Genomic DNA, 57,671 nt, shown 5'->3' on the forward strand with positions numbered 1-57,671 from the left:
AGATGACACGACACAAGTAAATCCCAATGGTGGTGCGATTGCGATTGGTCATCCGTTAGGTGCATCGGGTGCACGTTTAGTCACCACGGCTTTAAACCAATTGGAACAAACGGGTGGAACCTATGCGCTGTGTTCGATGTGTATTGGTGTCGGTCAAGGTATTGCAATGATTATTCAGCGGGTTTAACAAATCATAACTATTTAAGATATTTCCCCTCCCTTTTTTAAAGGGAGGTCGGGAGGGATTTATGCCAACATTTATTTCAAATGATGCAACCATCAATTACGCAACTTTTGGTGATGCCACCAATCCTGCTTTGGTATTTTCCAATTCTTTGGGTACCAATTATGGCATGTGGCAGCAGCAGTTTAATGCTTTAAAAGAGCAGTTCTTTGTGGTGTGTTATGACACGCGTGGTCATGGTACTTCATCTACCCCGCAAGGTCCTTATAGCTTGCAACAATTAGGTGAGGATGTGATTCATTTGCTGGATCATTTACAGATTTCAAAAGCTGCATTTTGTGGCATCTCCATGGGTGGCTTAACCGGTCAATGGTTGGCGATTCATTATCCTGAGCGTTTTAGCCATGTGGTGGTATGTAATACGGCGGCTAAAATTGGTCAGGAGCAGGCTTGGCTGGATCGGGCGGCTTTGGTCAGATCTCAAGGTTTACAATCCATCGCGGACAGTGCAGCTTCGCGATGGTTTACAGTTCCCTTTATCCAAAGCAACGCGGCAACGGTTGCAACGCTTTCAAACGACTTAGGTGCTGGCAGCCCTGAAGGTTATGCGAGTTGTTGTGAAGCTTTGGCTAAAGCGGATGTTCGGGAACAATTAAAGACAATTACGGTTCCTGTGTTGCTTGTTGCAGGACAGCAAGATCCTGTGACAACGGTGGCGGATGCTGAGTTTATGCAGAGTCAAATTCCCAAGAGTCGGTTGGTAGAAATTGATGCGTCGCATATTTCCAATGTGGAACAGCCAACGGCGTTTAATCAGAACCTTATGAATTTCCTACAAGTGAATGCATGTCTATAAGCATACATTCATTTAAATACATCATATTTCAATAAGATCAGCATCATCCAAGTGATCATAAAATTGACCAGATCACTTGGATTTGCTATAAAATTGTATAGATCTTAAGGACTAAGATCTGAATAAGAACACCAAGCGCATGGAATGGAATCTTCAAGTATATGCTTGTTATTAAACACTTAAAATAAGGATATTTCATCCTTCACTAAAACTTGTTGAAAGCAGCATTTTTTGGCAATTCTGGTCTGTATCTTGCATTGATCTTTATATATTTTGCGCACAACTGAATCATCTAAGTGCAGTATTTACACCTCTTCAAAATTCTTCCGAGCAGCGTTTTCAAAGGTGAAATACAAGCAGGAGTTAGCCAAAGGAATAACGATATGTATCAAGCCAACTCTTCTGAATTAAATGGACGGCATTTCCAGCAGGAATCTATTTTTTCTCCCCATAATTTACTGTTCAACCATCAAGATATAAATGAAACCTGTAAAAATGTAGGGCAAGTTTTTAAGCCTCACCTGTTAAAAATCTCCAAGCCACAGAAAAATTTTAGTGCAACCATGCACCATGTTAAAACAGGTGCCCTGTCCATTAGCCGTTTAGTCTACGGTGCGGATGTAATTATAGAACCCGACCATTTAGACAAATTTTATTTAATCCAAATTCCAACTCATGGTTATGCTGAAATTGAATTTGGACGTCAAAAATTTATGTCCTATTCGCAAGTCGCATCCATCATCTCACCGCAACAATCTTTGCGGATGCGCTGGCATGCCAACTCTCCGCAACTTATTTTAAAAATTTCTAAAGATGATTTTCTGCATCATTGTCGCCAGCATATTCCTGACACTGACAACACTCCGCTTATTTTTGATCCTAAACTCGATTTTACCACCCAAAATGGCAGCTACTTTCTGCAATTGCTCCGCACCTTAATGGATGCACTGGCATGCGACAAACACCCACTGCATCATCCATTGGCTTTTAAACAGTTTGAATCGAATCTATTAAACGCGCTGATTTATGGGCAGCCCAATAATGGCTTAGATAAAATTGATTCTCATAAAGATAAAACGATTTCGCCACATTTTATTAAACGGACTGAAGCCTATATTCAACAACATTTACATGAGCCGTTAAGTGTGGAAACGCTGGCCGAACAAGCGGGTGTAAGTGTACGTACTCTATTTACGGGCTTTAAAAACTATTTGGGCACGACCCCAATGGCATATCTGAGAGAATTACGTTTTGAGCAGGCGCACTTAGAACTCGTACGAAATGAACATTTAACCGTTACGGACGTGGCATTTAAATGGGGATTTACGCATTTAGGTAGATTTTCTCAAGAGTATAAAAGACGCTTTGGAACTTTGCCATCCTCTACCCGTCGATGTAGCTAACCCAATTTAAATACAATCTATAATTCAGCGCTAAAAGAAATAAATCGCCTTTTATCCTGTATGGATAAAAGGCTAGGTTGAATTAGAAATGATGAATATAACGAACTTGCATCCGCGTCCCTTCAGGACGATTTTCTGCATCTTGTTCAAAATAGGCATTGGCAACCACATGGTTATTTGGTGAAAAACTGTACATCGCACCTGGACCAATTGCCCAAACTTTTTCTTTACGTCCTTTTACTTTCTCGCCATCCACTTCGGTATCGGTAATTTGCTTTAACCAATACCCATTCAGCCCTAAGCGAAATTGTGGCGTAACTGCATAATCTGTTGCAAAGTTCGCGTGCAATGCCTGCCCTGCTTGAATCTCATCTGCACCTGAAAATGCATAACTTGGATCATCATTTTTAAAATTATACAGATAATGAATACGTGTCGAAGCTGTCCATTTGGGATTAAACCAGTAGGTTGCCGCCCAATACGGATTCAACGAAACTGCATGATTACTTGGGTTGATATCTTTTTGTGAACTGTAATCCCCTGTTGGCAGGTTCACTTGGAATTCAATCCGATGTACAAATTTGGGACCCGCTGCTCCCATAATTGGATCGAATTGTACAAAAGGACCAATCATGATGTCACCAAAACCACCCTGTGATTTGATTGCCATTTGATTTAATCCATCATCCATATCCATTTTGCTCACAAATGGAATCAGAAAATTCATCCCTAAACTGGCATGATCGCCTAATCTTACATTAGACAAATAACTGATTTGTTCAACCAGTACTTGATAATTCAGATCTGTTTTGGGCAAGCCCAATTTATTTCCCTGAGCATCGACCAATTCATCACTGTCATAGTTTTGAAAATAGGTTTGTGCATACCAACCCGTTCCAGCAGGTAAGCCGCCATCTAAAAAACTGGTCATGCCTAAATTTACAGTTGGCAAATCATAGGCTTGAGCCATGACAGAAATACAACTCAAACTACAGAGCAAAACACTTTTTTGTACTACATGAGACTTCATTGTTTTTTCCTAAATAAAAAAGTCACGATGAAACATCGTGACTAAATCTTTAATTGCTTAGCTCTGGATGAACAGCCGCGACTCGGTATTTCCCTGCATGGAAAACCAATGGCTCTCCCTGCCGTTGTTGATATTGCTCAATCTGACCAATAAAAATAAGGTGATCACCTCCTTCATATTGGGTCACATTTCGACAGACAAGGGTTGCCAGCACATCCTCCAGAATGGGTACACCTACGTCACATTCTCGATGTGCAATTCCAGCGAATTTATCGGCAGAAGCTTTGGCAAAATGCCCAGAAAGCAGATGATGTTCTTGCGCCAACATGTGAATGGCAAAGTGTTCTGCATCAACAAAATCTGACAGACTTGGGGCAGTTTTAGACAAACTCCATAAAATTAATGGCGGGTCGAGTGACAAGGAGGAAAAAGAGTTCGCTGTCATGCCAACTTTTCGTCCCTGCTTACTGCGTGTCGTGATGACCGTTACGCCTGTTGCAAACTGCCCAAGTAAATTCCGTATTTCTCTTGGGTTTTCTACGTTTACTGGCAGTAATACCATATCTTCAATGCTATCAATCATAAGTAAGATCCTTTTTACAAAACCTGATTAGGCAACTTTTTGAGCTGTTTTCATGGCAAGAAAATGCTGAGCTTGTTCCGCATCAAACCACCACGGTGCAAAGTCACGTGGGTCATCAAAGTTATTTGCCATCACTGATGCAATCGCTTGGTTTTGGCTGGCAGCGGCAAGTAATTCCATGACATGCGGTTGTGGTGGCAACAGCAGACTATTGGTCCATGCCACGACTTTTTCGGCGTATGCCCAATAGCGTTCAAAGGTTTGTTGCATCCATGCTTCACTAAAGGCTTGATCATCATTAGACAGAATGGCATCGAAATAGATCTTGCTGCATTTGGCTGCATTATTTGAGCCTTGACCAGTAATTGGATCATTTACAACTAAGGCATCTGCCATACCAAAGACTTTTTTGCCTGAAGGCAGCGTCAAAACAGGTTTACGCACTGTTGGTGGGAATCGACCTGCCAAATAACCGCCTGCATCGGTAAGTTCAACATTGCTGCAACGCTCAAATTCCCATGGCGCATATTTTTTAAGCAGTTCAAGACTGCGCTGTAAATGCTGTTCAGGCGTTTGTACATCTTGCCAACAGTCCATAGGGCCGTTGGGTATGCCTTCAAAAACCATAATGTCGCATGGTCCATTAATGGTCAGTGCTGGGAAAGAGAAGTATTCGCCCACTTCTGGAATGATGTTGAAAGTGACGCGTGAATATGGCGAGACGGGCTTCATGCCTTTGACATAGGTCAGTGCCAAGGCACGTTGCGGTCGATCAAAGGTGCTTCGTTCCGCATCACGTTCAAACTGTTTGACGACCTCACCCTTTCCTGCGGCGAGTAAGACCAACTCATATTCATTGGCCAATTGCTCTAGTTCTTCAATACCAACATCCTGAATGATTAATCGACCACCACGTTTTTCAAATTCCTGCATCCAAAAGGGCATTTTTACGCGCTGATCGACCGATTGTGCATAGCGTTCCAGACGTGCACTCCATTCAAAGGCTTTGCCACCATGTTCAGGATTGACCAAAGCCAAGCCAATTCCTTCGACTGCAGGACATTGCTCTTCCCAAAAGTTCAGCCCTAAGTCCCGTTCCGTTTGTAAAGCCGTATGAAACATACATTGACTCGACATGACTTTGCCCTGACGGATTTCATCGGCAGTACGGTTGGTAATTAAGGTCACATCATAGCCTGTATCTAACAGACCTAATCCAAGTTGCAGACCTGATTGTCCTGCTCCAACAATTGCAATACGGCGCATGTGCTTCTCCAAATTTTTTAATGTTCTAAATAATGAATGTCTGTTTTAACTGGCTAAGCGTGGAATGGCAGGTTGTGCCCCTTCAGGTCCCATGACCGAATATCCACCATCGACGGCATAATCTGCCCCAGTTACAAAACTCGCTGCAGATGACAGTAAAAACTGCACCACATTGGCCACTTCTTCTGGATGTCCTAAACGGCCTAATAAGTGATAATCCGCTGCAACGCCATCTGCTTTTTCACGGTTGTTGCCGCTGACTTCGGCAATCACCCGCGACCATGTCCAACCTGGGGAAATCGAATTGACCCGAATACCATCAGCGGCAAAATCCATGGCCATACTTTGAGTTAATTGGCGAATAGCCGCTTTGGATACGGGATATAACCAGCGTCCTGTTTGCGCATACTTGGCAGAAATCGAAGTAAAATTCACAATCGAACCACGATGCTCTTTTAAGTCTGGATAAAAGGCACGCGTTAACTCCACTACAGACAACACATTGACATCCAATGCCTTTAGCCAGTCCTGACGCGAGGACTGAAAGCCATCATCTAAGTAAGTACATGCCAAGTTCACCAAACAACTGACTTCCCCCAAATGCTGATGAATGTTCTTGACTGCCTGTTGAATCGCCACATCACTGGTCAAATCCACTTGTATGAACATCACGTCATAAGGAAAACTTTCTGCAACTTTCTTTCCGTTGGCATCGATATCTAGAATGGCAACGCGTGCGCCTGCATTCACCAAAGCCTGAACCACGGCCTTTCCAATGAGGGTTGCACCGCCACTGACCACGGCAACCTTGCCTTTTAAATCAATGTTCATAATCACACTCCCTCACCAATGGGTTTACCTTCGCTGCTGTTCCATGACGGCATCAGCGTATTGGAAGGTAAATCTTCATTCAGGAGTTTTTTAGCCGTCTCAACACCGGCCACAGGCAATCCCTCAGGGTTGAGTAAACCAATTTGCACCAGTACCGATGCCTGATCCCAATAAATATGTTCATGACACAGTTTAGAACCGCGAAATTGAATAACACCCAGCATTGGAATTTCGACGTATTTGCCTGTTGGTTTCACCCCTGGCAGTAGCCAATCAATTTCGGTGTCGTGAGTAAAACTCATGATAAATTCATCGACCACCTGTGTTGATCCCACCGTGCGTGATATAGAGGTAATCTTCATGTCTTCAGGGTTTTGATGCACAAAATGGTAGCGATAGAAACGGGCCAACTGACTTTGACCCACACCACCTGTTAGCGTGGGAATGTGATTGACATAAGGTTCTGCCACCATGGTTGCCATGGTCGCTGGGACATCGCGGGTATCAAATTCATGTCGAATATGCTCTTCCCATAACGCCACCAAGTCATAATGCGGTCCAATCATGTCATGCAGTGCAGTCACCGTTCGCTCATGGGCAAATCGGGCTGATGGTTTGTGGTAATGTTCACTTTTTGGTCTAGCAAAGGCATGATCGACATCTTCATAGACATAGGCTTTGACATTGCTATATTGACTCGCGGCTTGCAAAATCGCTTGTCGTGCATCTGGTGGAGTAAATTGATCTAACTCTGCGATATGCAGTACCAAACGTCCTTTTAGGTTAGCTAGCTCATCCAGTACATTTTCTAAACCAACCCCGTAGTAGCCAACGGCGCAAGCAACTTCTGGTAAACGACAGGCAGCTAAATACGCCAGTTTTCCGCCCAAGCAATACCCAACAACACCCAGCCCTGTAGACATATCACATTCAGGTCGTGTTTGCAGATAAGTCAGACTGTCCTGAATATCTTCTACCCCTAAATTTTCATCGTATTGTTGATAAAGTGCATAAGCTTTTTGAAAATCTTCTGGGGTATAGCCCAATTCAATATTGGCCGCACTCCGCCAAAACAAATCAGGAACAAGAACGGTGTATCCCTCTTCGGCAAGAAAGTTTGCCTTTTCCCGCATTGCGGCATTGACCCCAAAGATTTCCTGACACAACACAATGCCTGGACCTTTACCTGAAGATGGGGCGACCAAGTAAGCACTAAATTGTTTACCAGTCTCGGTTTTTATCTGAATCGTTTGACCAGCCATAATCGTCAACTCCTGACTTTGTTATGGCTTTATCTTCTATCCAAATTTTTAGGATGACTGTCCAAAAGCTGCGAGCACTATCCAATCCATGCGCAATTCTAAATAGCGTGTCTAAATATGCATGCTTCTTTTGCTTGCACAGGTGACACAAAATAATCTGTTAAAAAAAACGATCCAGCACGAATGGAAAAAATGGATGAAGTTCAGGAGTTAGTGGATAGTCCTCAAAGTATAAAAATAGTTCAATCAAGATATGTTCATACCTCGCGATAGCGCAACTTTCTCTACCGTTTAAAAAGAGTCTTTCTGCCGATCAGAACAAGGCGATGTCTCTGGTGTAAATCGAACACCTTTCACTCATGCGCGAACATTGCTAACGCAAAATTCATCCATCAATGCCATGAGTAAATTTGTACAAAAAGGGTCAATCCAACCGAGCTAAAACATACATTCAAAGGAAGAATTATGAGAACAATTGAAGTAAATCAGATTATTAATCGGGAGAAGCTCTCCCCCCTACAATGGCTCGTTTTTATATTGGGTTTTTTGGTTTTTTTCTGTGATGGTCTAGATACAGGAATTATTGGCTTTATTGCACCTGCTTAACTGGATGATTGGGGCATTAGCAAACCACAACTGGCACCCGTACTCAGTGCCGCATTGGTTGGTATGTCAATCGGTGCGATTATCTCAGGCCCGCTGTCCGATAAGTTTGGTCGTAAAGGCATTATTGTCACAACCACCCTTTTATTCTCGGTGTTTACCATTCTTTGTGGCTTTGCTAGCTCTACCCAAGAACTGATGATTTACCGTTTTATTACAGGGGTTGGATTAGGTGCAGCCATGCCAAACATCAGTACAATGGTGTCTGAATATATGCCAGTTAAGCGCAAAGCCTTTCTCACAGGACTCGCAGGTTGTGGTTTTATGTTAGGCATTTCTTGTGGCGGAGTCTTGTCCGCTTATTTACTCGAAGGATTTGGTTGGTCGAAAGTCATTATTCTTGGCGGTAGTATTCCTTTACTATTGGTCATTGCATTACTGCTTGCTTTACCTGAATCGACACAATCGCTGATTGCACGCAACCGCCAAGATAAAGCACTCGCCATCTTAGAAAAAATTCAAGGACATCCGTTTAGCGAACCTGTGAAACTGGTGTTACCACAAACCGAAACCACCAATGAAAATCCTGTAAAAATTGTATTGGGCAAATACTTATGGGGTTCAAGTATGCTGTGGTTATGCTGTTTTACTAGCCTCTTGGTGTTTTATCTTTTAACTAGTTGGATGCCAACTATTTTAAAAACAGCGGGCTTTAGTACACAACAATTTAGCTTAATTGCCGCCATCTTCCCTTTTGGTGGTGTAATTGGCGCAACCATCATGGGTTGGTATATGGATAAGGTGAATCCAACCACCGTAATCAAATATGCTTACCTCATCGCGTTCGGCTTATTCCTTGTTGCAGGTGTAGTCAGCTCAAATATTCTATTGCTCGGCATCACCATTTTCTTGATTGGTGCACTGCTTGCAGGAGCACAGTCATCACTCCTACCATTAGCAACTATGTTCTATCCAGCCGTTTGCCGCGCAGTTGGGGTGTCTTGGATGCATGGTATCGGACGGATTGGTGCGATCTTGGGGGCATTCTTTGGTTCACTTATTTTCACCTTTAACCTAAGTTTAGGTGGCATCTTCTTTGTACTGGCTATCCCAACTTTCATTTCATTTATGGCTTTAACCCTAAAAGTCATTTATGAAAAATCTAAAACTAAAGCAATCTATAACTTAGAAAATTCAGTCTAAACCATTTGTATATTGCATTAAAAAACCCCTGATGAAATTTCTCAATCAGGGGTTTCTTATATCTCATCATTTATTCACGTGACTTATTTTTAGTTTCACTCGGCTTTTCACCAAACTCCTCTTTATAGTCTTGGGAAAAACGACTGAGGTGGGTAAAACCCCAATCATAAGCCAGTTTTGAAATCGATAACTTAGCATTCATATTGGCATGACTTAAAATTTTATAAATTTGCTGCAAGCGATATTTGCGCAAAAAGGACATCGGGCTAGTACCATAATATTGCTGAAACTCATCATACAGCTTTGACTTTGAAACACCTGCCAAACGTTGTAAATCATCAGCACGAATATCTTCATGTGCATGCTCAATAATGAAATTTTTAACTTTGCGAATATAGACCGGCTCTTGTTGCTGTGCCTGTACTTTCAATGCCGCAGAATAATTATGCTCTTGAGAAAGCAATAACGCCTTAATCACAAAATTTTCATAATCATCAGACAGCATTTGCAAGCCAAAAAAACCATTATTCTGTGCATTAAACTGCAAGAAATTTTGGATGTTTTTCCACCATGCATGAATTAATTGAGTTGAATCGATATGCATTTCTGGATTAAAAATAATAGGCTGGTCAATGGACTGATTCAATAAATCCGCCAAAACCATATGCATACTTCGCTCAGGAATCACGACCTGTAATTTCTGACAATCACGGTTAATAACTAATTCCTGACAATCATTATTCGAGACAATTAACCCTCTATTCTCATCCGAAACATAATTTTCACCACGAATACTTAGCGCCTGTTTCCCCTGTAAAGGCAAGCTAATACTGTAAGCTTTTAAATTGGAAATATTGATGGCAACATTTGCACCATAACGAATCGTACCAATCGCCATTTTCCGATTGGGCAAACGCATACCATCGTAATGAAAATCTAAGGTATCGCGTGCACTTGTATCTAAACGATGTTCGCCACAAATGCTCGACATTAAATTCTGTGCAAAATCTGCTTGCCGAGAATAGTGGTTCACATTCATCTGTTGGCTGAGTGATGTCATATCCTTTTCACCTAGCTAAGACCCTATTGCTTAAAACAGCAACTTTTATGCCAATCAAAATCCTTCGATTGGTCATTCTTCTATCCTTTCATTAAAACTATATATCAAGACAGAATCTTTTTCTTTTTTTAAATGAAAAATTTAATTTTGTGAAATACCTCTAGAGTATATTTTTATATCAAACTGATTCATCCCGTTTGTTTTTGTTATATTTTTTAGAAGCTTTTCCGACTCCACAATCAGCATTGTACACCCATAAATCCTTTTTCAACGACAAAATATACAGACTTATATTCCAATTGCTTTTTAAAATTCTTATCACTAAATAATGCATCAATAATTCTTAAATGTATGCATAATAAAGAAGCATCTATAGTGAATTTAATTATGTGCATAGCAAAATTAGTCTTCTCATATTTTAGAAACTAACGGGCATATTTTAAATTATCAAAAAACTAATACAGAGATTGCGCAAGCTTTTTAATATTTGCTTGTATTTCATCAGGCGTATGTGCTGCATAACCAAACAGTACGGCGGGTCTTTGGGATGCGACTTGACAATATCTGGATAAAGGCTGTACAGCTAAACCCACTTTTTCACATTCAATAAGAAATTCTTTTTCAGTCCAACCATTCTTAAGCCAACAAACTAAATGAATTCCTGAATCGGTAGGCTGTACAGTTAGTACATCTGAAAGATAGGTTTCAATTGCTACAATTAAAGCCTGTTGACGTTCGTAGCAGGCTTTACGAACTTTACGTACATGTCGTGCATAATGACCATCTTTAATAAATGCCGCCAGTGCCACCTGTTCCAGATAGGAACTACGCGTGTCGGTATAATATTTTGCCAGACTAAAAACTTCAATTAAGGCTTCAGGAACGACCATAAACCCAAGTCGGAATTCAGGAAACATCATCTTAGAAAATGTGCCTGCATAAATCACGCGATGCTGTTCATCTAAACCTTGTAATGCTTGTATAGGATGCGTTCCATAACGAAATTCGCTATTGTAGTCGTCTTCAAAGATCCATTTTTGATATTGGGTAGCCCAGTCCAATAAAGCAAATCGGCGAGCAAGGCTCAGAGTGTCACCAAGTGGAAATTGATGTGAGGGAGCTGTGTAAATGAGTTGGCTTTCAGCATGGTCATGAATAATTTCTTCAACTCTCATCCCCTCCTCATCACTAGTAATAGGGTTTACTATGGCACCAAAACTACGGAATATATTTAAGGCTGCGTCATAACCCGGCTCATCTAAACACACTTGGTCATTTGGCTGTAACAGCGCATATGCAGCCAAATGAATTGCCTGTTGTGTTCCATTCACAATCAGAATTTGTTCTTCCTGACAGTTTAATCCTCGTGTTGACTTAACATAATGACAAATTGCCTGACGTAAAGGCAGATAGCCTCGGGGATCATGGAATTGGCCTAATTGATAATAAGATTGTCGCCATGCACGCCCTAATAATTTACCCCAAAGTTCATGTGGAAATAAGTCGACACAGCCTACACCCACATGAAATATTTTCTTCTCTTGACTTGTTAATGTCTGCTTATTCCAATGAAGCAACAAATTAGTGAAATGTGGATTAATGTTGATGCTTTGCGTAGGTTGAGATTTTGTCTGGGTTATATCGTTTTGAATTTGAATTAATTGGTCTGGAATGACGGCAGCAACATAAGTTCCTGAACTTGGTTTAGTGACTAAATAGCCTTCATCGAGCAAACGTTCTAATCCCGCCAATACAGAATTACGGGAAATGGACATCATCTCTGCCAAATTGCGACTTGAGGGTAGTTTTGTTCCCCCAGATAGACGGCCTTCTAGAATTGCATCTCGTAAAACACAATATAAACCATCTTTTATGGGTTGCCCTTTAGGCAAAATTAAATGTGGAAAATAAGCAGAAGATGACGTTGTCATAGTGAACTGGTACTTCTAAAAACACCCAAACTGTATCTTATGACAATACCATGATTAAAAATACACTCAACGCTTTCATGGTTAAAGTTTTCAGAGGTTGGGGTTATGTCGGTTCGACTCGCAGTTTTTCACCGTTATTCCAAGGATTTACTCCCTCCTATTTTGGCAGGATTAATTTCGGTAATTGTCAATTATGGGAGTACATTCATTTTAATCTTCCAAGCAGCACAAATGGCAGGACTTAGCCCAGAGCTTACAGCTTCATGGGTATGGTCAATTTCTATTGGTGTTGGTATTACTGGAATATTATTAAGTTGGTACACTCGAGAACCCATCATTACGGCATGGTCTACTCCTGCTGCTGCATTTCTCATTACTGCTCTTGCAACTATTCCCTATGCTGAAGCGATTGGCGCATATTTACTTTCTGCCTTAGCCTTCGTAATTTTAGGAGTTACTGGTTATTTTGAAAAACTGATTCGCCTCATTCCTGTAAGTATTGCGTCAGGTTTGTTGGCAGGGATTTTATTACAATTTGGTATAACTGCCTTTACCAACACCATAATCGACCCACTTCTGACCCTGTCATTATTTCTAATTTATCTGGTTGTTAAACGTTTTTCTGCACGATATGCCATCGTCAGTGTTTTGGTTTTTGGTTTTATTTTTTTAATCATTCAGACTCGAATTGATTTTGCAGGATTTGAATTGAAATTAGCCTCACCGATTCTGACTGCTCCTGATTTTTCCATCAATTCCACATTAAGTATTGCCATGCCTTTATTTTTAATCACATTAACAGGGCAATATATGCCAGGTTTACTGGTCTTAAAAAATGATGGATTTAAAACCAATGCCAAACCCATTCTTATTGTCACAGGTTTAGGTTCCTTCATCATGGCACCCTTTGGCGCTCACGCATTTAATCTTGCAGCAATTACCGCTGCAATCTGTACAGGTAAGGAATCTCATGAAGATCCTTCTAAACGCTGGATAGCAGGAATTGCTGCGGGGATATTTTATATTTTGGTTGGGATTTTTGGCGTCACACTGGCTGCAATATTTACAGCATTTCCAATAACTTTTATTAGTACGCTGGCAGGTCTTGCCTTGTTAGGCACTATTACAGGAAGTCTAACCAATGCTATGAGTGATATTGAAAGCCGTGAAGCAGCTTTAATTACCTTTCTTGCCAGTGCTGCCAATATTACATTATTGGGGATTGATTTTAGGCTTAATCGCTTATTGTGTCTTGAATGGAAAATTTAAGCGATTTGTTTCGGATAATTTTATAAAAACGGTGAATGATTAGAAATCTTCAATATGCTGTTAGAAGTATCTTTTCACGGCGTTTGGTATAAAAAACTTAAACTGGTACTGTAAAAAATACAAAAACCGTATCTTAAAACAGTACCATATCAAGATTATGCTTTACCCATCAATTTTTAATCACCAAAAATGATGGGAACATCACTATGCAAAAGCACAATATTCAAGTAACACCAGCGCAGTATCAAGACTATCAACAATGGCTACCGTATTGGCTTGCCTATCAAGAATTTTATAAAGTTAATTTATCTCATGAAGTTACACAAACCACATGGCAACGCTTTTTTGATGATGCTGAACCTGTGTACTGTGCTGTTGCCAAAGAGGGCGACAAAGTTTTAGGCTTTGTCCATTATGTGATTCACCGCTCAACATGGGCAGAAACAGACTATTGTTATTTAGAGGACTTATATGTATCGCCTGAAGCACGTGGGCAACACGTCGGGAAACGTTTAATAGAATATGTCCAAAAACAAGCGCGGACTCAAAAGTGTGATCGTTTATATTGGCATACTCAAGAGACAAACCAGACTGCTCAGAAACTTTATAACTGGATCGCTGAAAAACCAGGAATTATTGAGTATCGTATGCCTTTATAATTAGGTTATGTAGCAAAGCCAAAGTCCACAAGATTTTGGCTTTTATATTTTTCAACTTACAATTCAGTCATGAAAATTTGATGTAATGTTTGAATAATCTTGGTTATTTCAGTTTCATTCAGTGCAGCAAAGCCAAAACGTATGTGAAAATAATCTAAGCTGGTATTTTCTACACGAGAACCAAAGCAATATTCAGAATCGATCTGCAAATGACTTAAAGCTTCAGCATAGTAAGTTTGATAAGCTAGATTAAACCGCACCCATAATGCCATTCCCCCTGCTGGTGCAGTAATTTCAACGTTGTCCTGAAAAAATTGCTGAAAAGTCATCACGGCAAAATCTCGACGGTGTTGATAAATTTTGCGCATCTTCCGTGTGTGCCGCTTGATTTCACCTTGTTGCATCAACTCTGCAATCGCCAGTTCTGTAATGGCATTGCCCTGCTTATCAATAAGTAAAATATCCTGTTTCATGGCTTGGATAATTTCCAAATCAGCAACCACATAGCCCACCCTTAAACTTGGTGCAAAGACTTTGGACAATGAACCGATATGAATCACTTTTTCAGCCGCAGGTAAACTGATTAAAGGAGGAATTGGACGACTGTCATAGTGGAATTCGTGATCATAATCATCTTCAATAATATAAAAATCAAAAGTTTTAGATAGTTCCAAAAGCTTTAGTCGCCGATCCATCGACATGGAAACAGTCGTTGGATATTGATGATGTGGCGTAGTGTATACTGCTGCAACCGAATGATTTTTCAGTATTTCTGTTAAGTGTTCGGTATCTAGACCATGTTGATCTAATCTGACCCGCACAATTTGAAAATGGTTGGATAGGAAAGTTTCCACTGCTGGTGGATAAGACCACTGCTCCACGACAATGACTTGACCTTGTACTTGTGGCTTGGCAAGCACTCGAGCTGCAAGGAAAATCCCCATTTGGCTTCCGCGAACCACACAAATATGCTGAATTGTGGTCTGAATAAATCGCTCCATTGACAACATATTTAATAAGGCTTGACGTAATTCCAGCGCTCCTTGCGGGTCACCATACCCCATAATTTGCTGCCTCGTCACCTTAATCAAGGCATGACGATAAGCACGCGAAAATAACTCATATGGAATCAGCCGAGTATCAGGAATCCCATCATTTTTAATCGCCGTTTCCTGTGGAGTAGATAATTCAGTAGAAATTTGAGCTGATGTCATTATAGCTAATGCTGAGTCAAGTTTGAGATCGGGTAACTGTTCAGAAATAAACGTCCCTTGTCTTGGCTTTGAGACTAACCAGCCCTGAGCTTCTAAATCTTCATAAACGGATTGTACTGTTTTCCGATTAATTCCCAACTCATCCGCTAAGGTCCGCGAACCTTGCAAACGTGTGCCCTGCTTTAATCGCCCTGACAAGATTTCCTGAATAATCTGGTTTGTCAGTTTAAGAAAAATGGTTTTTTCTTTACGTTCAGCTAGATGTAGTCGCATTTCCCACGATTGTTGCATGATTATCTGGACCATATAAGTTTTAAAAACTGGATATTTTCTACCATCCACAAGTTTCTTATTCTGCCCATGTCCAAATGACAAATCAACCGAATAGGAGGTCTTATGGAAACTGCACTACTTGATAAACAGCAGCTCATGCACAACGCTCAACAAAGTATGCAACAACATTTTCAAGATGAAGACTACACCGATCCACAAAAACTGGCCTTAACTTGCCGTATTTTATTTGATCATGGTCATGATGCTGGACTTGCTGGACAAATCACCAGCCGAACCGATAAAGGGAATACCTTTATTACTCAACGTTTTGGTCTAGGCTTTGATGAAATCACTGCGGCCAACTTATTAGAAGTAGATCAAGACCTGAAACCTTTAAATGGCGAAGGAATGGCAAACCCAGCCAACCGTTTTCATACTTGGATTTATAAAGAACATCCCGAAGTGAATTGTATTATTCACACCCATCCAACGCATGTCGCTGCGTTGTCTATGCTCCGTGTGCCACTCGTTATCTCACATATGGATACCTGTGCTTTGTACGAAGATTGTTCTTTCGTTGGAGATTGGCCTGGTGTTCCTGTTGGCAATGAAGAAGGGATCTTTATTTCTTCAGCATTGGGTGAAAATCGTGCTGTTTTATTGTCTCACCATGGACAGTTGGTCACAGGAAAAACCATCGAGGAAGCTTGTAATCTCGCGATTTTGATTGAACGTGCGGCACGCTTACAACTTTTGGCCATGGCGGCAGGTCAAATTCAACAGATTCCACACGACTTAGCCAAAGAAGCGCACGACTGGGTGTCTACAGATAAACGTAACAAAATCAATTTCGCTTATTACGCTCGTAAAGCTTTGAAAAATCACTCAGATTGCATTAAAGGAGAATAACCATGAAGTTAGAAGGCATTATTGCTTACCTCATTACTCCTTTTAAAGCTGAAACACACGAAGTTGATTTTGATGCGTTGACGATTACGCTAAATGCATTGCTTGAGCATCAATGTGATGCGATTGCACCACTGGGCAGTGCTGGGGAAAGTGCTTATTTATCTTGGCAGGAATGGCAACAAGTCGCTCAAAAAAGTATTGAAGTTGTTAATCATCGTGTCCCTGTCATTTTAGGAATTTCCGAACTCACGACCTCAATGGCAATTCAAAAAGCTCAAAAGGCTGAAGAGTTAGGCGCAGATGTGATTATGGTCATTCCTGTTTCCTATTGGAAACTGACGGATCAAGAAGTTTATGAGTATTATCAACAAATTGCAGCAGCAACTAAACTCCCGATTATGGTCTATAACAACCCTGCAACGAGTGGTTTGGATATGTCGCCTGAATTAATTGTCAAAATGTTTGAAGAGATTGAAAACATTTCTATGGTCAAAGACAGTACGGGGGATATTCAACGTATGCATAAATTCCATGAGCTGACACAAGGGAAATTGCCTTTTTATAATGGCTGTAATCCTTTGGCTCTTGAGGCATTTTGTGCTGGTGCAAGTGGTTGGTGTACCGTTGCCCCAAATCTGTTAGGCAAACTCCCCAATCAACTCTATCAAGCAGTCAAAAATGGAGATCTAACTCAGGCACAAAACCTTTTCTATAAGCAACTTCCTTTATTGCGGTTTATTGTGCAAGGTGGTTTACCCAAAACAGTGAAGGCTGGATTGAATGAACTAGGTTTCTGTGTCGGAGACCCTAGAAAACCTTTACAAAAGGCTAGCTTAGCCGAAACTAACCAGTTACTAGGTTTTATTAAGCAAGCAACGAGTATTTAATTTTATTGGTTTCTTAACGCTGTATTTGACTCTATAAAGTTAAGTACAGCGTGCAGTCAAGTTCTGTAAAGGAAACGATCAATATCAAAGCATGCTCATAACTATTAAACAACAATGTATAAAAAAGTCGGCAATTGAGGGTTCTTGTAATTGCAGTATAATTGCGTTTCAAAATGGCATATAAACACCCAATCACAGATTTAAGGAAAGTTATTTGAACCTCAATTTCTGGCAAACGCTCTTCCGTTTATTGCACGTGTATGCTGGTATTTTTATTGCCCCATTTATTTTTATAGCGGCCTTAACTGGTTTTTTTTATGCTGCTACCCCACAAATTGAAAAAATTATTTATAAAGATATTTTATACATCGAACATAACGATTCAAAAACACAGTCTCTCAGCAAGCAAATTGAGAAAGCTAGACAATTTTTATCTCCTACTGCGCAAATAACTGAAGTACGACCAGCACCAACAGAAAATCAGACCACACGAATTATTTTTTCAGATTCTAAATTCAGACTACAAAATGAAGCGCTCTTCATCGATCCATATACGCTTGAAGTAAAAGGCCAATTAGCTGTTTACGGTACAAGTGGCTTATTACCATTTAGAACTAAGCTGGACCATTTACATCGAGATTTATTGTTAGGGAGCTGGGGTCGATTTTATAGTGAACTCGCAGCAAGTTGGTTAGCCGTATTGATTTTTACTGGTTTTTACCAATGGTATAACCGTCGCAAAGCTTCCAAGAAAAAACAAAACATTCATAATAGATATATCCAAAAACACAGCACAATAGGCTTAGCTCTTTTCCCCCTTCTACTCTTTGTTGCTGTGACTGGCTTAACCTGGTCTGAATATGCTGGTGAAAATATTCGAATATTTCGCCAAGCCCTGAGTTGGCAAACCCCAGTTCTAACCACATCACTCCAAGCTAGAGCTGAATCAGACATGATCATGCATCATGATGATCATTCGATGATTCATATGCAGCATTCACCACAAATCACCCCTCGTGATTTTGACATCGCATTAGATCTCGCTAGAAAGCATGGTATTGATGCCTCACAAATACAGATCAAGCCACCTCTAGATAAAAGCCAAGCATGGAGTATTTCCGAAATTCAACGCAATTGGCCAACTCAAGCAGATAGCATTGCAATTGATGTTTCAAACCACAAAGTAATTGATCAACTCTATTTCCAAGACTATCCATTAATCGCCAAATTGACGCGTTGGGGTGTTGATGCCCATATTGGTATTTTGTTTGGCTGGATAAACCAGTTGATACTCATCATCTACTCTTTTGAATTATGTGCAATGATTTTTTATGCGTATTTGGCTTGGTACAAAAAAACGGACTTCAAACAATCAATCCAACAGTTTTCAGTCCTATTTATAAACACTTGGAAACATGGAAACTCTCTTCAACGAACCACTCTAGTCACTCTATTGACTACTCTAGGGATAGTACTCCCTTTATTGGGTTTCAGTCTAATTATGGCGTTAGTTGCTATCTTTATAGGCAGTATTAAACAGAAAGAAAAAAATTAGTTTCTGATTTAGATCGAAGCTATATAAGTGAAATGTGCCTTTTATGGTTATAAACTTGAATTGATCTTAAAAATTGGTTCATGCCATCCTTATTTATAATCAAATAATACAAGCCGTTTTTCCCTTAATATTTCATAAAATTCGTCGACTCACTTGTAGAACATGAATCGATTTAGATTCAGTGAATAACATAAAAGTACGGACATGAATTATTGTCTAATTTTTTCGAATTTTAACTCACCATGGGCAAATAAAAGGGCTAGTTTTACCAGCCCTTTAGATTATCAATTACCTCGATAGGTCGAGTATCCATAGGGGCTTAATAATAAGGGAATGTGGTAATGACTGACACTGCCATCAACTTTGAAAATAACGGGGACCTCTGGGAAAAAAGTGCTCTGATTATTCTTTTTGAACCAGTCTCCTGTTTTGAACGTAACCTTATAAATTCCTTGTGCTAACGGCTGATTTTCAGGAAAAAGTGCCGTAATACGACCATTCGGCCCTGTAACTTGCTGATTTAGCTTCACCCAGTGATTGCCAGAACTCTTTTCGAGCACTACTTCAACATCAGCAGAAGGCAAACCATTTTCTAGATTTAACACATGCACACTTAATGGGTTATTTTGTGCAAACGTCATTGATGTTAATAAAAGTGTTGAGAGTGGTAAAAACTTCTTAAACATAATGGAATCCTTAACGATTAAAACTAGACTGAATGGCTGCCTCAGCACAATACTGATCATTTTTGGCGCCTCCTGCACCTGCAACCCCAATTGCACCGACCACCTGATTTTCATAACGCACTGGTAAACCACCTCCTAACAACAGCAAATTAGATAAAGTGGTTAAATTTTTTGCATCACTGTTTTCATGGGCATTTTGACTTAACAGCAAGGTCGCTGTTTTGGTCGATAAAGCGGTATAGGCTTTCTTTTCGGCTGCGCCCAAATTATGGGGGCCGACATTTTCATGCCTACTTGCCATCAAGGTATTTCCTCCCCGATCAACCACGACCACAGCAATGTTGTGCTGTATTTTTTGACAAGCAGCCACTGCGGCATCAACAAGGATTTGTGCAGCGTTGGAATCGAGTGAATAAACTTGATTCAATTGAACGGTTTGTGCAAAAGTACTGCTACCCATCAGCATTACTGTTAAAACAAGCCCTTTGAGATTGTTCATCATGATTGCCCCGAATTAAGTTTTACAAAATCTTATACAACCCGAATGATTTGAAGCATGACAATCACATTACAAAGTTGTCATCTTCAAAATGAGTCTGAGCAAAATGTGTATTCTAATTATCGAAGATGAAGTGAAGATCGCCTCATATCTGGTGAAGGGCTTAAATGAATCTGGCTATGCCGCTGAATGTGTTCATTCAGGGCTCGAAGGCTTGGAAAAACTAAAAATGCAACCTTATACCTTGGTCATATTAGATGTGATGCTGCCCGATATTGATGGCTGGGCAGTCTTAAAAGTATTACGTCAGTTTTCCCATATACCCGTGATTTTTCTCACTGCCAAAGATCAAATTATTGATAGGGTCAAAGGTCTGGAACTGGGTGCCGATGACTATCTGGCCAAACCTTTTTCGTATATTGAATTACTCGCACGTATTAAAAGTCTGCTGAGACGGCAACAGTATGTTCAGGAAAATGAGTTATGGATAGGCAATTTAAAAATGGACTTAATCCATCATAAAGTTTGGCGACATGAGCAGTTAATTGAACTCAGTAAAAAGGAGTTTAATTTATTGCACTTTATGCTACGGCACCCAAATGAAATTATTACGCGTAGGCAAATTGCTTCCGAAGTTTGGCATATCAATTTTGATACTGATACGAATTTTATTGATGTCGCGGTACGACGCTTACGCAGTAAAATTGACGAGGGGCATGAGATAAAATTAATTCATACTGTCCGTGGTTTGGGCTATAAAATTTCAGTGGAAGCATAATGTTCAAGCCCATTCGCTCTTTAGAACTCCGATTAACACTCTTGGTTACAGGGTGTGCTGCAATGGTCTTGTGCGCTGTAGCATTTATGACCTATCTGGGTATCAACCAGATTTTAATTGCTCAGCAAGATCGGGCTTTGGTTGAACGAATTGAGCGACTGGAAATTTTGCTACAAGACAGTAGCAATATTGAACAGATTATCGCTCGTCCGAAGCTGTATCAAAATATGTTGGGAAATCAGGATAATTTGTTTTTATTGATTCAAGGCAATCAGATTCTCATCAACATCAATCCTCTTGGCATTCCGCTGCCTGAATTTACCCATCAGCCCCAAATTCAATTCCAAGATTTATCGGTTCATACTTACCCCACCCGTATTGCTTGGAAAACCATTCAAATCAATCAGCAGCCCTATGTGTTAATTGCAGGCAAACAGTGGTCTGAACGTTTAGCCATCATCTCGCCTTTTCAAAAACGTCTTTTTATTTATGTATTTACGGGCATCTTGGCCATTTTCATACTCTGTGCCATTGCTAGCCATCTGGGATTGAACGCATTAAGAACTCTGCGAGAACAGACTCATGCCATTAATATTCACAAACTTGAGCAGCGACTCAATCTGATTCATCCCCCTCAAGAGATTGAACAACTAGCATCCGATATCAACGCCATGCTTGACCGTATTGAAATGGGATATAGCCAACTGAATCGCTTCTCTGAAGACATTGCGCATGAATTTAGGACCCCATTGAATAATTTAATCGGGCAAACCGAAATTTTACTCATGAATGAACGTAGTCCCGCACAGTATCAGGAACTCTTGATTTCCAACTTGGAGGACTATCAACGTTTAAAACGAATGATTGACAGCATGTTATTTCTCGCCCGCGCAGATGCGCACAAAGTTTGCTTAAACAAACAGATAATTCAGCTCCAATCCTTTATAGAACATATGTGCAGTATTTTTGAATATCAAGCCGAAGAACAACACTGCAATTTTGTTTTAAGGCTTGAAGCAACTGAGCTATCGGCAGATCCAGAACTGTTACAACAAGCGCTGTATAATCTGATATCAAATGCGCTCATTCACGGCGGCAATCACCAAACTATTTATGTGCTTAGCTGCCGAAAGAACATTAATAATATGCAGATGATTATATTATCTGTGATCACCAGTGGTTTGGAAGTTGCTCCTGAGCATTTGCCTCATCTCTTTGAGCGTTTTTATCAGTGCAGTTCCAGCAGACAAAGCCCTCATCAAACGGGGGGTTTAGGCCTATCGATTGTGGCATCTATTTTGACGCTTCATCAGGGAATGTATCGGGCAGTCAATAGCGCAGAAGGTATATGTTTTGAACTGCTATTCCCAAAAGAGTGACCCACGTTCGCACTCATTTCATCTCGTGTCTGGAATCACTCTGAATTCTCCCATCCACCAGATTAATGGTTCGATCACAGGTTGCCGATAATCTAGGATCATGAGTCACCAAAAGGACTGCACAGTCATGTTCGCGATGTACTTTACGAAATAATTCAAACATTTCCGCAGCAGTTTGAGTATCAAGATTACCTGTCGGTTCATCGGCCAACAATAGTGCAGGCTGAGTAATCAGTGCACGTGCAATCGCCACGCGCTGCTGCTGCCCTCCAGAAAGCTCATTCGGTTTACGGTCAGCGAACTTATCTAAGCCTACGGCGGCCAATAATTCATGAGCATATTGCAACGCAGATTGATCTGGCTTGCCTTGCTTCAACATTAATGGCATAAGCACATTATTTAAGGCAGTAAAGGCCTGTATAAGATGATGGAATTGAAACACAAAACCTATACTGTTGCCGCGTAATGCTGTCCGAGCCCTATCATCCATACGGCTTGTTGCCTGACCCAACAAGTACAACTCACCACAGCTAGGCTGATCTAATAAGCCAAGAATATTCAGTAAAGTACTTTTGCCTGAACCAGAAGGACCAATTAATGCAGCAAAGTCATTCCGTTGAATACACAGGTCAATTCCATGTAATACCTCCACTTCATTAGGTTGCCCAACATTATAGGACTTTCGCAATGCTTCTAAACGTAGTACTTCCTCAGATGAATCAGACATGACGAATTGCCTCCACAGGATCGAGTGCAGCCGCCCGACGGGAAGGTATTGCAGCAGCCAAAACTCCCGTCAAAGTCGCCAAGAATAATGCTGACAAGATAAGCTTGATTGAAATCGAAATATAAAACAAGCCGGGACCAAACTGATTAAACCCCCAGATTAGACCATAACTGACAACACTACCAAGCATCGAACCAAGCAGACCAAAAATTGCTCCCTGAAATAAGAAAACTCTTAAAATTTGCGCTTGTGTCGCCCCCGTCGCACGCAAAATACCGATTTCCCGAGTCCGTTGCACCACACTCACCGACATCACACTGGCAATACCAAAAGCGACTGAAATTCCCACAAAAACAATAATCATGTTGGTCGAAAGGCTCTGAGCAGTAATCGCATTCATTAATTGAGCATTGGTTTCAATCCAGCTTTCTGCTTTTAATCCAGTCAGGCGTCCAACTTGTGAGGCAACTTGATCCGCCTGAAAAATGTCTTGGATCGTCAGATCAATCACGGTCACACCACCCGGCAAATTAAGTAAAGATTGCGCCTGTTTCAAATCCAGATAGACATAGCGCGTATCCAATTCACGCACGCCAAGTTCAAATATTCCAGAGATGTTCACCACTGCATTTTTCTGTTGCCCAGTATCTAACCTTAATTTGCTCCCGACTTGCACACCTAAATCTTTGGCCAATTGACGCCCAATTAATACATTATCCGCACTGACCCGTAATTCGCCACTCACCATATATTGCTTTAACGGAATAATCTGTTGATAACGTTCAAGATTGATACCAACCAATGCAACCGATTGAATCGCATCTCCGCGCTGTACAAATGCAGGACCAGAGACCACAGGAGAAACCGCAGTCAACACCGGCAACTGATCTAAATTCTCAGTAATCTGCTGCCAATTATTAATAGAACGTAAGCGTTGCGCACGCTTATCTTCTTGTAACAACTGAAGTATTCCTGCTACTGGTGGCACAATGTGATTCACCTCATCTGGTGAGAGCAAACGAATATGCGCCTGTGTCCCTAAAGTCCTTTCTACAATATTCGATTGTAAACCTTGAATTAAGGCGCTAATGAACACAATGACGGCTACCCCCACCGCGACGCCAATGGTAATCATCATCGACTGTGTGCGACCCTCTCGCAAAAAACTGATTGCGATGGTCCACTCTGTCCAAAGTCGCCCAAAAAAGTTTTTCAATCGAATTTCACCGGTAATTCATTTTTGCTATTTGTCTGATCCGTTTGACTCTGCAAGACACGTTTAGTTTGCTCTATTCGGACACGAGTTCCATCTTTAAGCACTGATTCTGCATCGGTAAGGACGTGATCACCTTCTTTTAATCCAGCTACAACTTCAGACATGACCAAACCACGTAAACCCAGTGTGATGGGATGACGTTGAATTTTTCTATCTCTTACTAAAATAACCATAGCCTTGTTGCCACTTATACTGCTTAAAGCATCATTTGGAATGACCAAGGTTCGCTCGCGCTGGTTAGTTTCAACATTTACCGATACCGTCATGTCTTGACGCAAAAAATCTGGGACTGGATCAACTGTTAATCGGACGTCTACTGTGCCACGTTGAGCATCAATACTTGGGGCAATAAAATTAATATGGGCAGGAAAAGGTTGATCTGGATAGGCATCTGCAATCACTGCTGCTTTTTGTTGTAAAGCCAGCAGTGGTAAATTTCGTTCATCAAATGGCACTCGTATTTCAGTCGCACCATCCAGTGCAATAGTGAAGAGAGTCTGACTCGGTTGTACCAGATCCCCTGGCTCAACATTACGGGTTAAAATAATACCTGAAACTTCTGCACGAATTTTAGTCTTGGCAAGTTGTGCTTGTAGTGCAGCGAGTCGCTCACGTAATTTTGTCTCTTCAACTTTATCTGGGGCAAGTGAAGCAACTTTTAATCGAGCTGATTCCAAATTATTACGGGCGAGTCTTTCTGCCTCTATCGATTTCTCCCTTTCCTCTGCTGATAATATTCCTAATTCGGTATTTCGTCTGCGTAACGCCTCTCTTTGAGCCTGTTCTAATTGTACTTTGGCATTCGCTAAATCGACTTCTGCTTGCTGACGTCTAGTGGTTGCGAGTTCCTTTAATTCAGCTTCTGCCTGCCGCACTTGCGCTGAAATTTCATCAGATTTCAGTACTAAAAGAACATCTCCTCGAGAGACCCGATCTCCCTCTTGAACCAAGCGCTCAAGAACAACCCCTGTAATTTCACTACCAATCTGAGTCCGAGATACTTTCTCTACCCGTCCCGAAGCAACAACTGTCTGAATCAATGGACTAGATACGACTTCATAACTAGGTAGCAATGGTCCTTGCCACCAGCGATATGTAGCAAAACTGACGACCAAAACCAGTAGTATGATCATGATCCAAGGCTTATAGCGGATAACAAGCAATTCCATTCTCCAAGCCAGATTAAAGGAAATTTTTTTAAATCAAATCATTAGGGTCTGTTGACATTTCATAATGTTAACCAAATAAATATAAGTATGTTGTATTTCTTTGGAATATTCGCTGTTGTGGATGTTCTTTCTATTTCCTCTCTCAAAGCTTTCGAGTCACATCCCTTATCAGCGCTAAGAACATCGGTATCTGTTAAGTCTATTTTATCAACCAATGTAAGAGCAACTTTCACATCATGAGTTGTGCCATCATGAGTAAGAAATTGAATTGGGTTCCCATTTTAATCTATAGCTAAATGGATTTTAGTACTGTTTCCACCGATGCTCCTTGAAATAGCTTGATCCTTGAGTCCTGTAACATGTTGATGTGCTCGAATATGGCTAGCATCAATAAATACCTATTCTAGATCAGCATGTTTTGAAAATAACTTAAATATTTTTAATAGCTTATTATCTTTAGACCATCGGATGAATCGTTTAAACCATCATATTGGATTTACCAAATGATTCAGTTATATCCCTCCAAGGACATAAGATAAATACCAAAATTATGGACAATAGATTTCAGCTTTAACCAGTGTTGATCAATCAGCATTGGTTGATGCATAGCGAGAAGTCGATTTGGTTTGGCAATTGAATTTTACTTTCTCGCTATTTTTTTGCACAGTAAATATCAACAGGCCCTAATGCTAAATGAGAACGGTTTTCTCTAATGTAGCAAATTTTGTGCCCTAATTTACCCATATCATTTAAAAAAGTTGATATTTATTACTTTTTGAAACTCAAAATTATTGTTCTAAATTTTTCGAAGCTACGACTAATATTTAACGTTCGACATTAAGGGCTTCGATAAAATGCAAAACGCACAAATGTAAATCATTACACTTATGCGTAGCCCTTTAAGATCGAGATAAAAAATATTATTTTTTCGCTTGCTGAGCTTTAAAACGTGATAATGCAGTGACGGCAATTGCAGAAAGAATAATGCCTGGAGCACTTGCCACCAAAATACCCGTTGTACCTAAACCTAAGGCTAAAATTTTACCCGTCAGTAATGGGCCTGTCATTGCACCTAAGCGTCCTAAAGAGATTGCGCTCCCTACACCTGTGACCTTACCCGCGCCTGAATAAAAGATTGGAGAAATTCCGTAGAGAATAGATTGACCACCTGTAGAGAAAATTCCGCCCAACACCCCTGCTATAATTAATACCGCTACTACTTTACTGGTGAACAGTAAAAATATGGCAATAAATAATCCTGAATAGATAATTACCGCCATCTGCCATAATTTCAAACGATCTAGCAAGTAACCAAAACCCAAGGTTCCAATCACTGCACCCACCTGAAAAACCAGCATCACCAGAAATGCTTGCTGCTTTTCTAAGCCTTGTTCCATCAACAAGTTCGGTAACCAGCTAATTAAAATATAGTTCACCATCAAAGTGAAAAAGAAACTTACCCAGAGTGATAAAGTCTGTTTAAATTTTTGCTGCTGAAATAATACTTCAGTCATTGCAGGGACTGGTGCTAGGTCAGCATTTTCGACAAGCGTTGTTTGCTTCGGTTTATCTTTTAAAATAAATGCCATAAATGGAATGAGGACTAATGGGGTAATCCCACCAATCAAGAACAATGTCTGCCATGGAATATCTTTAAAATAAATCGCAAGCCCTGCCACAAAAATGGCACCTACAGGTAAGCCACAATACATTAAACTGTTTAATTTTCCGCGGTTGGCTTCCGTTGCTTCATCACCCACCACTGAAATCATGGTCGGCATCGCAGCACCTAAACCCAGCCCTGTGAAAAAGCGTGCAAGATATAAAACTTCTACATTCGGTGCGATTGCTGTAATACTAAAAAACACCCCAAAGATCGCAATAGACAGCATCAGGACTTTCTTTTGACCTAAATAATCTGCAACGCGTCCGCCAAAGAATGCGCCAAACAGCATACCAAATACACCTAGGCTAAACACATATCCCATTTGTACTTGATCTAATCCAAAGGTTGCTGCGATTCCTTTTGCTGCAATACCAGGTGCTTGTAAATCGAAACCTTCAAAAAAAGCTACCCAAAAACACAAAAATACGATGAGGAATTTCTGCGTTTTTCCCATGTTTGTTTGAGCCATAATTGATCTCCATCAATAGTTTGCAAGTTGGCTAAAACTTGTGGGGCTATTTTGAAAGGTATCACTGGCGAGAAATAGCACGACAATGGTCGGGATTCATTCACTCTCATTTTTAAATGATTCGGTTATTTAGAGCTAAACCCTTATAAAATGATAGCTAAAAGCTCTTATCAAAATATATAACCTATAAAATACAGTATGTTATACAAATGAAAGCTATTAACTATAATTGTATAGTCAATAACTTTCATGAAGTAGAAATCGGCTTTTATTTTTTCCAAAAAAGCCATTTGTTGCGTTTCGGACGCTTTTGCTCAACACGAACAAGTCCACTCAATGCCTCACTATTCATTTGCTCGTACATTTTTAAATACTCAGGATTTAATTGCCCAGCGATGTATTCTGGATAATATGCTGTTGATGGGGTCCTTAGTGACCGCTCATACCACTTTTCTGCAAGATCTAAATCTGGATTAAAATAAAGTCCATTTTCATACATATATCCAATCTTGCATTCCGCATACGAGTCTTTTTGATCGGCCGCTTTCTGAATCCAATACGCCGCTTCCTCTAAATCTTTTTCGGTATAGAAACCATTTAAATACCAATACCCCACTTGATACTGTGAGGAAGCTTCACCTTTTTGAGCATTAAGTAAAAATAGTTTAAAGAATAATTGCTTGGCTTCATCCATATGCAGAAATGAATCAATCTTTCTGATCTGTTCAGAAATTTGCTCAATTGAATAATCACGCGCATTTTTGAGAACGTGTTGAGCCTGTTGCAGTGGGCTATCTTCGGTAAAGGATGCAAACAGTTGCATCGCCTCCGCTTGCATTGTATCTATACCGTCAATGCGTGCCTCTAGTACAACATTTAAATGTTTTCGAGCCAATTCGAAGTCTTGCTCAACACCTCGCCCTTCTACATACATACGCCCCAAACTTAAATCGGCTGCTATCACTCGCCCAGCGACTTGTTGATACAGCTCAATAGCCATATCTAAATCAAGCGGTATACCTAAACCATGCTCATATTTATCAGCTAAATTATTGATTGCAACTGAATTGCCTAAATCAGCCGATTTTTGATACCAATAGACACATTGCTCATAATCACGTTTTGTGCCAATACCATCTTGATACATCCAAGCTAAATGATAATAAGCATTAGCCAAAACAACTTTTTCAGTTTCAGGAGCCTGAGATGCAATTCGGTGATACAGATATAATGCCTGCCCAGGATGAATCACATGGTCGCTCACCACACCATAATTCGGATAAACTGGATTGACTAAAAAACAGGTTAACCAACCAAAACGATAATAGGCAGCCAATCCCAATGTCGCTGCCCAACAACCCTGTTCGGATGATTGCTCCAAGAGCTGCAAACTTTTCTGTAAATCTTGTTCGGTGCCCTGTGCTCGCGCATAACATCCTGCCAACTGATATAGCGCAATACTATCCATTTTGGATGCGGCTTCTCGATACCAGTTAAAGCTTCCTTCCAAACTTTTTTGTAAAATTCCGCCAATAAATAATTGCTGAGCTAACTGACACATCGCAGGACTATATCCCGACTGTGCAGAGTAACGTAGTAAATCAATATAACGTTGAAAGTCACGTGCTTGATAAGCCTGATCTGCCAAATAATATTGATAAATGCCGTGATACTGTTCTGCTTTCTTCTGAATTATTTGATGAATCAGTTCGCCATGTCCTCTTTCATGTTCAGCAAAATAATCAATACGTGCAACCAAGCCCAAACTTTTAGAAACTTGCTGTAAAGGTAAAAACCATCGTGTAATAGTATAAAGCCCCGGAACATCTGACATTTTCATAATTTCACCAGATGATTCAGGATCATTTGGTCGAACCAAAGCTCTCAACATCTGCATAGGAGACTCAGCTTCAGGAGGCATTAAATTTACCCCCACCAACTCCCCATCATTGGTTTTAGCAACATTCCATACTTTCATAATGGCTTGATCAAATTGATAAAATTCACCATTTTGATTTAACCAAATCACAACATCGCCCTCGCGAATCTCTTCACCATTTTTATATTGTAATGACATTACTTAACCTTATTTTTTTATTGTGCTTTATAGCGCGCTGATTTTACCTAAAAAAAAGCCCGCATAAAGCGGACTTTTTTAATCATTTTCAAAGATTAAGCAGATTTCTTGGTTTGTGCATTCTTACGAATCGTGATCATCACCAGTTGAACTGCTGCTGGTGTCACACCAGGAATACGGCTAGCTTGTGCCAAAGTATCTGGACGTACATCTTTAAGCTTTAAGGTAATTTCACGTGAAAGACCTGAAACAACATCGTAATTAAAATCGGCTGGAATTTTAGTTTCTTCCAGACGCTTCATTTGCGCGACATCTTCATGCTGACGGTTAATATAGCCTTCGTATTTCACCGCAATTTCAATCTGGTCACCTACTTGTTGTGACACTTCAGAACCAGTCAATTCCGCAATTTGGGCAAATGAAATATTTGGACGTTTGAGTAAGTCAATCGCGCTACATTCTTTCGACAAGTCAGCGCCTGTCATTTCAACAAACTTTTTACCCATTGGGTTATTTGGCGCAGCCCAAAGGTGTTGTAAACGACCTGTTTCTTTTTCAACAGCTTCCATTTTTTCGCAGTAAGCAGCCCAACGAACGTCATCCACCAAGCCCATTTCACGACCTACTGGCGTTAAACGCTGATCCGCATTATCTTCACGCAACATCAAACGATATTCTGCACGCGAAGTAAACATACGGTACGGTTCTTTCGTACCCAATGTAATCAAGTCATCAACCAACACGCCCATATACGCTTCATCACGTTTTGGCGTCCATTGTTCCTGATCCCAAGCACGACGCGCAGCGTTCAGACCTGCCAACAAACCTTGTGCACCCGCTTCTTCATAACCTGTCGTACCATTAATCTGACCTGCAAAATACAGGTTGTTAATCGCCTTGGTTTCTAAAGTAAATTTAAGCGCTTGCGGGTTGAAATAGTCATATTCAATCGCATAACCTGGACGCAAAATATGCGCATTTTCCATACCACGAATCGAACGTACCAATTCAAACTGCACATCAAATGGTAAAGAGGTCGAAATACCATTTGGATAAAGCTCATGTGTATCTAAACCTTCAGGCTCTAAGAACACTTGATGTGAATCTTTGTCCGAAAAACGGTGAATTTTATCTTCAATCGATGGACAGTAACGCGGACCTACCCCTTCAATCACACCTGTGTACATTGGTGAACGGTCTAAACCGCCACGAATAATGTCATGAGTTTTTTCATTGGTATGCGTGATATAACAATTGACTTGTTCTGGGTGCATAGATGCATCACCCATAAATGACATCACTGGAGATGGAAAATCACCTGGTTGAGGAGTCATCACAGAAAAATCAACAGAACGTGCATCAATACGTGGTGGTGTACCTGTTTTTAAACGGCCTACTGGCAGATTTAACTCACGTAAACGGTGAGCAAGCGAAATTGATGGTGGATCACCTGCACGACCGCCACTCGATTTTTCTAAACCGACATGGATTACACCGCCTAAGAAGGTTCCCGCCGTCAGTACAACCGTTTTCGCATCAAAACGAATTCCCATTTGAGTCACAACACCTTTTACAGTATCGCCATCAACAATAAGGTCATCTGCTGCTTGCTGGAAAATATCTAGATTGGCTTGGTTTTCCAAAGTTTCGCGAATCGCAGCTTTATAACGTACACGGTCAGCCTGTGCACGTGTAGCACGTACTGCTGCACCTTTGCGTGAGTTCAGAATGCGGAACTGGATACCACCTTTATCGGCAGCCAATGCCATTGCACCACCTAAGGCATCAATTTCACGAACTAAGTGCGATTTACCAATACCGCCAATAGCTGGGTTACAGCTCATCTGCCCTAAAGTCTCAATGTTATGAGTCAGGAGTAAAGTCTGTCGACCCATACGCGCCGCAGCAAGCGCTGCTTCCGTACCTGCGTGACCGCCACCGATAACAATGACATCGTAAACTTTAGGATAATGCATAGTGGTATAGAGAGAAATAAAAAGAATGACAGAGTATTATATCAAATTTTGTTGAGTAAGTTGACTAAGGAACTCAATTTTATTTTCAATAACATTTACTATTGAATGTTGCATATCACTACATAAACACTATTGAATCGTATAATAATTAAGCAATTTAACACAATTTTTCAGCACTATTTACCTGATTTACACTGTTTTATTTTGGCTATTTTTTATTCTATTAAGAAGCAACATGACAAATAAAGGAACAAGGTACACATCATGAATAAAAATATTCTATTCTCTGCTGTTCTCTGCGGTTTATGTTTTGCCCCCATTGCTACTCAAGCAAATGATAAAGTTGAAACCACCTACAATGCCCAAAAATACATGCAGGTTTGTAAAGGGAAAACTCAAGGTGCTCCTGTAAGTTTTGCTTACCGTGGAATTATTTGGAACGGTACTTGTGAACCACAATTCTTTAGTACCCATAAAGCAGTGAAGGGAAATGAATCCGAATTAATGACAGCATGCCAAACCGATATGGCAACCAAATCTGTCATGATCAATGGGATGGAAGTGAAAGGAAAATGTGCTTTAGGTTTCACTGCACCTTATCCTAAATAAATATCAAGTCTCTCAGTATTATTTGACTCTAAGTGGTTGAAGTGTTTCATCTTCGACCACTTTTATTATGAAGTAAGCACTCTTGTTTACTCTTAGTTTTTGTTCAAAAAAATACCAAAACACATAATAAGAACCCAAGAGTCACCTATACAGCTACTTTGATAATAAAATGCATTACCATCTTTTAAAACTAACAAATTTCATCTAAAACAACACCCAAGAAACAATACATCAACGGATGAAAATACGTCATAACTCAAACAAATATAAATATATAAAAACAATTACTTATAAAAAAACCACAAAAATTATTGCTTATTTTTAAAAGAAATACGACCAACATTACGTTCATTATTTTAGTTAACTCGAATCGCGGATAAGAAATTGACTTGAAAAATAAAGGAACTAGAGCCATCAGTTGAGTTACCACACCAAACTTAAAGCTCTAGCCCTAATGTTCAATAGTACCGAATTATTCTGCGTAATCGATGATTTCTTTCTTAAATTTGAAGCAACTTACGGGAAATTTCTCAAACAAAGTCGTCACTCTATAAGAATTCGACCAGCCCAATTGAGTCTCTCAGAAATCAATTTTATCGCCATTTGGTATAAATATACTCATATCAACAATTTCAAAGCATTCTTCTTTTCATTAAAGCAACATCAAAGCCAACTCTTTAAATATTTACCGTGTTACCAACGAATAGTTCATCTCATCGGAGCACATCAATTGGCACTGCATGCTTTACATTTCGCCTTGATGAAAGATTGTCAGTACTGCCTTATCGAATGCACATACAGCAGATATTAAAATGGTTGAACAGTTCGTCAAAGGAATGACTGCCAAACTATATGCTGATCGTGGCTATATTAGTCAAGAATTAAAGAGTAGATTAAAAGTGCAAAGTGTTGATTTAATTACTTATCACTGAAAGAACATGAAATCTATACAGTTATTAAAAGCAGATGAACACCATCTGAAATAACGCAATAAAATAGAAACTTTATTTAGTTTATTGAAAGGTCAATAAAATTTAGTGACGAGTAAAGCGCATAGTATTCATGGATTTCTAAATGGGATTTACGCATCGTTATTCGCATATTAATTAACTCAACGAAATGAGCCAAAAATTCAAATTATGGAACCCTTGGCTTAAACAGGATTCGGGTTATATATAATATTTGCATATTTTTAAAATTAACAAACAACTATACATAATAAGTTAAAAAATGAGGGGGAAAATTACTTTCTCTAAAAAGATTCTATAATGATGTGACTCATCAAATAAAAACATTCAAAATACTATTTAAAAAGTCCTCTCAGAGATCATTAAAATAAAATGATCTCTAAGAGTTTTATATCTTCTGAAATTTAACTAGAGTTCATCACCTAAGCCAAACCCACCAAAAATAGGACTATCATCAGACCCACTTTGTGATGAGCCATTAGTACTAGAGTTTTGTGATCCAGTATCAACACTTGATGTTCCTGAATCTTTATCAGGTGGAGCTCCATCCATTGACGATGGATATGGATCTACAACCAACTGTGTACTTAACGTTTCGCACTGATTTCGTTGTACTGAATCTGAATAAAAAGCGGTTGAATATTCTGCATGATAACTTGCCGTCCAAGTCTGCAAAATATTCGGTAAATTAAAAGCATAATAATATGTTCTTTCTTCATTAGGCTGATATACATTTACCGTTTCGTCATTGAGACAATAATCGCTTTGTGTAATTTTTACTGTTTTACTACCACTTAGCTGGAAAGCAGCCTGACAACTATCTATATATTCATAGACTCGTGTTGGTAGTGTATTTTTTACAGTCACTCGTAATTTAAATTTGATTGGTGGTAAGGTTTTGCTATTCACCCCAAACAAATCTTGCCTATCACCCGCAAAAACAGGGGTTTCGTTATAGTGTTCTATAAACTGTATCGTTCTTTCTACTCCATAACAGTTTTGCACTACAGGATCAGGATAAGCAACAGCATATTCTGCATCATCTTCCATTCTATCTGGTTCAACATCTGGTCGAGGATTTGGAGTCGGGTTTGGAGTTCCGATCGGAATTCCGCTACCAGTCCCAGTTCCCCCTCAGACTCACTCCGACACTAACATTACCATTTTCATCTACGCATCCTGATAAAGCTAAAGTACCTATGAGGATAAGGTGGAATCTTAATTGTGATTGCGACATAAAATTAACTCATATTGACTTTAGATTAATCAAAATCCATACAGAACTATAAAACTTTTTTTAGTCTTAACAAATCCGTAAATCGTAAGAAGGAGCTTTCATTTTCAATAATTAGTAATAATTAGAAAAAGCCCTTTACCGTTTATAAAAGATTATCTCAACTAATTTTTCACTTAGCTATAAGTAGAATCAGCATTTAATGGTTCCCTTAACACTTCTTTAGCTTTGTTTAAAAGTTTGATTAAGTAATCTAAATTGTTTTTGACCTTTTTTAATATCTACAATAGTGAACATAGCTCAAGTAATATAAATTGATTACTCTGTTTATTAGTCATCTGTGGCTTTGTTGCACAAACCTATCTCTAAAGGCTTATTCCACAATATAATTTTCAAATGAATAAGCCTACACCCAAAATGTATCGTACAACCAATTGGTCTTCATATAACCGAGCTCTCATTAATCGTGGAAATATTGCCATTTGGTTTGATCCTACTACGCAATGGTATGCCCCATCAAAAGGCAAACAAGGACGAAATCAAACTTACTCCGATGCAGCTATCCAATGCTGCCTAATGATTAAATCTCTCTTTCGATTGTCTTTACGTATGGTCACTGGCTTTGTTCAAAGTCTCATCCATCTTTGTGGGTTAAATGGGGTAGCGCCAGACTACACTACAATTTGTAGGCGACAACAACGTATTGATATTACGATTAGCTATCAAAAAAGTAGTGAGGGACTACATCTACTTGTCGACTCTACTGGTTTAAAGTTTATAGGTGAAGGTGAATGGAAACGAAAGAAACATCAACCTGAATATCGTCGACAATGGCGCAAACTTCATATTGGTATAGATGCTGAAACACTTCAAATACGGGCAGTTCAGCTCACAACCAACAATGTGAGTGATTCACAGGTGCTTGGTCATTTACTTGCTCAGATTCCAGAAGATGAGAGAGTTGACTCCGTCTATACCGATGGAGCTTATGATACCAAACAGTGCCGAAAGGTCATTGTGGATCGGCAAGCACAAGCAGTGATTCCACCAAGAAAAAATGCGAGGCCATGGAAAGATAAAAAGATGGGCTCACTAGAACGCAATGAGTTGCTTCGAACAGTTAAGCGTTTAGGAAGAACTATTTGGAAGAAATGGTCAGGCTATCATCAGCGAAGTTTGGTTGAAACCAAGATGCATTGCATCAAATTATTGGGGGATAAACTCAGTGCGAGAAATTTTCAAAGCCAAGTCAATGGGATTCATGCACGTGTGGCAGTATTAAATAAATTTACAGACTTAGGCAGACCACATACCCGAGTTGTCACTTAAATTAGAGTAGATATGAGAAATCTTAACTTTTAAATCTTTGTGCAACAAAGCCGTAAAAACTATCTTTTTCATAGATGTAATGCTTGGTCAGTTCCTCTGTGGACTCATAAGCAAGCGTATCGCCATCCCATCCATAAATGACGTTCTGCTCTTGACCAGTATGGTGATGCTTACTCCGCTTTTGAATACGGCGGCCTAATGCATCATAGCGATATTCTGCCATATATTGACTATTACGGCTCTTCACCATACGGCCATAGACATCCCACTCAAGGTTTAAATCACCTTGACTCGTTTTTTGTCTTACGAGTTGTCCATAAGCATCATATTGGTATTGTTGACCTAGATATTCTTTAACGACGTTATTAACTAAACGGTTATAACCATAGTCTTTTTCTTCAGCACTTTGTGAATGGCTTTGAGCCTTCTGACTATGATACGAATCTATAATATTACTGGCAGGGTCAAAGTTAAACGTTTCTTTTCCAAGTTTACTGCTCGCTTCAAGTAAACGCCCTACAGGATCGTACTTATAGGCAATATTGTCACGGCGTGTATCTCGAATTGCCGTTAGCTCTCCTGTTTTGTCATATTGATAAAGACGCTGCACCAGTTGACTGGTCTGCTCTAATGCATTGTTGTGCGGCTTATATTGGTTTTGATAGCCATTTTCATGTTCACTCAGCATCATTTGGCTTTTCAAACGACCTGCCAAGTCATATTGCTGCTCTTGACTCACTCCATTCGCATAGTGACGTGCAATTTCTCGGTGTAAATCATCACGCTCAAAGCTAACTAGGTCTTGACCATTTACGATTAAACTTTGTACATGACCGCTACCATAGGTCAACCAGTCAATAATCTGCCCGTCTGGACGAGTTGTTTTGATTCGATCATTAATTTCATCATATTGGTGTTTCCACACCGCGGTTTTATTGATTTTATAATCTTGCTGGTGTTCTTGTACTAAATTGCCAGCCGCATCATAAAACCATTGTAAATTGCTTTAAGCATTTTTAGCTTGAATGATTCGCCCCATATAATCATAGGCAAATTCTTCAGTCTGTTTTTCTTCGAGTTCTAAACCATAGCGACCATAACCCGCAGTACGCTGTTCTAAACGCCCCATACTGTCAAAAATAAATTGTTGAATTCGGTCTTTCGGTGCAGCTCGGTCTTTTAGGTCTTGTCCATAAGCAGATGCGACTTCAATACTGGTTGCCAGTTGGCCCGAATTTTCATCATAGTGGTATACCGTTTCCTTACCATCAAAGTCGACTTCTTTAATTAAACGCCCACCAAGGTCATAAAAAAATTGATAACTTGCACCATTTTCATTAATGAGTCGGGTTAGACGTCCCAATCGATCCCATTTATATTTTAATTTGTGGTTTAAAGCGTCTGTACGAGACAGAATTAAACCCGCCTCATCATATTTGAGTGACTTACTTCCACCTTTAACATCTGTAATGGAAGTGACTAAGCCCATGGCATTGTAAGCATAAGCAGTTTCATGCTTAAGTGGATCAATTTCTTTGATCAGGTTTCCAGAACCATCATATTGCTTAAACCAACGTCCCTGTTCGGCATCAACCATACCAGTGAGTTGATTTTTTTCATCATATTCAAAATAACTTGTCGCACCATCATCTTGAGTTGTAGTCAAAATATTAGAATGTTTCTAAAAAAATAAAAGCCTAGTTAAACTACTAAGCTTTTAAATTAATTAATTTTCATCCAAATATTCGATAAATTTTTTCTTAAAAAAATTAAGCCACTCATGATCTTCTTTTAGATCAGTTTCATAATCTACTGTTAAAAGAAAGACTTTTAACCTTAAAAAAATATAATATTTATCTTCTTTATAATTATAACTATCTATCTCCTTCCAATTACTTTCATTAAGCTCATTAAATATATTTAATATTTCTTTTTTATCAGAAATATTAAACAGTCTTTCACTCATTAAATCTAAAAAACTATTAATATAAATTTCCAAATTTTGATAACAATCTAAAAAATTCAATGCTTCATAGTTACTATAATTACTCGTTAAACCCAATATTTTTAAGGATTTTTCTACTATATCAACATTTCTCATTTAACTGCTCGCTTTGAAATCCTAATAATCGTATTTTACACCAAGATGGTCTAGTGCACCTTGACATGAACGACATGTTTTTTTAGGAGTTCCATGTCCTTTACCTGAATTACCTATATTCACAGCACAACAATGTCCACCTGATATCGAACCATTATTTGTACTATCTTCTAATGCTTGATTCGCACAAGATATTTCGCCACAGTATCCATGCCATTTTTCTCTTTTATTTACAGGAACACTGTCTAAAGCTTCTTGAACTTTTGGATGCATGGTTCCAATATTACCACTAACACCAGTATAGACTTTTCCATTTACTGTTAATTGAGCTGCAGCACCTTGATTTTTACCACTCGCTAAAGCTATATCAGCTGCATCTTTTACATTGTGTGCACCTGATCCTAAGCGTTTATTTAATCCCAAAGGATCAATCCAATTTACTGGATTTGGTGCATATGCATACACATTATCTCCACCCAATAACCCAATAGGATCTTTGGAAATAAAACGCCCTACATATGGTGAATAATAACGATAACGGTTGTAATGAAGCCCTGTTTCTTGGTCGAAATATTGCCCTTGAAAACGGATATTATTACTGATGATCTCAGAGTCTTCAAAGAAGTTAGATTTAGCTTTTTCAGCTTTACACTCACCCCAAGCCTTATATTCGGCTTTCCAAATAATTGCACCTGTATGGTCGGTCATTTCTTGTGGTGTACCCAAATGGTCACAGTGGTAGAACCATACATCATCAAAGCCTTTACTTTGCTTGGTGATTTTCCATAGTGGATCACGATGTACACTATATGGTTTATCTGACCAATCAGGTGTTTGATGTAATTCAATAGGGCTTTGATAGACAGCTTGTAGCATTGGTACAAAGCTGTCTTTTTCGTAAATGTAATGCTTGGTGACTTGTTCTGTCGATTCATAAGCCAATGTGTCACCATCCCATCCATAGATGATGTTATGTTCAGCACCTGTATAGTGGTGCTTACTAAGTTTTTGAATCCGACGACCTAAAGCGTCATAACGATAAACAGTTGTATATTGAGCATTATGGCTATGTACTAATCTCCCTGATGCGTCCCATTCTAAAATTAAATCACCTTGACTTGATTTTTGCCGAGTGAGCTGACCATAAGCATCATACTGATATTGCTGATCAAGATACTCTTGAACCACGTTATTAACAAGTCGATTATAACCATAGCGTTTTTCTTCAACTGTTTGAGAATCGCTTTGGTTTTTATTTTTATTATATTGATCGATAATATTATTTGCTGGGTCAAAATCAAACGTTTCTTTGCCTAATTTACCATTCGCCTCTAGCAATCTGCCTAAAGGATCATACTTATAACTGATACTTCCTCTTCGAGTATCCTTAATATCTGTTAACTGTCCTGTTCTATCATACTTGTATAAACGCTGGACTAGTTTTTGCGAATCTTTAAGTGCATTATTTTGTTGTTTAATCGATGACTGATAGCCAAACTCATGATCACGAATAACTTGCTGCTGAACTAATCGCCCCATTACATCATAATGTTGCTCTTGACTAATCCCATTAGCATAGTGACGGATGCTTTCTCTGTGTAGATCATCTCTTTCAAAACTGACAATGTCTTGACCATTGACAATCAAACTTTGTGCATGAGCGCTTCCATAGGTAAGCCAATCTATATTTTGACCATCGGGACGTATTGTTTGAATCCGATCATTAATTTCGTCGTAGCCATGTTTCCAAACGGCAGTAGTTTTAGCTATAAAATCTTCATGATGTTCAATGTTCAAATTTCCGACAGGGTCATAAAAGAATTTCAGTTGACTTTCAGCGTTCTTCGCTAAAATAAGCCTCCCATGTGAATCATATGCAAACTCTTCAATTAATTGTTGTTCTAATTCATGTTCGATTGATCCAAAACCGATTTTACGTTGCTCTAGTCGTCCATTAATGTCAAATTCGAATAGCTGAACTCTATCTTTACCTGAAACCACTTTTTCTACTGTACTTAGCAACTCACCAGTTGAATAACGATAATTATATTCGGTATTTTTTCCATCAAAATCTATTTCTTTAACTAAACGACCAACTTTGTCATAAAAAAACTCATATTTTGCTCCATTCTCATTAAATAAATTTTTCAACCGACCAAGTAAATCCCATTCATATTTCAATTTATGATTATTAGCATCAATTTTTTCAACAATAAGCCCTGCTTCATTATATTTGTATTGAGTAACTTGATTATTTGAATCTTCAAAAACCAATACACGCCCTTCTGCATCATGTATATATTTTACAACCGTGCCATCTGGAGATTTTATAGTTTCTAATTGACCATTTGCATTGCGTAATAAACTACTATCTTCATGATTTTCGACTGAGTAAAAATATTCAGTTTTATGACCTAAAGCATTTTCACTGCAAACTAATCTTCCATCATTATCATATACCCATTTACTCGACTTACCTGAGCAATCCGTAAATTCCACAAGATTTCCAGCACTATCATACTGTAAGGTTTTAACTCCATTTTTTGCATCAGTAATACTTATTGGCAAACCGGATTCATTGTAGTTGTATTTTATCTCTCGTTTAAGCGGATCAATTTCTTTTATTATGTTTCCTTTTTGATCATATTCTCGGAACCATCGACCACCATTCGCATCAGAAATTGCAACTGGTTGGTTTTTTTCATCGTATGCAATCATGATTATCGAGCCATCTGGTTGAATCTTTTTAACTAAATTTCCAGATTCATCATATTCAAAACAAGTTACTGCACCGTTAGGTTCAAAATGCTTAGTAATTCTTTTTGCATGGTCGCGGTAAAACCACTCCTCTAAGCCTGACGCATATTCAATTGATGTCGTGTATCCATCAATGTCATAATTGTGGACCGTTTCTGCTCCTGTAATATCTTTTACAGTTGTAGATCTAAAACGATTTGACCAAGTTAAAGTAACCTCAAAGCTCCCATCATCTGCCCACTCTCTAAAAGCTCTAGAAAGATACGAAGTACCATCCCAAGCTAAATTCATTCCACGTCCAGTTAAATCTGAATAATAAGTAATTAAATGGTTTGAATATTTATATCGATGAGATGCTCCATATTCATTTATCGCTTCCGTTAAATTTCCATTAATGTCATATTGATATTCAGCTAGTTTTTTAAATAATTGATTATCTTTAATTAACCATAACTTATTTATTAATCCATTTTTACTCAACTCACAAGCAATATGGAATAACTCCTTATCACCTTGCTTAAGCACTATATCTGAGATTAAGGTTTTATCATAACCAGCTTTATTTTTTATTTTATGGTCATAACGTACTCCTAAAGAAAATCCCTTCGGATATTGAATAGCACTTAAACGGAATCTTTTTAAATCCTTTTCAAAATAATAAACTGTTTCATCTCTACGAATTATTACTATAGTATTTTCATCAATCATTTTGATTGAAAAATTTTCAATTTCCAGATGATATTTCTGCCCAATTTTCATATCAGGTAAATTTATAGATCGCGCATTTTCATCAATAAATTGCCACTTCTTTTTATTCTTATGATGTTGAACAATTTGTATAGTCCATGGCAACACCCATCTTGAACCAAACTCGCTTTCATCAAGCTGAACTAAATTTGAAGCATATTTTCGACTAACATTTATGCCTAATATATTGTTTAATCGCGCATCTAAATGCTTAATAGACTCATAACCTAGTGCAAAGTTAATACTAGAACCTGTATCTACAGGTGCAGGACAATTCAAGCATGAATTTGGAGTTGTATCTTCATGTGTTTTTTTCTGCCCTGGAACAACCTCACTAGGGTTTTGCCCGTGTTGATTATGGACTTGCCCCGTTTGATTTGCAGGAACATTCCCACCTTTTCTTTTACTTTTTCTTCCGGCTAAACCAGCTGCAAATACTTCAACATACCACGCAATACTTTCGGCATTTTTAGCGTCCCCCATAAACTTTACTTTGTTTATTAATTCAGTTTTCAATTTATTTAATTTTGGTAATTGTTCACGTAAAATTTGTTTTATGTCTTCTGGTAATGCAATTTGCCATGTTGATTTAAATGTATTAACACTAAAGTTTTTATAATAGCTTCCTAAATATTTAAAAAAATTACGCACTGGCTTTTTAGGTTCATACCAACCAGCTATGTCTTTTTCCATATCTGCATTTATATTTTTTACAAAATCACTTGCTGGTTTATTGGCGATATCATCAATACCTTGTATTAATCCTGAAATTAGCTCATCACCTTTTTTTGCAACTTCATCTAACCATGTCGGTAATTTTACTTTTGCCTCGTTTACAAAGCCTTCTAAACTTCCAGCTGCAAAAAACCAAAGATCATTTTCAATTAGATTAAAAATAATTTCAGGTAAATCAACCTCATTTTTATTTAGGCTACTTTTAGCTAATACTTTTTTTTGCTTTTGAACTGCTTTAGAAACTTTCCCTATAGTGACTCTAAATGGGGCTATTGCAGATCCCATCGCGGGTACGATACCTAAAATAGAAATACATAACAAAACCCAATCTAAATTTTCTACTTCAAAATCTCTTTCAATAAAATCAACCATTACTGATACAGTACTAGCTGCTGCAATAACATTACCAACGACAGGTACAACACTAGCAACTGTTTCAAGTCTGTCTAACGTTATATATCCATCACTAATTTTCCTTAACCAAGCATCGAAATCATTTGCAAGATTTACCCCATCCTCTTCAATAGCTTCAGCAGTTACAACGATTGTTGCTAATTGAACAGGTTCATTATTATTTTCAATATCACTCATGTCTAGCTTATCCTCTAAAATTCATTAAATTCGGTAATGCTAAATTATTGTTGTTTTTAATCTGTGAATTTGATAATTCTTGAAATAATTGAATAGCACTAGTTCCATTTATATTCTTCATTTTTTTAATTTCATTTTTCATTTGAGTAGGATTTTGTAAGAGCTCTTTAAATTGAGTGTTAATAGTCTTTTGTAATCCTTTAGCCACATTATTTAGCCCGTCTGATGCTTTCTTTTTAACATCAAATTTAAGTTGATTATTAAATTCACTAGCAGGATCAAATGGATTTCTTTCATCTTTATCAAAAAGTATCTGTACACGCCCTGTCGCTAAACCTGAAACCAAAGCATACCCTTCTTTATTTAATTTCCCAGTAAATGTCTTACCTAATGAATCTACAACTGTGTAGTTAGACATAACACCCTGAGATAGTTCATATTTATTAAAAAGCTCTAAATTCCCAATTGTTTTTTTAGGTGGTGGCGGCAGATTAGATTTAGCACTAACACTTGCCCCAGATGTAAACACATGCTGCCCCGCCTTTACTTCAAACTTTCCACCCGTTTTGGGGAAAATTCCAGAATTATTCAGTGCAATCTGCGATGAACCACCTGTAATCAATACTTCTTTTGGGCTACTGATTTCAATGCGATCATCCGTCGAAGAAATTGTTATGCCTAGCTTGGCAAATACATCTAAAGCATCTGACTGTGCCTGAATCTCGACTTTACTCTGCGCTGCAATAGCTTTAATGCCACCTTGAGCAGCAAATAAACTGAGTTTGTTTTGTGCGTGTGCAATCAAATTCTTTTGCGTACTCAAGTTGATGCTATCGCCTGCAAACTGGTTAATTTGTCCATCAGCCGAGACATGAATGTCTGCATTTGTACTTAAACCAATCCCATCTGGCGAGTTTAATAAAAGCAAGGCTTTATTAAATTTAGCAATTTTTTGCTCTAACTGTTGTGCAAATTCTTTGAGTTGTTCAACCGATTCAATTTCATCCGTCTTTTGGTTTTTGGCAATATCACTCAAGGCTTTACTGTTAGTCTGACTACCCTCAAGTTGCTTTTTGGCAAGCTCTGAATCAAGGTGATCACCTTTTGCTTGGTCTTGTTTGTAAGTTGAGATGAGTAAGCCTTGTCCTGCACGTACTGCTCCCCATTGGTCAGTACGGAGTTCAAAGCCTTCTCCACGGTCTTCACTTTCTTCGGTGGCTTTGGGATGACTCAGTTTACCTAGGTTGAGTTGGCTTGCTGCATGACTGCTTTGCAACTGGGCACTAATTTGACCTGTGCTGTCATCAAATCGGAGCTGGTTAAAGCCCTCTCCCTGATATTCTTTAGATTTAATGCCTGCCAGTTTTTTGGTATCAGGGAGTTGTCCTGCATTATCAAATTTTGTAGGAGAACGCTGTGCTTCATGAAGACGCCCCACCACGAAAGGACGATCTATGTCTCCTTGAAAGAAGTCAATGACTACAATTTCCCCAATACGCGGCAAGAAACGTGCCCCGTAGCCTTCACCTGCCCATGGGGTCAGTACATCCACCCAAGCAGAGTCCGTATCGTTATCATTGCTGCCCGCGCCGCCATCATGCATATGGTCTTCATTTCTTGTGAATAAAAAGCGGACTTTGATGCGTCCCCATTCATCCACATGGATTTCTTCACCATTCGGTCCAACCACCTGAGCACGTTGCGGGTGGGCAGCTGGGCGATGCTGCTCAGGATGATAAGCGGGGACAGTTTTAATCTGTCGACGTTGTAAGCTCAGCAGATTGCCTTGGCGCTGTTCACTTGCAATGCTGCTTAGTGTAGACGTGAATTGCCAATGACTTTGTTGGAGAAGTTGCTCCAATTGCTGGTTTAAATCTTTAGGTAGGTTATTTTGGCTATAAAAGGTTTTTTCGGTAATGAGAAATTCTTTGTCTGCACCACTGTGTTGATTAATTTCAGGATGATCTTGCAGTTCAAACCAGTAACCCACATGAGCATCTCGCACCGTAGACTGGGCACAGAAATGCTTGGCTTGTGCATTGTAGTAGTCCGATAGCTGCTGGTTAAATTGTTCTAGTTGTGGATTGCCCGATGCTGTTGCACCATCCTCCCCATTCAGGTCTTGCATCCATGCGGGTGAAAAATGCCATGCTTGCTCTAGCCCTAAACTTGCAACATCATACTGCTCACTCTGCTGATGTTTGCTTTGTACACTGCCTGCACCATCATCTTGGGTCAGTGCATCAGCTTGCCAGCGCTGAACATGCACTGCTGTGGGCTGTAACTGGCGTTGTGCCTGCCAATCGATAATGCTATCTACGACTTGAACGGCACTACTCTGATGAAAGCGGATAAAACGTCGTGGCAGGACTTGGTAGTGCTGGTTATCATCAATTAAGCGTAGCTTTTGTGCTTGAATCGGTTGGTGAATTTGGGCAAGCAGTGTTTGTGCTTCATCAATCAGCCAACTCATCCCTTCACTTCTGAGTAGACGTGTCAGAAAGTCATAATCACTTTCATTGCTTTGCATGATGAAAGGTCGAATGTCATACTCTCGGCTCAGCCCTGCTAAATCAAGGCTCAGGCTTGCCGCAAATAGCGGACTTTTTTGTTGCCACTCTTGGAACAGTATGTTGACCACATCCACCACATTTTTATTCATAAACACACGACTGTTACAGCGTTGTTTCCATAATGTGGTCGGGTCTTCAAGTGTGAGGCGATATAAGGTCAGTGCACCATCGCTTGCTCCAGCTTGAGCTTGGGTGATGATACCTGTGATACGGCTCAATTGGCCTGTGTCAGTCACTTGGTCGATAGCAACCTGACAGCCAATAAACTGTTTTAGCGGAATAAATGCATGTGTCGACATGCAAATTAAACTGGCGGTTAGGCCTTGATTTAAGCCATGCGTCCCGTCTATTCGCTGTAAATAGACCTGCTGATTCAGCAACGCATTGGCAAACTGGATATGCAATACACGTTTTTGTGTAGTGAATCCTAGCTGTTCTAAAGCAGCATAAATATGATTCAACATAATGTTTTTAATAAATATAAAGTGGATGTCGTAATTATAAAGTTTGCCGTATAGTATAAAAATTTAGCGTTTTTGACCAGCGCCAAGCTGAATTTTATGGCACTTTATGACATAAATTGCGTACGATTACAGGCTTTATTAAGAACCTAATTAGGTTATGTGGTTTGACTTGGACAGCCCCAGATTACTCTAAACTTTGTATAAGACTAAAACATATTGATATTGCAATTAGCTATCAGAAAAGCAGTGATGGGCTTCATCTACTAGTGGACTCTGCTGGCTTGAGGTTTTTAGGTAAAAGGAATGGAAACGGCTCTGTTGTATAATGCGAGTTGATGTAATTGAATAAGGTGAACCATGCGCTGGTAACAAGGTAAATGCTCAAATAAGTGGTTATTATTGTGCTTTAAGGCGTCAAAGAATGCTTTGAAATTATTGAAATGAGAGCATTTGTACCACACAGTAATGAACACAATTTCAGAAAGGTGGAGTTAGTGCTGGATAATGACCTATAGTGATCTTTTTAAGCGAATTATCTATAGGGCTACAATATCTATATTTAAAACTTTTAACCCCTGTCTTAACTACAAGCCTACCCTCAAACCTGAATATTCACCTACATCAACTTTATCTTTATCGCCTGCTTTCATTTTTTCTATTGCACGCGTAGATAAAGCAACTTTTTTAGTTTCAACCTTTTCCAATATTTCATTTCTCTTTTGTTCATTGACCTGAATTTGCTACCATACGCACCTGAGTCAGTAGAGAACTAACTCGCTCACTCCGCCAAGATCTTTTACATGTTTATAGACGGTCTTTTTTCTACTTATAATGGAGTTTACAAATCATCATTTTTGTAGATTCTAAAATTTAACCCATATTTTATACGATTGAAACTTAAGGATTTCATATACATGAGCTTGCAAGACATCATAGCCAATATTGATTCACATACCCCTATGATGCAACAGTACTTAAAAGTCAAAATGCAGCATCCTCATGCCTTAATGTTTTATCGTATGGGTGATTTCTACGAACTTTTTTTTGACGATGCACATAAAGCAGCCAAACTACTCGGCATTACGCTCACCCATCGAGGCAAAACCAATGGCAATCCAATTCCAATGGCAGGCGTACCCTTTCATGCCGCAGAAGGTTATCTGGCGCGTTTAGTCAAAAAAGGCGAAACCGTTGTAATTTGCGAGCAAGTTGGCGAAGTCACAGGCAAAGGCCCTGTAGATCGTCAGGTGGTTCGTATTCTCACCCCTGGTACACTCACTGATGATGCCTTACTCAATAGTCATCAATCTTCGAATTTGGTTGCACTATGCTTACAGCAAAACCAAATTGGTATTGCCCTCCTTGACTTAAGTGCAGGTATTTTTAAAGTCCAACAACAAGATTTCAAGCTAGAACATCTGAGCATCGAACTGGCACGGCTGATGCCAAGTGAAATTCTGGTCGATGAAGATATTGTTGACCCCAATATTTTAGAACAAGTCAAAAAACAACTCGACTGTCCTGTGACTAAGCGCCCCAATGTAGACTTTAATTTAAATAATGCGCAAAAAACCTTGTGTGATCAGCTTGGGGTTTCAACGCTTTCTGGTTTTGGGATTGATCATTTGCCGTTGGCAAAAGCTGCGGCGGCCGCACTGATTCATTATGCCAAAGAAACACAAAAAACCGCATTGCCCCACATCCGAAGTATTCAGTTAGAACAAAGCAGTGACTTTATTGCACTTGATCCTGTGACACGTCGCAACTTAGAAATTGTGGATCCGTTATTCGAACATGGGACGTCATTATTTCAACTCATTAATGATTGCCAAACTGCTATGGGAAGTCGGTTATTAAGCCGAACCCTCATGCAACCACTACGCGATACAGCTCTACTTGATGCACGTCTTGACGCCATTCAAGCTTTTATTGATGGTTATCATGAAGCTCCTATTCGATTAGTCCTGAAAGAAATTGGGGACATTGAACGCGTGCTTAGCCGCGTTGCTCTAGGAAGCGCGCGTCCACGCGACTTGGTACAACTGCGTCAGGCGAGCGCCCAGCTTCCATTTTTACGCCATGCTTTAAACCCAGTTGTGACCAATCAGCAATCTCGATTGGTTCAACAGTTAAATGAGGAATTGGGTGATTTTAATGGTTTATACCAGCGCCTCCTCGCAGCAATTGTAGAAAATCCACCTGTGCTGTTACGTGATGGCAATGTCATAGCAGAAGGGTTTGACAGTGAACTGGATGAATTACGCAAAATACGTGACCATGCTGGGCAGTTCCTGATCGATTTAGAAATTAAAGAGCGTGAACAATCGGGTATTCCTACCCTGAAAATCGGCTATAACCGTGTCAGTGGCTATTACATAGAGTTAACTCGTGCTCAGGCAGAACAGGCACCCGAACACTATATTCGCCGTCAGACCCTCAAAAATGCCGAACGCTATATCACGCCAGAACTGAAAAGTTTTGAAGATAAAGTGTTATCCAGTGAATCTCGTGCTTTAGCGCGTGAAAAAATGCTATTTGAAATGCTTTTAGATGAGCTACGTCAAGATATTGCAAATTTACAAGTTATGAGCGCAGCCATCGCTCAAATTGATTTGCTCAGTAACTTTGCACATCAAGCCCGTTTAAGAAACTGGTCTCGACCCGAATTTAGCCCAGAAATGGGCATCAAAATTATGGCGGGTCGTCATCCTGTAGTCGAAGCATTAAGTAAAACTGCATTTACGCCGAATGACACCCATTTGGATTATGCACATCGCATGGCAATTATCACTGGTCCTAACATGGGTGGTAAATCGACCTTTATGCGTCAGACCGCATTAATTAGTTTACTGGCTTATTGTGGTAGTTTTGTCCCTGCGCAGTCCGCTACATTAGGTCCGATTGACCGTATTTTTACCCGTATTGGGTCTGCCGATGATTTATCGACAGGCAAATCGACCTTTATGGTGGAAATGACCGAAACTTCGCAAATTCTGCATCATGCCACCAACCAATCCTTGGTGCTCATGGATGAAGTGGGTCGTGGAACCAGTACCTATGACGGCTTGTCCTTGGCTTGGGCTTGTGTTTTAGACCTAAGTAAACGAGTGAAATGCTTATGCTTGTTTGCCACCCATTACTTTGAACTGACTGAACTGAGTAAAGAATCGGGCATTTACAATTATCATGTCAGCGCCAAAGAACTGAATGGTAATTTGATTTTGCTGCATAAAGTACAACAAGGTCCTGCCAGTCAGAGTCATGGCCTACAAGTCGCAAAATTAGCGGGTATTCCTACGAATGTGATTAAAGAAGCGCAAAACCGTTTAAGAATTTTAGAGCGCCAACAGCAACAGCACGTCAATACGGCGGTACAACGTGATTTATTTGCACCTGCCGTGCAAGCGGAGCCTAATATTATTGAACGCGTTGTTGAAGTTGAAAAAGTCTCTCCAGCACTGGAAATTTTAAAAGCGTTAGATGTCGATAACCTAACCCCACGTGAAGCTTTACAGCATTTGTATCAACTGAAAGAACAATTAGAAAGTTAAGCTTTTAAAAAAGGTCGGTTGAATATCACCGACCTTTTCATTTTGAGCATCACTTCACTCATCGAGATTGCTCAAGTTTCCACGTTAAGTTTTGTTGTACGGCAGGCCATTCATTTTTCAAAATACTGTATACATAGGTATCACGTAAAATATCATCCTGCACGATTTGATGGCTTCTTAACACACCATCTAATTTCGCCCCTAAGCGTTCAATTGCAGCACGACTTTTCAAATTAAAAGACGATGTTCTGAACTCAACGGCAATACAGTTTAATATTTCAAATGCATGCTTAAGCAGTAATTGCTTCGCCTCTGTATTCACAGCACTCCGCTGAACAGATTGTCTATACCATGTTGAACCAATTTCCACGCGACGATGTTCAGCAACCACGTTCATATAGCTGGTCATGCCAAGGATCTGACCACTGTGCTGTTCAATCACCACAAAGGGCAACATACTTCCCCTCTGCTGCAACTCAAGTCGTCTTTTTATCTCGCTATGTATAAGTTCAGGTTTAGGAATAAAGGTATACCAAAGTTTCCAGAGTTCACCATCACACACAGCTTCTCTCAGTGCTAACTCATGCTCTAAACTTAAGGGTTCCAATTTAATGTTTTTACCCACCAAAGTGACTGGCTTTAACCACGACATGTTTCATCTTCCTTTAGAGTTAATTTTTGGATGCTGCCACTTGGTACATTGCTTTGCTTATCTCCCGCTGTCCTGTTGTAGATAATGCATGTGCGACACCCACTATATCTCGATGCTCTTTATTCTGCCCCAATTTGGATTTGCCCTGAATTTTGGTAATTTCAATCTCTATCCCCACGATGGCTTTTAACATCGTTTCTATATAATCTTTTGGCGCATCTGACATTTTCCATGGTTCAGCTTGCATGGCTTCATGGGTACGGGTTAAACGTGCCACCACTCCACGTACATAACGCTCATCATCACGTATTTTCAACTTGCCATGCGCATGAACTACTCGATAGTTCCAAGTCGGTACTTGCTGGTGATGCTCTTGTTTACTCGGATACCATTGTGGCGAAATATAGACATCACCTGCTCGAAAGACTACCAGCACTTCATCACCATCTTGAACTTCTTGCCAAACTGGATTTTTCCTTGCTACATGTGCATGCAGTACACCCAATTCAGTCACCTCAGTATCAAGTTCAAAAGGCAGATGATTCGCATCTAAACCACTTTGCCCATGCGTTAGCAAAATTCCCAAAGGATATTGTTGTATGAGTTCATGCAGGATATCTATTTGTGTTTCTTCAAATTCTGCGGGGACGTACATGGTCTATAACTCCTCTTATGTTCCTAATCTCAGTCTGTATTTCCTGTTGTAAATTTTCAGTTTTAATTGGAATATAAAAAAGAACCAGTTTATCTAAATTTTAGTAGACCAGAATTATGGCAAGAATGACCAAAGTAATAGATCTTCCATCCATGACAAAACTGAATAAGGCGAATGGACAGATCAGCACCCAACTCATTCACATTTTTAGAGCAGCCGTTCAACAGGGTGATTTACAATCTGGTGATGCCTTACCCTCTTCCCGTGAGCTAGCACAAACATTAAATGTTGCCCGGGGTACTGTGATTGAAGCTTATGAGCAACTTATCGCAGAAGGTGTATTTGAATCTCATGCCCGAAAAGGGACTTTTGTTTCACAAACTTTAAACCATTCGACTACAGAGACGTTAAAAAGAGAAAAACAAGAAACCGACATCCCGCTTACATCAGCTGCACAAGCATTTGCAGAAATACTCAAAGAATTTAGACCATTACCGCATCGACCTTTTGCCGTTTCTGTGCCCACAGGCCGTACTCAACCGAATGATATGTGGCGGAAATATGGCAATCAATACCGTGCCCGTGGCATTGCAGCTCCGTCAGGTTATGATGATCCGCAAGGCATATTGTCTCTACGCATTGCTATTGCTGATTATGTTCGGCGTTCGCGTTCTGTGCATTGTGACCCTGAACAAATTGTGATTACTAGCGGAATCCAACAAGCACTTTATATTTGCAGTCATATTTTATTCAATGCGAATGATACTGTTTGGGTTGAAGATCCTGCTTATCGTGGAACTACAGCCATACTTGAGCATTCATTACATCATTTAAAAATCATACGTGTACCTGTTGATGAAGAAGGCATTCAAGTCAATATAGGTCGTACACTTGCTGAAAATGCACGTGCTGCATTTGTCACCCCTTCTCATCAATATCCAATCGGTATGCCCATGAGCTTAGCGAGACGAACTGCATTACTCGCATGGGCAAAACAGCAGAACGCTTGGATTATTGAAGATGATTATGACAGCGAACTCCGTTACAGTGGCCAACCGTTTCCTGCACTACAAGGCATGGCATCGGATCAAGTCATATATTTGGGTACGTTTAGCAAAGTCCTGTTTCCATCATTACGTTTAGGTTATGCCATTCTGCCAAAAAAGCTGGTTGCTTCATTTTGTGGGCTAAGAGCATTGATTGACCGTCACCCACCATCAGCAGATCAGCATGTATTGGCAGCCTTTATTCAAGAAGGTCATTTAGAACGACATATTCGGCGTATACGAAAAGTTTATGCAGAAAATCGTCTGCAATTAATTAATATGATAGAACGCCATATTCCAAAACACCTTGGCTTTTTACAGTCAGGCGATCAGGGTATGCATATGTTGCTATGGCTAGCCGATCATTTAGATGACCGCGCTATTGCCCAATCAGCACTTGATTCAGGAATATCCATTAAAGCCGTTTCACCCACTTATTCAAATCAAACGAAACGTTCTGGACTTATACTTGGATTGGGAGACTTTGATATTCAACAAATGGAACGCGCTGTAACTCAGTTGGCAAAAATCATTCAACACCATGACAGATAAAAAAATGAAAGAGACTATTGAAGCTTATCGTGCCTTATTGAATCGGTATTCTTAAATTGAATAGGTACTTTTGTTTGAATGGACCATTTTTTAATGGTATATCGATGACTTTCTAGGCAAAAAATTAAGAATTTAATCCTTCAAGTACTTACTCCAAATTTGAAATTTTTCATTTCCAATATGCTCTGTAATTTTATTACGCCATAATACGAAAACCAAAAAACATCGTAAAATACTGTTTTTTATAATTTATTTTATAAATTAGCAATATTTATTTCATTTTCTCAAATATATTGTTGCTATCAATTATCATTTACTTAAATGTATTTCACGCATTTAAATAACAAATATCAATAAAAGCAATTGTTAGTTATCCCCATTTTTGCCTAAAATACTGCATGAGTAATTAAAACCATATTATTTAGGTAGCTGTCGCCATGACCTTTGTTGTCACTGAAAACTGTATTAAATGTAAATATCAAGACTGTGTAGAAGTTTGCCCTGTTGACTGTTTCTACGAAGGTCCTAACTTCTTGGTGATTAACCCAGATGAATGTATCGACTGTGCATTATGCGAACCAGAATGCCCTGCAAATGCAATTTTCTCTGAAGATGAGTTGCCAGAAGGTCAAGAAGTATTTATCGAACTAAATGCAGAACTTGCACAAAAATGGCCAAACATTACTCAAATTGGTGACCAACCTGCCGACCGTGAAGAATGGAATGGTAAGGCAGACAAGTTACAATATCTTGAAAAATAAGCCATAAAAAAAGATCAGCAATTGCTGATCTTTTTTTATACCAAAAACACACATTTGATTGCAAATTTTCCAAATTTGCTCCCCCCTTTTCGATTAAAATAAGCACCTATATTTCTAAGCATTTGATTTTCATACATGAAGCAATTTTTCAAGGGCGTGCTCAGTTTGAGTATCATCCCTCTGGTTATGATCGGATGTAGTTCATCTCCTCATAAATCTGGGCAAGGCACACCTCATGGAAAACGGATTTTCATTCCTCACGAACGTGTAAGCGTCGAACGCCCAATCCCTCCTAAAATTATTCCATATACCTATAATAGTTGGGTCGCTGCCAGTGATAACTTGCGACGCGTACGTGAATATGAAGTTTTCCTAGAAAAAAATAATGTCGGGAATATTATTCCGACTTTTGAATTATTACGTACCGCGCGCGACTGGCAAAAGTGTGGGCGTTCTCAATATATGATTCCAACTCGTGAGTTGTGGGCAAATCAGATCCCCACACTTAAAGTTTTTAAATATCTTGTCGCATCCAAAGTATTAACAGACTTTGAAGTCACGTCTGTTTACCGTGACTTAACGCTAAACCAATGTGCTGGTGGTGCAAGCTCTTCACGCCACTTGTTTAATTCAGCAATCGACTTCCGTATTGGCCCCGAATATCCACAATCAGAAGATTACACTTTTATTGAAAATACCAAATTTAAGCTGTGTCAGTTCTGGGAACAATATGGTCAAAGTCTCAATATGGGTCTAGGCTTGTATGCTTCTGGACAAATCCATATTGATACTCAAGGCTTTCGTACTTGGGGGCCAGATTTAAGTCGTTCCTCATCCATGTGTAATTATTAACATGTATTCCATGACAGAGGTCTAAACACCTCTGTTTTTTATTTTCAGTGATTAATATTCTGAGAGAATTGAACTCTGTCTAGAAATGTTTAAAATGCACTGATTCGATATTTAGGCGCTAAGATTATGCAAGAAATGTGGTCAGAGATTGATGATTTTATCGATTCACATTTAATTCCTGAAGACCCAATTCTGTTACAAACACTTGAAAATACGGCTCAAAAAGGTTTTCCTGATCATCTAGCTGTTGCTCCTAATCAAGGCATGTTGTTGCAAATGCTTATTCAAATGAATCAATGTAAACGTGTCCTAGAGCTTGGCACATTTGCAGCTTACAGTACTATGTGGCTAGCACGTGCACTGCCTCAAGATGGTTATATCCTTACCATTGAAGGCCGTGATACTCATGCAGCATTAGGTCAAGAAAATATTGACCGCGCGAATTTGCCACAAACCATTGAACTGAAAGTCGGACGCGCTGCTGACGTACTTAAAGCACTTCCAGCAGATTTTGAACCTTTTGATTTTATTTTTATTGATGCAGATAAACAAAGCTATCCCGAATACTTAGAACTCAGCTTAGACTTATCTCACTCAGGCACCATCATTGTGCTCGATAATGTGATTCGTGCTGGTGATATTGTAAATCCAGAAAATCATAAGCCAAGTATAGAAGGTATTCGAGAAACTTTTGTGCGTTTAAAAAACCATCCAAGATTGCTGTCTTGCACAGCGTTACAGACGGTTGGCAGTAAAGGGCATGATGGTTTTGCAATTGCGATTGTAAAATAGCAACCAAAGCACAAAAAACACTCTATTGTATTTTTAATTTAAAATACAAGTATTTACAACTATTGTCCATATAGTTATCCACATATAATGCGGATAACTATAAATTTACGTAATCCATTCTAAATTCTTATTTTGCAACCAAGAGTGGAACTGTTGAATTTCTGAATATTGTGGTGGTAATACTTCCCAAAAAGAATTGGTGAATCTTGCTGTGGCTAAATGCACCCATAACCACTAATTTAATATCATGTTCTCGCTGATATTCCAAGATGTTTTCTGAAACATCGCCATAACGGTATTCAACAACAACATCTAAACCCGCATCTCTTAAGAACTGTGAGGGTTCATTTAAAATTTCAGGATGATCTCCAACATAAAGCAAATGACATTGTAACAAGCGCAATAAATCACTTTGCGCAATTCGATGCATCATCTTGGTACAGGTAGGAGAATATTCATAAGCAAAAATAAAGCGAGTCGGCGGTACAAACTTCTCTCCAACTGTTAGTACAGTACTACTTACACCACGAATAAAGTTTTCAACATTGCCACCAATGGGTTTATTCCGCTCTGCCGAGCGCTCACCCACCCGACCAATCACAGCAATATCATCTTCTTTAAGTACATGAAAACTTTGTTCTAGAAAGTCCCCTTTTTCCTGAATATGTGTCGTATCTAAACCATATTTATCTTTGACCATTTCAGAAATATGATTCAGTAGGTTGTTGCTATAATCGAGTGCGAGTTGGCTTTGTTTCTGCTCAAGTTCTGCCAGCTCTTTGAGTAACATTGCATTACTTTCAAAACCAATGACTCCGCTAATTTCACCTAAATGGTAACTGGCAGGATAGTAATCCAACACTTGTAATAACACGAGTTCGCGTTGTGTTTGTTTTGCAATCCAAGCTGCTGCTTCTGCGACAGCATTGATGCAGGGAGAAGAATCTATACACGCTATTACCCGTTTCATTGTTCGCCTCTCAATTAGTCTCTAGGGACTATAGGTCTAGTTGTTGTATCTAAACTTAGCACATCTAGTGATGAGTTGGCATCTTTTGTGTAACCGAGATTGATGAAAAATATACAATTATTCTATTCACGGTAACGAATAAAGCGGGCTGGATTACCTGCTACAACTTCTCTTTCCCCGATATCTTTGGTGACCATACTTTGCATTCCAACAATTGCATAATCCCCTATCTTGACACCATCTTTTACCCCAACATGTGCACCTAACCAAACATCACGCCCAATTTCAATTCCTTGTGAGCGTACAGGTTGTTGGTAAATAGGTTGGTCTAGTTGCATGCCATGATCAAAAGCATAAAGATGACTGTAAGCAGCTATACGCACCTGATCATGCAATTTAATCCCGACTCGCCCACCATCTAAAATACAGTGATGATTAATCGCAACTTCATTACCAATGTCCAGTGGTCCATGCAAGGTACAATCTGCGGCAATAAAACAATTATCACCAATCTTGATGGTACGTCCACGCTCCGCAAAAATATGGGCCAATGGAGAAATAAAACAGTTCTTGCCAATCTCAACCGTTTCCATTTCTCTCAAATATTGTTGATATTCATTTTGCCATTGTTCCGCCCATGCACGATGTTTCGGCTTTAAAGTCCAGTAAAGCCAAGGCATGTAATTAAGTCGGTGTTTATGCTGTTCACGATATTTCAGTAATGGATCTGGCTCAGTCATGCTGTTCTTCCACTAACTTAAGTTGTTCACGACCACGAGTGACATCCCGAATTTTGTCTGCCAATTCTGGAATTTGGTGAACTTGTAACTGTAGCTCGACAACAACTCCCTCCGCAGTATATTGCTCTTGAAAATCAATTCCCTGATGTTGCATTTCATATTTAAAGATCGACCACTCCGAAAACTGACAACCAAAATATGCCTTTTTCTTCTCGATTAATTCAATTTTCTCTGCTAGAAGTAAACATTGTCCCGCACTACCGCCATAGGCACGTACCAAACCACCTGTGCCCAACTTTATTCCGCCATACCAGCGGTTTACGAGTACTAGCACATTCGTCAGCTCATTGCCTTCTATCGTTGCCAATATAGGGCGTCCCGCTGTACCGGAAGGTTCACCATCATCATTAAAGCGAACCTGATGCCCAATTTTCCATGCCCAACATTGATGAGTCGTCGTGATATCTTTGTTTACTTCAAGAAAAGTTTTTACAGCCTCTTCATTTTCGACAGGAACAGCTATCGCTTGAAAACGGCTTTTCTTTATTTCTTCTTCATAACTGACTTGGGCTGCGATAGTGAATGGCATATTCAAAGATAACTAACAGGAATAGCTCAATTGTAACGTGTTTCAATTCCCAACCTAAACACGAGTTGATAAAAAACCCCCATATATATGGAGGTTTTTCTCTTAAAGATTATTCAGCGTTTAAGCTTAAACCATGAAATCTTCACCCAAGTAAACCTGACGAACGGTTTCATTTTCTAAAATTTCTTGTGGCGTACCTTCCGCAATTACGGAACCTTCACTCACAATATAAGCGCGTTCACAAATTGCCAAAGTCTCACGCACGTTGTGATCGGTAATGAGTACACCAATACCACGATCTTTAAGCGTACGAATAATGTCTTTAATGTCATTTACAGAAATTGGATCGACCCCTGCAAATGGCTCATCTAACAGCATGAATTTAGGATCTGCAGCTAAGGCACGGGCGATTTCAGCACGACGGCGCTCACCACCCGAAACACTCATCCCTAACGAGTCTTTAATGTGGGTAATTTTAAAATCCGCCAATAACTCTGTTAAACGCTGTTGTCGTTGCTGCTTATTTAGATCTTTGCGGGTTTCTAAAATTGCCATAATATTTTCAGAAATCGTTAATTTTCTGAAAATTGAGGCTTCTTGCGGTAAATAACCAATGCCTTTACGTGCACGTTCATGCATGGCAAGGTCAGACATATCCAAATCATCCAGATGGATCTCGCCTTTATCCATACGCACCAGTCCAACCACCATATAGAAACTGGT

At 39.4% G+C, this 57,671-nt stretch carries 40 protein-coding genes and 9 pseudogenes (1 of these 49 running past the window's edge); 20 read left to right on the forward strand and 29 right to left on the reverse strand.

Annotated elements, in window-relative coordinates:
- The 3 genes and pseudogenes from I593_RS19925 to I593_RS04915 all read left to right on the forward strand — a co-directional run.
- Positions 1–187: pseudogene (locus I593_RS19925) on the forward strand (acetyl-CoA C-acyltransferase); the annotation flags it as partial.
- Between the two features lie 61 nt (positions 188–248).
- Positions 249–1,040 carry a 3-oxoadipate enol-lactonase gene (gene pcaD, locus I593_RS04910; protein WP_016166466.1) on the forward strand — a complete coding sequence of 264 codons (792 nt, stop codon included), beginning with the start codon at positions 249–251 and terminating at the stop codon, positions 1,038–1,040.
- 383 nt (positions 1,041–1,423) lie between these two features.
- Positions 1,424–2,443: an AraC-like ligand-binding domain-containing protein gene (locus I593_RS04915; protein ID WP_016166467.1), complete on the forward strand. Its 1,020-nt coding sequence runs from the start codon at positions 1,424–1,426 to the stop codon at positions 2,441–2,443.
- An 82-nt stretch (positions 2,444–2,525) separates the two neighbouring features.
- On the opposite strand, the gene I593_RS04920 is transcribed toward I593_RS04915, so the two are convergent.
- From I593_RS04920 to I593_RS04940, 5 genes are all read right to left on the reverse strand, one after another.
- On the reverse strand, positions 2,526–3,413 hold the full coding sequence (locus I593_RS04920; RefSeq protein ID WP_409360591.1) for a SphA family protein: 888 nt from the start codon (positions 3,411–3,413) through the stop codon (positions 2,526–2,528).
- A gap of 109 nt (positions 3,414–3,522) precedes the next feature.
- Positions 3,523–4,053: a flavin reductase family protein gene (locus tag I593_RS04925; protein ID WP_026441195.1), complete on the reverse strand. Its 531-nt coding sequence runs from the start codon at positions 4,051–4,053 to the stop codon at positions 3,523–3,525.
- 30 nt (positions 4,054–4,083) lie between these two features.
- Positions 4,084–5,322 carry a styrene monooxygenase/indole monooxygenase family protein gene (locus I593_RS04930; protein WP_016166470.1) on the reverse strand — a complete coding sequence of 413 codons (1,239 nt, stop codon included), beginning with the start codon at positions 5,320–5,322 and terminating at the stop codon, positions 4,084–4,086.
- Between the two features lie 45 nt (positions 5,323–5,367).
- Positions 5,368–6,153 carry an SDR family oxidoreductase gene (locus tag I593_RS04935; protein ID WP_016166471.1) on the reverse strand — a complete coding sequence of 262 codons (786 nt, stop codon included), beginning with the start codon at positions 6,151–6,153 and terminating at the stop codon, positions 5,368–5,370.
- A 2-nt stretch (positions 6,154–6,155) separates the two neighbouring features.
- A complete protein-coding gene (locus I593_RS04940) occupies positions 6,156–7,415 on the reverse strand; it encodes a dienelactone hydrolase family protein (RefSeq protein WP_016166472.1) in 1,260 nt (419 codons plus the stop codon).
- A 465-nt stretch (positions 7,416–7,880) separates the two neighbouring features.
- On the opposite strand from I593_RS04940, the pseudogene I593_RS04945 reads away from it, so the two are divergent.
- Positions 7,881–9,221, forward strand: a pseudogene (locus tag I593_RS04945) (MFS transporter).
- A 70-nt stretch (positions 9,222–9,291) separates the two neighbouring features.
- On the opposite strand, the gene I593_RS04950 reads toward I593_RS04945, so the two are convergent.
- Positions 9,292–10,281, reverse strand: coding sequence for an AraC family transcriptional regulator (locus tag I593_RS04950; RefSeq protein WP_016166475.1), 990 nt, complete (start codon positions 10,279–10,281; stop codon positions 9,292–9,294).
- A 455-nt stretch (positions 10,282–10,736) separates the two neighbouring features.
- Positions 10,737–12,212, reverse strand: a complete 1,476-nt coding sequence (gene pdxR / locus I593_RS04955) for a MocR-like pyridoxine biosynthesis transcription factor PdxR (RefSeq protein ID WP_016166476.1) — start codon at positions 12,210–12,212, stop codon at positions 10,737–10,739.
- Positions 12,213–12,317: 105 nt separating this feature from the next.
- Here pdxR (I593_RS04955) and I593_RS04960 point away from each other — a divergent pair.
- Both I593_RS04960 and I593_RS04965 read left to right on the forward strand, forming a co-directional pair.
- Positions 12,318–13,524, forward strand: a pseudogene (locus I593_RS04960) (benzoate/H(+) symporter BenE family transporter).
- Positions 13,525–13,687: 163 nt separating this feature from the next.
- Complete coding sequence (locus tag I593_RS04965) at positions 13,688–14,140, forward strand: GNAT family N-acetyltransferase (RefSeq protein ID WP_016166478.1); 453 nt, start codon at positions 13,688–13,690, stop codon at positions 14,138–14,140.
- A gap of 56 nt (positions 14,141–14,196) precedes the next feature.
- Here the strand turns inward: I593_RS04965 and pdxR (I593_RS04970) are convergent, their stop codons facing one another.
- Complete coding sequence (pdxR, locus tag I593_RS04970; protein ID WP_167539536.1) at positions 14,197–15,660, reverse strand: MocR-like pyridoxine biosynthesis transcription factor PdxR; 1,464 nt, start codon at positions 15,658–15,660, stop codon at positions 14,197–14,199.
- Positions 15,661–15,750: 90 nt separating this feature from the next.
- Between pdxR (I593_RS04970) and I593_RS04975 the strand changes: the two genes are divergently transcribed.
- The 3 genes from I593_RS04975 to I593_RS04985 all read left to right on the forward strand — a co-directional run bounded on the left by I593_RS04975 (position 15,751) and on the right by I593_RS04985 (position 18,978).
- Entirely contained in the window at positions 15,751–16,536 is a 786-nt protein-coding gene (locus tag I593_RS04975; RefSeq protein WP_016166480.1) for an aldolase, read from the forward strand.
- Positions 16,537–16,538: 2 nt separating this feature from the next.
- Complete coding sequence (locus I593_RS04980) at positions 16,539–17,423, forward strand: dihydrodipicolinate synthase family protein (protein ID WP_016166481.1); 885 nt, start codon at positions 16,539–16,541, stop codon at positions 17,421–17,423.
- Between the two features lie 214 nt (positions 17,424–17,637).
- Positions 17,638–18,978, forward strand: a complete 1,341-nt coding sequence (locus I593_RS04985; protein ID WP_016166482.1) for a PepSY-associated TM helix domain-containing protein — start codon at positions 17,638–17,640, stop codon at positions 18,976–18,978.
- Positions 18,979–19,262: 284 nt separating this feature from the next.
- On the opposite strand, the gene uraH is transcribed toward I593_RS04985, so the two are convergent.
- Positions 19,263–19,664, reverse strand: coding sequence for a hydroxyisourate hydrolase (uraH, locus tag I593_RS04990; protein ID WP_016166483.1), 402 nt, complete (start codon positions 19,662–19,664; stop codon positions 19,263–19,265).
- Between the two features lie 10 nt (positions 19,665–19,674).
- The gene (locus I593_RS04995; protein ID WP_026441197.1) at positions 19,675–20,163 is read right to left on the reverse strand and encodes a GlcG/HbpS family heme-binding protein; all 489 of its coding nucleotides are present in this window, start codon (positions 20,161–20,163) and stop codon (positions 19,675–19,677) included.
- A gap of 106 nt (positions 20,164–20,269) precedes the next feature.
- Here I593_RS04995 and I593_RS05000 point away from each other — a divergent pair, with 106 nt between their 5' ends.
- Both I593_RS05000 and I593_RS05005 read left to right on the forward strand, forming a co-directional pair.
- The gene (locus I593_RS05000) at positions 20,270–20,941 is read left to right on the forward strand and encodes a heavy metal response regulator transcription factor (RefSeq protein WP_016166485.1); all 672 of its coding nucleotides are present in this window, start codon (positions 20,270–20,272) and stop codon (positions 20,939–20,941) included.
- Positions 20,938–22,320, forward strand: coding sequence for a heavy metal sensor histidine kinase (locus I593_RS05005; RefSeq protein ID WP_026441198.1), 1,383 nt, complete (start codon positions 20,938–20,940; stop codon positions 22,318–22,320). The genes I593_RS05000 and I593_RS05005 overlap by 4 nt, the downstream gene beginning before the upstream one ends.
- 13 nt (positions 22,321–22,333) lie before the next feature.
- Here I593_RS05005 and I593_RS05010 read toward each other — a convergent pair whose 3' ends face one another.
- The 7 genes and pseudogenes from I593_RS05010 to mnmG all read right to left on the reverse strand — a co-directional run bounded on the left by I593_RS05010 (position 22,334) and on the right by mnmG (position 31,680).
- Positions 22,334–23,047, reverse strand: coding sequence for an ABC transporter ATP-binding protein (locus I593_RS05010; RefSeq protein ID WP_016166487.1), 714 nt, complete (start codon positions 23,045–23,047; stop codon positions 22,334–22,336).
- Positions 23,040–24,263, reverse strand: coding sequence for an ABC transporter permease (locus tag I593_RS05015; RefSeq protein WP_026441199.1), 1,224 nt, complete (start codon positions 24,261–24,263; stop codon positions 23,040–23,042). The genes I593_RS05010 and I593_RS05015 overlap by 8 nt, the downstream gene beginning before the upstream one ends.
- Complete coding sequence (locus tag I593_RS05020) at positions 24,260–25,486, reverse strand: efflux RND transporter periplasmic adaptor subunit (protein WP_026441200.1); 1,227 nt, start codon at positions 25,484–25,486, stop codon at positions 24,260–24,262. Before I593_RS05020 ends, I593_RS05015 begins: the two co-directional genes overlap by 4 nt.
- An 89-nt stretch (positions 25,487–25,575) precedes the next feature.
- Positions 25,576–26,099, reverse strand: a pseudogene (locus tag I593_RS19930) (IS5 family transposase); the annotation flags it as partial.
- A gap of 313 nt (positions 26,100–26,412) precedes the next feature.
- On the reverse strand, positions 26,413–27,627 hold the full coding sequence (gene mhpT, locus I593_RS05025; RefSeq protein ID WP_016166490.1) for a 3-(3-hydroxy-phenyl)propionate transporter MhpT: 1,215 nt from the start codon (positions 27,625–27,627) through the stop codon (positions 26,413–26,415).
- Between the two features lie 268 nt (positions 27,628–27,895).
- Positions 27,896–29,704 (reverse strand): tetratricopeptide repeat protein, encoded by a 1,809-nt coding sequence (locus I593_RS05030; protein ID WP_016166491.1) that lies wholly within the window; start codon positions 29,702–29,704, stop codon positions 27,896–27,898.
- A gap of 95 nt (positions 29,705–29,799) precedes the next feature.
- A complete protein-coding gene (gene mnmG / locus I593_RS05035) occupies positions 29,800–31,680 on the reverse strand; it encodes a tRNA uridine-5-carboxymethylaminomethyl(34) synthesis enzyme MnmG (protein WP_016166492.1) in 1,881 nt (626 codons plus the stop codon).
- A 264-nt stretch (positions 31,681–31,944) separates the two neighbouring features.
- On the opposite strand from mnmG, the gene I593_RS05040 reads away from it, so the two are divergent.
- Positions 31,945–32,289, forward strand: a complete 345-nt coding sequence (locus I593_RS05040) for a hypothetical protein (RefSeq protein WP_016166493.1) — start codon at positions 31,945–31,947, stop codon at positions 32,287–32,289.
- Positions 32,290–32,743: 454 nt separating this feature from the next.
- A pseudogene (locus I593_RS05045) lies at positions 32,744–33,395 on the forward strand (transposase).
- Between the two features lie 270 nt (positions 33,396–33,665).
- Here I593_RS05045 and I593_RS05050 read toward each other — a convergent pair.
- Positions 33,666–34,494 (reverse strand): annotated as a pseudogene (locus I593_RS05050) (hypothetical protein).
- A gap of 393 nt (positions 34,495–34,887) precedes the next feature.
- Here I593_RS05050 and I593_RS05055 point away from each other — a divergent pair.
- Complete coding sequence (locus I593_RS05055) at positions 34,888–35,820, forward strand: IS5 family transposase (protein WP_035309773.1); 933 nt, start codon at positions 34,888–34,890, stop codon at positions 35,818–35,820.
- Positions 35,821–35,875: 55 nt separating this feature from the next.
- Here I593_RS05055 and I593_RS05060 read toward each other — a convergent pair.
- From I593_RS05060 to I593_RS05075, 4 genes and pseudogenes are all read right to left on the reverse strand, one after another.
- Positions 35,876–37,501, reverse strand: a pseudogene (locus I593_RS05060) (RHS repeat-associated core domain-containing protein); the annotation flags it as partial.
- A gap of 45 nt (positions 37,502–37,546) precedes the next feature.
- Entirely contained in the window at positions 37,547–37,921 is a 375-nt protein-coding gene (locus I593_RS05065) for a hypothetical protein (protein WP_016166499.1), read from the reverse strand.
- Positions 37,922–37,942: 21 nt separating this feature from the next.
- Entirely contained in the window at positions 37,943–42,751 is a 4,809-nt protein-coding gene (locus tag I593_RS19935; protein WP_016166500.1) for an RHS repeat-associated core domain-containing protein, read from the reverse strand.
- A 7-nt stretch (positions 42,752–42,758) separates the two neighbouring features.
- Positions 42,759–45,788: a type VI secretion system Vgr family protein gene (locus I593_RS05075; protein ID WP_016166501.1), complete on the reverse strand. Its 3,030-nt coding sequence runs from the start codon at positions 45,786–45,788 to the stop codon at positions 42,759–42,761.
- Between the two features lie 116 nt (positions 45,789–45,904).
- Here I593_RS05075 and I593_RS19940 point away from each other — a divergent pair.
- Positions 45,905–46,101, forward strand: a pseudogene (locus I593_RS19940) (transposase); the annotation flags it as partial.
- Here the strand turns inward: I593_RS19940 and I593_RS20805 are convergent.
- Positions 46,091–46,279 (reverse strand): annotated as a pseudogene (locus I593_RS20805) (IS982 family transposase); the annotation flags it as partial. The pseudogenes I593_RS19940 and I593_RS20805 sit on opposite strands and share 11 nt — an antisense overlap.
- A 423-nt stretch (positions 46,280–46,702) precedes the next feature.
- Here I593_RS20805 and mutS point away from each other — a divergent pair.
- Positions 46,703–49,339 (forward strand): DNA mismatch repair protein MutS, encoded by a 2,637-nt coding sequence (mutS, locus tag I593_RS05085; RefSeq protein ID WP_016166502.1) that lies wholly within the window; start codon positions 46,703–46,705, stop codon positions 49,337–49,339.
- 58 nt (positions 49,340–49,397) lie between these two features.
- On the opposite strand, the gene I593_RS05090 is transcribed toward mutS, so the two are convergent.
- Complete coding sequence (locus I593_RS05090; RefSeq protein ID WP_016166503.1) at positions 49,398–49,991, reverse strand: GNAT family N-acetyltransferase; 594 nt, start codon at positions 49,989–49,991, stop codon at positions 49,398–49,400.
- A gap of 19 nt (positions 49,992–50,010) precedes the next feature.
- Positions 50,011–50,646, reverse strand: coding sequence for an FMN-binding negative transcriptional regulator (locus I593_RS05095; RefSeq protein ID WP_016166504.1), 636 nt, complete (start codon positions 50,644–50,646; stop codon positions 50,011–50,013).
- Between the two features lie 116 nt (positions 50,647–50,762).
- On the opposite strand from I593_RS05095, the gene pdxR (I593_RS05100) reads away from it, so the two are divergent.
- The 4 genes from pdxR (I593_RS05100) (at position 50,763) to I593_RS05115 (ending at position 54,649) form a co-directional block, all read left to right on the forward strand.
- A complete protein-coding gene (gene pdxR, locus I593_RS05100) occupies positions 50,763–52,244 on the forward strand; it encodes a MocR-like pyridoxine biosynthesis transcription factor PdxR (RefSeq protein ID WP_016166505.1) in 1,482 nt (493 codons plus the stop codon).
- 437 nt (positions 52,245–52,681) lie between these two features.
- Positions 52,682–53,005, forward strand: a complete 324-nt coding sequence (fdxA, locus tag I593_RS05105) for a ferredoxin FdxA (RefSeq protein ID WP_004938070.1) — start codon at positions 52,682–52,684, stop codon at positions 53,003–53,005.
- A gap of 135 nt (positions 53,006–53,140) precedes the next feature.
- On the forward strand, positions 53,141–53,857 hold the full coding sequence (locus I593_RS05110) for a D-Ala-D-Ala carboxypeptidase family metallohydrolase (RefSeq protein WP_016166506.1): 717 nt from the start codon (positions 53,141–53,143) through the stop codon (positions 53,855–53,857).
- A 126-nt stretch (positions 53,858–53,983) separates the two neighbouring features.
- Positions 53,984–54,649: an O-methyltransferase gene (locus I593_RS05115; protein ID WP_016166507.1), complete on the forward strand. Its 666-nt coding sequence runs from the start codon at positions 53,984–53,986 to the stop codon at positions 54,647–54,649.
- Positions 54,650–54,776: 127 nt separating this feature from the next.
- On the opposite strand, the gene I593_RS05120 is transcribed toward I593_RS05115, so the two are convergent.
- From I593_RS05120 to lptB, 4 genes are all read right to left on the reverse strand, one after another.
- The gene (locus tag I593_RS05120) at positions 54,777–55,619 is read right to left on the reverse strand and encodes a universal stress protein (RefSeq protein ID WP_016166508.1); all 843 of its coding nucleotides are present in this window, start codon (positions 55,617–55,619) and stop codon (positions 54,777–54,779) included.
- Between the two features lie 122 nt (positions 55,620–55,741).
- Positions 55,742–56,359 (reverse strand): DapH/DapD/GlmU-related protein, encoded by a 618-nt coding sequence (locus I593_RS05125; RefSeq protein ID WP_016166509.1) that lies wholly within the window; start codon positions 56,357–56,359, stop codon positions 55,742–55,744.
- The gene (locus I593_RS05130; protein WP_016166510.1) at positions 56,352–56,948 is read right to left on the reverse strand and encodes an IMPACT family protein; all 597 of its coding nucleotides are present in this window, start codon (positions 56,946–56,948) and stop codon (positions 56,352–56,354) included. Before I593_RS05130 ends, I593_RS05125 begins: the two co-directional genes overlap by 8 nt.
- A gap of 126 nt (positions 56,949–57,074) precedes the next feature.
- On the reverse strand, positions 57,075–57,671 hold the 3' portion of the coding sequence (lptB, locus tag I593_RS05135; protein WP_016166511.1) for an LPS export ABC transporter ATP-binding protein. Its footprint extends 150 nt past the window's final position; 597 of the gene's 747 nt are visible here — the last part of the coding sequence; its start codon lies beyond the right edge, outside the window; the stop codon is at positions 57,075–57,077.

The sequence above is a fragment of the Acinetobacter tandoii DSM 14970 = CIP 107469 genome (assembly GCF_000400735.1).
GTDB lineage: Bacteria > Pseudomonadota > Gammaproteobacteria > Pseudomonadales > Moraxellaceae > Acinetobacter > Acinetobacter tandoii.

What these genes read in the sequence shown, in the direction of transcription:
- pcaD (WP_016166466.1), top strand. Translation starts at nt 249, where the DNA reads ATGCCAACATTTATTTCAAATGATGCAACCATCAATTACGCAACTTTT.
- I593_RS04915 (WP_016166467.1), top strand. Translation starts at nt 1,424, where the DNA reads ATGTATCAAGCCAACTCTTCTGAATTAAATGGACGGCATTTCCAGCAG.
- I593_RS04920 (WP_409360591.1), bottom strand. Translation starts at nt 3,413, where the DNA reads ATGGCTCAAGCCTATGATTTGCCAACTGTAAATTTAGGCATGACCAGT.
- I593_RS04930 (WP_016166470.1), bottom strand. Translation starts at nt 5,322, where the DNA reads ATGCGCCGTATTGCAATTGTTGGAGCAGGACAATCAGGTCTGCAACTT.
- I593_RS04935 (WP_016166471.1), bottom strand. Translation starts at nt 6,153, where the DNA reads ATGAACATTGATTTAAAAGGCAAGGTTGCCGTGGTCAGTGGCGGTGCA.
- I593_RS04940 (WP_016166472.1), bottom strand. Translation starts at nt 7,415, where the DNA reads ATGGCTGGTCAAACGATTCAGATAAAAACCGAGACTGGTAAACAATTT.
- I593_RS04950 (WP_016166475.1), bottom strand. Translation starts at nt 10,281, where the DNA reads ATGACATCACTCAGCCAACAGATGAATGTGAACCACTATTCTCGGCAA.
- pdxR (WP_016166476.1), bottom strand. Translation starts at nt 12,212, where the DNA reads ATGACAACGTCATCTTCTGCTTATTTTCCACATTTAATTTTGCCTAAA.
- I593_RS04965 (WP_016166478.1), top strand. Translation starts at nt 13,688, where the DNA reads ATGCAAAAGCACAATATTCAAGTAACACCAGCGCAGTATCAAGACTAT.
- pdxR (WP_167539536.1), bottom strand. Translation starts at nt 15,660, where the DNA reads ATGGTCCAGATAATCATGCAACAATCGTGGGAAATGCGACTACATCTA.
- I593_RS04975 (WP_016166480.1), top strand. Translation starts at nt 15,751, where the DNA reads ATGGAAACTGCACTACTTGATAAACAGCAGCTCATGCACAACGCTCAA.
- I593_RS04980 (WP_016166481.1), top strand. Translation starts at nt 16,539, where the DNA reads ATGAAGTTAGAAGGCATTATTGCTTACCTCATTACTCCTTTTAAAGCT.
- uraH (WP_016166483.1), bottom strand. Translation starts at nt 19,664, where the DNA reads ATGTTTAAGAAGTTTTTACCACTCTCAACACTTTTATTAACATCAATG.
- I593_RS04995 (WP_026441197.1), bottom strand. Translation starts at nt 20,163, where the DNA reads ATGAACAATCTCAAAGGGCTTGTTTTAACAGTAATGCTGATGGGTAGC.
- I593_RS05000 (WP_016166485.1), top strand. Translation starts at nt 20,270, where the DNA reads ATGTGTATTCTAATTATCGAAGATGAAGTGAAGATCGCCTCATATCTG.
- I593_RS05010 (WP_016166487.1), bottom strand. Translation starts at nt 23,047, where the DNA reads ATGTCTGATTCATCTGAGGAAGTACTACGTTTAGAAGCATTGCGAAAG.
- mhpT (WP_016166490.1), bottom strand. Translation starts at nt 27,627, where the DNA reads ATGGCTCAAACAAACATGGGAAAAACGCAGAAATTCCTCATCGTATTT.
- I593_RS05030 (WP_016166491.1), bottom strand. Translation starts at nt 29,704, where the DNA reads ATGTCATTACAATATAAAAATGGTGAAGAGATTCGCGAGGGCGATGTT.
- mnmG (WP_016166492.1), bottom strand. Translation starts at nt 31,680, where the DNA reads ATGCATTATCCTAAAGTTTACGATGTCATTGTTATCGGTGGCGGTCAC.
- I593_RS05040 (WP_016166493.1), top strand. Translation starts at nt 31,945, where the DNA reads ATGAATAAAAATATTCTATTCTCTGCTGTTCTCTGCGGTTTATGTTTT.
- I593_RS05055 (WP_035309773.1), top strand. Translation starts at nt 34,888, where the DNA reads ATGAATAAGCCTACACCCAAAATGTATCGTACAACCAATTGGTCTTCA.
- I593_RS05065 (WP_016166499.1), bottom strand. Translation starts at nt 37,921, where the DNA reads ATGAGAAATGTTGATATAGTAGAAAAATCCTTAAAAATATTGGGTTTA.
- I593_RS19935 (WP_016166500.1), bottom strand. Translation starts at nt 42,751, where the DNA reads ATGAGTGATATTGAAAATAATAATGAACCTGTTCAATTAGCAACAATC.
- I593_RS05075 (WP_016166501.1), bottom strand. Translation starts at nt 45,788, where the DNA reads ATGTTGAATCATATTTATGCTGCTTTAGAACAGCTAGGATTCACTACA.
- mutS (WP_016166502.1), top strand. Translation starts at nt 46,703, where the DNA reads ATGAGCTTGCAAGACATCATAGCCAATATTGATTCACATACCCCTATG.
- I593_RS05090 (WP_016166503.1), bottom strand. Translation starts at nt 49,991, where the DNA reads ATGTCGTGGTTAAAGCCAGTCACTTTGGTGGGTAAAAACATTAAATTG.
- I593_RS05095 (WP_016166504.1), bottom strand. Translation starts at nt 50,646, where the DNA reads ATGTACGTCCCCGCAGAATTTGAAGAAACACAAATAGATATCCTGCAT.
- pdxR (WP_016166505.1), top strand. Translation starts at nt 50,763, where the DNA reads ATGGCAAGAATGACCAAAGTAATAGATCTTCCATCCATGACAAAACTG.
- fdxA (WP_004938070.1), top strand. Translation starts at nt 52,682, where the DNA reads ATGACCTTTGTTGTCACTGAAAACTGTATTAAATGTAAATATCAAGAC.
- I593_RS05110 (WP_016166506.1), top strand. Translation starts at nt 53,141, where the DNA reads ATGAAGCAATTTTTCAAGGGCGTGCTCAGTTTGAGTATCATCCCTCTG.
- I593_RS05115 (WP_016166507.1), top strand. Translation starts at nt 53,984, where the DNA reads ATGCAAGAAATGTGGTCAGAGATTGATGATTTTATCGATTCACATTTA.
- I593_RS05120 (WP_016166508.1), bottom strand. Translation starts at nt 55,619, where the DNA reads ATGAAACGGGTAATAGCGTGTATAGATTCTTCTCCCTGCATCAATGCT.
- I593_RS05125 (WP_016166509.1), bottom strand. Translation starts at nt 56,359, where the DNA reads ATGACTGAGCCAGATCCATTACTGAAATATCGTGAACAGCATAAACAC.
- I593_RS05130 (WP_016166510.1), bottom strand. Translation starts at nt 56,948, where the DNA reads ATGCCATTCACTATCGCAGCCCAAGTCAGTTATGAAGAAGAAATAAAG.